The organism is Acinetobacter sp. BMW17 (genome assembly GCF_001592855.1).
Lineage (GTDB): Bacteria > Pseudomonadota > Gammaproteobacteria > Pseudomonadales > Moraxellaceae > Acinetobacter > Acinetobacter johnsonii.
In genome coordinates, this window is the sequence record NZ_LSOD01000024.1 from 1 (window position 1) to 57,671 (window position 57,671).

48 protein-coding genes and 7 tRNA genes are annotated in these 57,671 nt (G+C 41.9%); 35 read left to right on the forward strand and 20 right to left on the reverse strand.

Annotated elements, in window-relative coordinates:
* Nucleotides 1–116 precede the first annotated feature (116 nt).
* Nucleotides 117–785: an isochorismatase family protein gene (locus AXW61_RS06660; RefSeq protein WP_062033488.1), complete on the forward strand. Its 669-nt coding sequence runs from the start codon at nucleotides 117–119 to the stop codon at nucleotides 783–785.
* Between the two features lie 163 nt (nucleotides 786–948).
* Here the strand turns inward: AXW61_RS06660 and AXW61_RS06665 are convergent, their stop codons facing one another.
* Nucleotides 949–1,821, reverse strand: coding sequence for an ATP-binding protein (locus tag AXW61_RS06665; RefSeq protein ID WP_004696288.1), 873 nt, complete (start codon nucleotides 1,819–1,821; stop codon nucleotides 949–951).
* Between the two features lie 204 nt (nucleotides 1,822–2,025).
* Between AXW61_RS06665 and AXW61_RS06670 the strand changes: the two genes are divergently transcribed.
* The 8 genes from AXW61_RS06670 (at nucleotide 2,026) to AXW61_RS06705 (ending at nucleotide 5,256) form a co-directional block, all read left to right on the forward strand.
* Entirely contained in the window at nucleotides 2,026–3,537 is a 1,512-nt protein-coding gene (locus tag AXW61_RS06670) for a DUF3336 domain-containing protein (protein WP_062033620.1), read from the forward strand.
* Nucleotides 3,512–4,336, forward strand: coding sequence for a protein kinase (locus tag AXW61_RS06675; RefSeq protein WP_005400628.1), 825 nt, complete (start codon nucleotides 3,512–3,514; stop codon nucleotides 4,334–4,336). Before AXW61_RS06670 ends, AXW61_RS06675 begins: the two co-directional genes overlap by 26 nt.
* Before the next feature lie 107 nt (nucleotides 4,337–4,443).
* Nucleotides 4,444–4,528 (forward strand) — tRNA-Leu (locus AXW61_RS06680).
* A 35-nt stretch (nucleotides 4,529–4,563) separates the two neighbouring features.
* A tRNA-Trp gene (locus tag AXW61_RS06685) sits at nucleotides 4,564–4,637 on the forward strand.
* Between the two features lie 33 nt (nucleotides 4,638–4,670).
* Nucleotides 4,671–4,755 (forward strand) — tRNA-Leu (locus AXW61_RS06690).
* Nucleotides 4,756–4,944: 189 nt separating this feature from the next.
* A tRNA-Leu gene (locus tag AXW61_RS06695) sits at nucleotides 4,945–5,029 on the forward strand.
* A gap of 35 nt (nucleotides 5,030–5,064) precedes the next feature.
* A tRNA-Trp gene (locus AXW61_RS06700) sits at nucleotides 5,065–5,138 on the forward strand.
* A 33-nt stretch (nucleotides 5,139–5,171) separates the two neighbouring features.
* Nucleotides 5,172–5,256: transfer RNA gene (locus AXW61_RS06705), tRNA-Leu, on the forward strand.
* A gap of 130 nt (nucleotides 5,257–5,386) precedes the next feature.
* Here the strand turns inward: AXW61_RS06705 and AXW61_RS06710 are convergent.
* The 3 genes from AXW61_RS06710 to ahpC form a co-directional block, all read right to left on the reverse strand.
* Entirely contained in the window at nucleotides 5,387–5,590 is a 204-nt protein-coding gene (locus AXW61_RS06710) for a hypothetical protein (protein ID WP_004696295.1), read from the reverse strand.
* Nucleotides 5,591–6,079: 489 nt separating this feature from the next.
* Nucleotides 6,080–6,811 (reverse strand): hydroxyacylglutathione hydrolase, encoded by a 732-nt coding sequence (gloB, locus tag AXW61_RS06715; protein WP_062033491.1) that lies wholly within the window; start codon nucleotides 6,809–6,811, stop codon nucleotides 6,080–6,082.
* A gap of 204 nt (nucleotides 6,812–7,015) precedes the next feature.
* Complete coding sequence (ahpC, locus tag AXW61_RS06720; protein WP_004982189.1) at nucleotides 7,016–7,579, reverse strand: alkyl hydroperoxide reductase subunit C; 564 nt, start codon at nucleotides 7,577–7,579, stop codon at nucleotides 7,016–7,018.
* Between the two features lie 343 nt (nucleotides 7,580–7,922).
* Between ahpC and hrpA the strand changes: the two genes are divergently transcribed.
* Genes hrpA through AXW61_RS06735 form a run of 3 tightly spaced genes read left to right on the forward strand, consistent with a single transcriptional unit; the run spans nucleotide 7,923 to nucleotide 13,784 of the window.
* Nucleotides 7,923–11,861: an ATP-dependent RNA helicase HrpA gene (gene hrpA, locus AXW61_RS06725; RefSeq protein WP_062033493.1), complete on the forward strand. Its 3,939-nt coding sequence runs from the start codon at nucleotides 7,923–7,925 to the stop codon at nucleotides 11,859–11,861.
* A gap of 30 nt (nucleotides 11,862–11,891) precedes the next feature.
* A complete protein-coding gene (locus AXW61_RS06730) occupies nucleotides 11,892–13,004 on the forward strand; it encodes a beta-ketoacyl-ACP synthase III (RefSeq protein ID WP_004696303.1) in 1,113 nt (370 codons plus the stop codon).
* 6 nt (nucleotides 13,005–13,010) lie between these two features.
* The gene (locus AXW61_RS06735) at nucleotides 13,011–13,784 is read left to right on the forward strand and encodes a 1-acyl-sn-glycerol-3-phosphate acyltransferase (protein ID WP_081408272.1); all 774 of its coding nucleotides are present in this window, start codon (nucleotides 13,011–13,013) and stop codon (nucleotides 13,782–13,784) included.
* A 23-nt stretch (nucleotides 13,785–13,807) separates the two neighbouring features.
* Here AXW61_RS06735 and AXW61_RS06740 read toward each other — a convergent pair whose 3' ends face one another.
* The 3 genes from AXW61_RS06740 to AXW61_RS06750 all read right to left on the reverse strand — a co-directional run bounded on the left by AXW61_RS06740 (nucleotide 13,808) and on the right by AXW61_RS06750 (nucleotide 15,943).
* Nucleotides 13,808–14,086, reverse strand: a complete 279-nt coding sequence (locus AXW61_RS06740; protein ID WP_062033496.1) for a hypothetical protein — start codon at nucleotides 14,084–14,086, stop codon at nucleotides 13,808–13,810.
* Between the two features lie 270 nt (nucleotides 14,087–14,356).
* Nucleotides 14,357–15,352, reverse strand: coding sequence for an ABC transporter substrate-binding protein (locus AXW61_RS06745; protein ID WP_062033499.1), 996 nt, complete (start codon nucleotides 15,350–15,352; stop codon nucleotides 14,357–14,359).
* Nucleotides 15,353–15,355: 3 nt separating this feature from the next.
* Nucleotides 15,356–15,943: an ANTAR domain-containing protein gene (locus AXW61_RS06750; protein ID WP_004696311.1), complete on the reverse strand. Its 588-nt coding sequence runs from the start codon at nucleotides 15,941–15,943 to the stop codon at nucleotides 15,356–15,358.
* Nucleotides 15,944–16,534: 591 nt separating this feature from the next.
* Here AXW61_RS06750 and AXW61_RS06755 point away from each other — a divergent pair.
* The 23 genes from AXW61_RS06755 (at nucleotide 16,535) to AXW61_RS06865 (ending at nucleotide 39,609) form a co-directional block, all read left to right on the forward strand.
* Nucleotides 16,535–17,884 (forward strand): MFS transporter, encoded by a 1,350-nt coding sequence (locus AXW61_RS06755; protein ID WP_058869915.1) that lies wholly within the window; start codon nucleotides 16,535–16,537, stop codon nucleotides 17,882–17,884.
* Between the two features lie 65 nt (nucleotides 17,885–17,949).
* Entirely contained in the window at nucleotides 17,950–20,496 is a 2,547-nt protein-coding gene (gene nirB / locus AXW61_RS06760) for a nitrite reductase large subunit NirB (protein ID WP_062033502.1), read from the forward strand.
* A gap of 95 nt (nucleotides 20,497–20,591) precedes the next feature.
* The gene (gene nirD / locus AXW61_RS06765) at nucleotides 20,592–22,202 is read left to right on the forward strand and encodes a nitrite reductase small subunit NirD (RefSeq protein WP_062033505.1); all 1,611 of its coding nucleotides are present in this window, start codon (nucleotides 20,592–20,594) and stop codon (nucleotides 22,200–22,202) included.
* 292 nt (nucleotides 22,203–22,494) lie between these two features.
* On the forward strand, nucleotides 22,495–25,287 hold the full coding sequence (locus AXW61_RS06770; RefSeq protein ID WP_062033508.1) for a nitrate reductase: 2,793 nt from the start codon (nucleotides 22,495–22,497) through the stop codon (nucleotides 25,285–25,287).
* Entirely contained in the window at nucleotides 25,284–25,910 is a 627-nt protein-coding gene (locus AXW61_RS06775; protein WP_010327078.1) for a molybdenum cofactor guanylyltransferase, read from the forward strand. The genes AXW61_RS06770 and AXW61_RS06775 overlap by 4 nt, the downstream gene beginning before the upstream one ends.
* Before the next feature lie 345 nt (nucleotides 25,911–26,255).
* Nucleotides 26,256–27,284, forward strand: coding sequence for a GTP 3',8-cyclase MoaA (moaA, locus tag AXW61_RS06780; RefSeq protein ID WP_039890089.1), 1,029 nt, complete (start codon nucleotides 26,256–26,258; stop codon nucleotides 27,282–27,284).
* A gap of 1 nt (nucleotide 27,285) precedes the next feature.
* The gene (locus tag AXW61_RS06785) at nucleotides 27,286–27,552 is read left to right on the forward strand and encodes a MoaD/ThiS family protein (RefSeq protein ID WP_062033510.1); all 267 of its coding nucleotides are present in this window, start codon (nucleotides 27,286–27,288) and stop codon (nucleotides 27,550–27,552) included.
* A gap of 1 nt (nucleotide 27,553) precedes the next feature.
* A complete protein-coding gene (locus AXW61_RS06790; protein WP_062033513.1) occupies nucleotides 27,554–28,051 on the forward strand; it encodes a molybdenum cofactor biosynthesis protein MoaE in 498 nt (165 codons plus the stop codon).
* Between the two features lie 191 nt (nucleotides 28,052–28,242).
* On the forward strand, nucleotides 28,243–29,664 hold the full coding sequence (gene cysS, locus AXW61_RS06795) for a cysteine--tRNA ligase (protein WP_062033516.1): 1,422 nt from the start codon (nucleotides 28,243–28,245) through the stop codon (nucleotides 29,662–29,664).
* 64 nt (nucleotides 29,665–29,728) lie between these two features.
* Nucleotides 29,729–29,804: transfer RNA gene (locus AXW61_RS06800), tRNA-Gly, on the forward strand.
* 147 nt (nucleotides 29,805–29,951) lie between these two features.
* Nucleotides 29,952–30,599 carry a 2'-5' RNA ligase family protein gene (locus AXW61_RS06805; protein ID WP_062033519.1) on the forward strand — a complete coding sequence of 216 codons (648 nt, stop codon included), beginning with the start codon at nucleotides 29,952–29,954 and terminating at the stop codon, nucleotides 30,597–30,599.
* Nucleotides 30,590–31,108: a bifunctional adenosylcobinamide kinase/adenosylcobinamide-phosphate guanylyltransferase gene (cobU, locus tag AXW61_RS06810; protein ID WP_010327072.1), complete on the forward strand. Its 519-nt coding sequence runs from the start codon at nucleotides 30,590–30,592 to the stop codon at nucleotides 31,106–31,108. The genes AXW61_RS06805 and cobU overlap by 10 nt, the downstream gene beginning before the upstream one ends.
* On the forward strand, nucleotides 31,105–32,157 hold the full coding sequence (gene cobT, locus AXW61_RS06815; protein WP_062033531.1) for a nicotinate-nucleotide--dimethylbenzimidazole phosphoribosyltransferase: 1,053 nt from the start codon (nucleotides 31,105–31,107) through the stop codon (nucleotides 32,155–32,157). The genes cobU and cobT overlap by 4 nt, the downstream gene beginning before the upstream one ends.
* Before the next feature lie 2 nt (nucleotides 32,158–32,159).
* On the forward strand, nucleotides 32,160–32,762 hold the full coding sequence (locus tag AXW61_RS06820) for a histidine phosphatase family protein (RefSeq protein ID WP_062033533.1): 603 nt from the start codon (nucleotides 32,160–32,162) through the stop codon (nucleotides 32,760–32,762).
* Nucleotides 32,762–33,505 carry an adenosylcobinamide-GDP ribazoletransferase gene (locus tag AXW61_RS06825; protein ID WP_062033537.1) on the forward strand — a complete coding sequence of 248 codons (744 nt, stop codon included), beginning with the start codon at nucleotides 32,762–32,764 and terminating at the stop codon, nucleotides 33,503–33,505. The genes AXW61_RS06820 and AXW61_RS06825 overlap by 1 nt, the downstream gene beginning before the upstream one ends.
* A 270-nt stretch (nucleotides 33,506–33,775) precedes the next feature.
* On the forward strand, nucleotides 33,776–34,753 hold the full coding sequence (locus AXW61_RS06830) for a KpsF/GutQ family sugar-phosphate isomerase (RefSeq protein WP_004982125.1): 978 nt from the start codon (nucleotides 33,776–33,778) through the stop codon (nucleotides 34,751–34,753).
* 3 nt (nucleotides 34,754–34,756) lie between these two features.
* Nucleotides 34,757–35,296 carry an HAD-IIIA family hydrolase gene (locus tag AXW61_RS06835; protein ID WP_004982122.1) on the forward strand — a complete coding sequence of 180 codons (540 nt, stop codon included), beginning with the start codon at nucleotides 34,757–34,759 and terminating at the stop codon, nucleotides 35,294–35,296.
* Nucleotides 35,297–35,330: 34 nt separating this feature from the next.
* Nucleotides 35,331–35,873, forward strand: a complete 543-nt coding sequence (gene lptC / locus AXW61_RS06840; RefSeq protein WP_062033540.1) for an LPS export ABC transporter periplasmic protein LptC — start codon at nucleotides 35,331–35,333, stop codon at nucleotides 35,871–35,873.
* On the forward strand, nucleotides 35,863–36,429 hold the full coding sequence (gene lptA / locus AXW61_RS06845; protein WP_062033543.1) for a lipopolysaccharide transport periplasmic protein LptA: 567 nt from the start codon (nucleotides 35,863–35,865) through the stop codon (nucleotides 36,427–36,429). The genes lptC and lptA overlap by 11 nt, the downstream gene beginning before the upstream one ends.
* Nucleotides 36,429–37,175, forward strand: coding sequence for an LPS export ABC transporter ATP-binding protein (gene lptB, locus AXW61_RS06850; RefSeq protein ID WP_062033545.1), 747 nt, complete (start codon nucleotides 36,429–36,431; stop codon nucleotides 37,173–37,175). Before lptA ends, lptB begins: the two co-directional genes overlap by 1 nt.
* 262 nt (nucleotides 37,176–37,437) lie before the next feature.
* Nucleotides 37,438–38,034, forward strand: coding sequence for a YigZ family protein (locus tag AXW61_RS06855; protein WP_062033547.1), 597 nt, complete (start codon nucleotides 37,438–37,440; stop codon nucleotides 38,032–38,034).
* On the forward strand, nucleotides 38,027–38,638 hold the full coding sequence (locus AXW61_RS06860) for an acyltransferase (RefSeq protein WP_062033549.1): 612 nt from the start codon (nucleotides 38,027–38,029) through the stop codon (nucleotides 38,636–38,638). The genes AXW61_RS06855 and AXW61_RS06860 overlap by 8 nt, the downstream gene beginning before the upstream one ends.
* A 128-nt stretch (nucleotides 38,639–38,766) precedes the next feature.
* On the forward strand, nucleotides 38,767–39,609 hold the full coding sequence (locus AXW61_RS06865) for a universal stress protein (protein ID WP_004696353.1): 843 nt from the start codon (nucleotides 38,767–38,769) through the stop codon (nucleotides 39,607–39,609).
* Nucleotides 39,610–39,750: 141 nt separating this feature from the next.
* Here the strand turns inward: AXW61_RS06865 and AXW61_RS06870 are convergent, their stop codons facing one another.
* The 13 genes from AXW61_RS06870 to AXW61_RS06930 form a co-directional block, all read right to left on the reverse strand.
* A complete protein-coding gene (locus AXW61_RS06870; protein WP_062033552.1) occupies nucleotides 39,751–40,416 on the reverse strand; it encodes an O-methyltransferase in 666 nt (221 codons plus the stop codon).
* Nucleotides 40,417–40,549: 133 nt separating this feature from the next.
* Nucleotides 40,550–41,269 carry a D-Ala-D-Ala carboxypeptidase family metallohydrolase gene (locus AXW61_RS06875; RefSeq protein WP_062033555.1) on the reverse strand — a complete coding sequence of 240 codons (720 nt, stop codon included), beginning with the start codon at nucleotides 41,267–41,269 and terminating at the stop codon, nucleotides 40,550–40,552.
* Nucleotides 41,270–41,401: 132 nt separating this feature from the next.
* Nucleotides 41,402–41,725, reverse strand: coding sequence for a ferredoxin FdxA (gene fdxA / locus AXW61_RS06880; RefSeq protein WP_004696359.1), 324 nt, complete (start codon nucleotides 41,723–41,725; stop codon nucleotides 41,402–41,404).
* A gap of 497 nt (nucleotides 41,726–42,222) precedes the next feature.
* Complete coding sequence (mutS, locus tag AXW61_RS06885) at nucleotides 42,223–44,856, reverse strand: DNA mismatch repair protein MutS (protein WP_062033557.1); 2,634 nt, start codon at nucleotides 44,854–44,856, stop codon at nucleotides 42,223–42,225.
* A gap of 252 nt (nucleotides 44,857–45,108) precedes the next feature.
* Entirely contained in the window at nucleotides 45,109–47,115 is a 2,007-nt protein-coding gene (locus AXW61_RS06890) for an alpha/beta hydrolase (RefSeq protein ID WP_062033560.1), read from the reverse strand.
* Nucleotides 47,116–47,247: 132 nt separating this feature from the next.
* Nucleotides 47,248–48,150, reverse strand: coding sequence for a hypothetical protein (locus AXW61_RS06895; RefSeq protein WP_062033562.1), 903 nt, complete (start codon nucleotides 48,148–48,150; stop codon nucleotides 47,248–47,250).
* 123 nt (nucleotides 48,151–48,273) lie between these two features.
* Nucleotides 48,274–49,083 (reverse strand): serine O-acetyltransferase, encoded by an 810-nt coding sequence (cysE, locus tag AXW61_RS06900; RefSeq protein WP_004696365.1) that lies wholly within the window; start codon nucleotides 49,081–49,083, stop codon nucleotides 48,274–48,276.
* Entirely contained in the window at nucleotides 49,076–49,924 is an 849-nt protein-coding gene (locus AXW61_RS06905) for an RNA methyltransferase (RefSeq protein WP_062033565.1), read from the reverse strand. The genes cysE and AXW61_RS06905 overlap by 8 nt, the downstream gene beginning before the upstream one ends.
* A 33-nt stretch (nucleotides 49,925–49,957) precedes the next feature.
* On the reverse strand, nucleotides 49,958–53,527 hold the full coding sequence (gene dnaE / locus AXW61_RS06910; RefSeq protein WP_062033568.1) for a DNA polymerase III subunit alpha: 3,570 nt from the start codon (nucleotides 53,525–53,527) through the stop codon (nucleotides 49,958–49,960).
* A 184-nt stretch (nucleotides 53,528–53,711) separates the two neighbouring features.
* Entirely contained in the window at nucleotides 53,712–54,341 is a 630-nt protein-coding gene (locus tag AXW61_RS06915) for a hypothetical protein (RefSeq protein ID WP_062033571.1), read from the reverse strand.
* Nucleotides 54,342–54,427: 86 nt separating this feature from the next.
* Nucleotides 54,428–55,123 (reverse strand): methionine ABC transporter permease, encoded by a 696-nt coding sequence (locus tag AXW61_RS06920; RefSeq protein WP_004696373.1) that lies wholly within the window; start codon nucleotides 55,121–55,123, stop codon nucleotides 54,428–54,430.
* Nucleotides 55,120–56,145, reverse strand: a complete 1,026-nt coding sequence (locus tag AXW61_RS06925; RefSeq protein WP_062033574.1) for an ATP-binding cassette domain-containing protein — start codon at nucleotides 56,143–56,145, stop codon at nucleotides 55,120–55,122. Before AXW61_RS06925 ends, AXW61_RS06920 begins: the two co-directional genes overlap by 4 nt.
* A 73-nt stretch (nucleotides 56,146–56,218) precedes the next feature.
* Nucleotides 56,219–57,091, reverse strand: coding sequence for a MetQ/NlpA family ABC transporter substrate-binding protein (locus AXW61_RS06930; protein WP_062033577.1), 873 nt, complete (start codon nucleotides 57,089–57,091; stop codon nucleotides 56,219–56,221).
* Between the last annotated feature and the right edge of the window lie 580 nt (nucleotides 57,092–57,671).

Consider the following 57,671-nt stretch of genomic DNA (forward strand, 5'->3'; position numbering starts at 1 on the left):
AAAGCTCGAAAATCATTTTAAAGCCTTTGATTTGACTTTCTTTTACCTTAATAACGGATTCGTTTAACGCCAGCATACTTTTTGAAACACCACCGAAAATTTTAGAGGTGTTCCCCATGGCGGCTACTAATGGAATGCTAGACCCTGATGATTCGATAATTTTATTGATTGATCATCAAAGTGGACTTTTTAATACCGTACGCGATGTACCTGTACCCGACTTACGCAATTATGTGATTGCAATTGCAAAAGCAGCAACTTTATTAAATATACCTGTAATTACCACGGCTTCTGTACCTGACGGCCCCAATGGTCCTTTAATTCCTGAAATTCACCATTTTGCCCCGCATGCAGTTTATGTACCGCGTACTGGACAAATTAATACTTGGGACAATCCCTTATTTGTAGATGAAGTTAAAAAAACGGGTAGGAAGACACTGATTATTGCGGGAACACTGACCAGTGTATGTATGACTTTCCCTGCTGTAAGCGCTCGTAAAGAAGGTTATAACGTCTATTGTGTTGTGGATGCATCAGGCAACTGGAGCAAATTAGCTACAGATACATCAATTGCTCGTGTGACCCAAGCGGGCGCAATTCCAACCGATACTTTTGCGATTGTGGCCGAGTTAATGCGTACTTGGAACCGTCCAGAAGGCTTCCGTTTTGCTGAAATTCTTTCAGATCATGTCTGCCCAGAATATAAATGCTTAATGGAGAGTTATGCAAAAGCACAAGCTGTGGTTAAAGATGGGCCAGAAACAAACTTAGATAAATATCAATAATCAGATCAAACCTATTTGAACTGATATTCATCCCTCATTTTTTCAAAGAAATAACCCAAATTCTAATGCGGAATTTGGGTTATTTCTTTGATCAGACTGAACTATTAAATATAAAAATAATTGAAATAAAATAGATGCTTAAGTGCCGATCAGTATTTTTATCCTAAAGCTGCTTTAATTGTTGTGAACCGACCCAGTGTTTAGAAAATTGATACGCGGCACGTCCAGAGCGTTGTCCACGTGCTTGACACCAACGAAGCGCTTCGGCTCGTACCATATCGTCCATGGAGATTTGAGCTTTTGCTAAGTAGTGCTGCACAATGTCCAAATATAAGTTTTGATCCATTGGATAAAAAGACAGCCATAATCCAAAACGATCGGAGAGTGAAATTTTTTCTTCAATCGCTTCTTGTGGATGTAGTTCAGTGTACTGCGGTACGTCGACTCGAGTCACAGGCGTGTTTTCATGCATAAACTCAGGCAGCAAATGACGACGGTTACTGGTGGCATAAATAATAAAATTACTTGAACCTGACTGCAAAGACCCATCCAGCACACTTTTTAAACTGCGATAGTTTTCATCTTCGGCGTTAAAAGCCAAGTCATCACAATACACAATAAACTTTTCAGGGCGCTCTGCAATTAGCTTTTGAATTTCAGGCAGTTCGGATAAATCATCACGTTCAATTTCAATCAGCCTTAAGCCTTGCTCTGCGTATTCCGTTAATAAGGCACGCACAATAGAGGATTTACCTGTACCGCGTGAGCCCGTAAGCAGGACGTCATTGGCAGGTAAACCATTGAGAAACTGTTCTGTATTTTGCAGTACTTTTTCTTTTTGACGCTCAATACCTTTTAAATCATTTAATTCGATTCGTTTGAGTTGATGAATCGCTTTTAATTCGCCATTTTCCCATTTAAAGGCAATCGCTGAAAAATCAGGTGCTTGTTTAACTTCTGGTAGGCTTTGCTGTAGTTGTTGGAGTACAGTCGATAGTGCTTCTAAGATATTGTTCGGTAGGTCAATGGTCGCCATGATTAATCAGCTTATAATTACACTTGTCGTCGATCTTAACATCCGATCTAGTCGTATCAAACCCTTAACGTGGTGCAGATTTGCCAATTTTAGGGTTGAAATGGCAATTGTAATGCTTACATAATTTGCACATAGTCAGTTAGACTGATGGTTGAACGTGTCAGTGAAATTTTAGGAAAACAAAAAAAGTGGGTGAGGATGAATATGTTGTTTAAAGATTTCACACGGGAAATCAACCCGCACCAAGCCTATCGAATCAAAAAACTGAAAAACCAATTGGCTCAGGCAGACAACTATGCTGAGTGGAAAAGCATTGCGCTTAAAATTGATGAAGAGTCAGGGGCGCAAGAGTGGAAGTATGACAACTGTTCACCTTATTTCGATGCAGAAGTCATTACTCATCGTTTGGGTTTGTTGAAGCGTTATCGCCAACAAAAGCGTACGACCGATTTAATGTACCTGCTACGTGAAGGTCTGAGTTATGACATTGCCAATATTGCTCACCCCATGCTGTTTACTGCAACCTATGTCGGCACCAAAAAAATTATTGAAGACTATATTGAAGAAGTCAGTCTAGGTTTAGCGTTTGTAGCATCTACGGATTGCCAGTGTCTCGATAAACAGCAAAAAATTGAATTTTTTCAGCACTGCCAAAAAGCTTTTGGGCAACCAGCCATGATGTTTTCAGGAGGGGCAACATTAGGGTTGTTTCACACAGGTGTGTGTAAGGCTTTGCTTGAGCAAGACCTGATGCCGAAAGTGCTGTCTGGTTCAAGTGCTGGTGCCATTATGACAGCGATGCTGGGGCGAGCAACGCCTGCAGAAATGCTAAGCATCTTAAATGGTGAAAACTTTTTCACCGACGCATTTCAGTTTCGTGGTTTTCGTGAGGTCTTAAAGGGCAATGGTGGTTTAGCGGATGTAAAGCATCTAAAAAACTTTTTAATTGCAAATTTAGGTGATGTCACCTTTGAAGAGGCATTTAAGCAGTCAGGCTTGTATAACAATGTCGCGGTTGCGCCTTATGACGCCTCACAAAATCCGCGCATTATGAATACCTTTACTTCACCTGACTTATTGGTATGGAGTGCGGTGCTCGCGTCTTGTGCAGTGCCGATTCTATTTCCGCCAGTCAAGCTCACCAGTAAACGACATGATGGCTTATATACCCCCTATATGTCTTCTACTCGCTGGGTTGATGGCAGCGTGCGTAGCGATTTTCCGCAGGAGAAAATGGCGCGTTTATACAACTTAAATTACACGATTGCCAGTCAAGTGAACCCGCATGTGGTGCCGTTTATGCAGTCGGATGAAGCGCGGTTTCGTAAAGACATGTTGAGCTGGCCTGAACGGATTGTACGCCGACAAGGCAAAGTGATTAGTAAAGGGGTGATGGACTTTGCCCGTGAGCGTGTGGGGATGATTCCACCGATCCGCCGCTTACTGGATCATGGTTATGGTGTGGTCGATCAGCGTTATTATGGCGATGTGAACATTGTAGGGAAATATGGCCTGCGCCATTATAGTTATATGCTGCAAAATCCAAGACCACACTTGTTTAAGCTCTTACAACGTGAAGGTGAACGTGCAACTTGGCCAAAAATCTCAATGATTGAAACACATGCCCGTGTTGGGAAAACCATTCAACATTGTTTAGAGGTCTTAACTGCATTGGATACGGCAGAGATGAATGAATCCGAATTCTTGGCAGTTTAATCGTCAAGAATTAAATGCTCTCGCGATGTCGCTTCATACTCCGACTCAGCGTTTGGGCTGGGGGCGAAGGCTTTATCGCTTTGAAGTTGCAGGGCAGGGGTATTGGTTAAAGTATCAGTCGCTATCAGAGCATGTGGCGCTAATTAACGGCTTTGACACTGAACTTAGTTTTTATCAACATGCACTTGCGATGCTGCAACTGCCGAAGTTCTTGCCTGAAGTGCAAATCCTTGAAAATTTTGAGCTTCACTCAGAGCAGGTGAAAGTCGCACTCATCTTAAAAGATGTTCCATCATTACTTATGGCGAATCCCCATCAGTTAAGTCGTGATCATGTCATTCATATCATTTTTAAAATGCTGAATGCAGTTGAAGAATTACATCAGATGGGGTGGATTCATGCTGATTTAAAAGCTTCGCATTTTTTGTTAGACGGTTCTACATGTAAATTAATTGATTTTGAGCAGAGCCAAAGAATTGGTGAAATAAGCTGTCAAAAGGCTCTAACGGCGACACCGCGCTATATGGCACCTGAATTATTTCATGGTAAAGCAAAGACCGTACAAACCGACCTGTATGCACTCGGGATCATTCTACTTGAGTGGTTGACTGATCAACGTTTGCAGGCATCAAGCTACCAAGATTGGGCGTATTTACACTGTCAGTTTTTGAAGATAGCACTTCCAGAACCTTTTCAGGGTTTTAGTCCATTATTACATGGACTTTTAGCTAAGCAAAAAAGCCAAAGATGGCAAAATACCATGGCTGCAAAACGATGCTTAATGACTGAAATTGAATGAGAAAAAGCCAAGTATAAAGTTTTTGTTTCTTATTTAATCAAATGAGTGTGTTTTTCTTAAAAATTGCTTGTCATGCGAAAATGATCCCTATAGTATACACAGCCATTGGGGACGTGGCGAAATTGGTAGACGCACTGGATTTAGGTTCCAGCGCCGCAAGGTGTGAGAGTTCGAGTCTCTCCGTCCCCACCATAAATCATTTGAATTAAGATGGTTTATAAGGCAATAGAGGATTGGTGTAATGGTAGCATGACGGTCTCCAAAACCGTTCGTCAAGGTTCGAATCCTTGATCCTCTGCCAACTTAAAGTCTAACGCAAAGTTAGCACCCTGATGGGGACGTGGCGAAATTGGTAGACGCACTGGATTTAGGTTCCAGCGCCGCAAGGTGTGAGAGTTCGAGTCTCTCCGTCCCCACCATAAGTAATGAAGCAAGGTATTAAGCCTTGCTTTTTTATTGCCTAAAATTTAGTAAAGAGCTGAATAGTCTTTTTATACAGATAGAGCATAAAAATAGATTCAACTGCCGATTTTATGACAGAAAAGCGGGTGATTGCTTATAAAAGCGCTTGTCATATAGTGTCTATCGCTATAATATACACAGCCATTGGGGACGTGGCGAAATTGGTAGACGCACTGGATTTAGGTTCCAGCGCCGCAAGGTGTGAGAGTTCGAGTCTCTCCGTCCCCACCATAAATCATTTGAATTAAGATGGTTTATAAGGCAATAGAGGATTGGTGTAATGGTAGCATGACGGTCTCCAAAACCGTTCGTCAAGGTTCGAATCCTTGATCCTCTGCCAACTTAAAGTCTAACGCAAAGTTAGCACCCTGATGGGGACGTGGCGAAATTGGTAGACGCACTGGATTTAGGTTCCAGCGCCGCAAGGTGTGAGAGTTCGAGTCTCTCCGTCCCCACCATCAGTAATGAAGCAAGGTATTAAGCCTTGCTTTTTTATTGCCTAAAATTTAATAGATGATTCATATATAAAAAAAGCCCCTTTAAGGGGCTAAATTTTGATTCATCACGCGAAGTAAGTATGGAGCAATTTTAGGCTTTCAAATGGTCTTCGAATTCTTCACCGAGCTGCATGGCCAAGTTATTGCCCGCTAGGTCGCAAGTCACCAGTCCATATTCTTTTTTAAAGCTAAAAGTAAAGCCACGGTTGTCTGCTAAGGTTTTAACTGAATAACCTAATTTCTCTAGCCAAATACGAAAGGCGATGAGGTTTTTTGCTTTCACTACTTTTTTCACGAGGATATTCCTTTTTCACTGATAAATTATTAATAGGGATATTTCACGCTTTTTTAAAGGGGATTTTTTTATATATTTTTGTTTTTGTCTCTTTTTAAAGCAATCTAAACTAAGGCGAAAACGTATAGAAAGCATAAACGAGAGTCTTTCATTGTTTAAAATAATTTTATCATGATGAAAAATAATAATATTTTGAGATGAGTCTCAATACAATGGAATTATGTGCGTTCGTGATAGAGAAATATTTTGTCGTAAATAGAAATGTAATGATTTTTTTCAAAGGCTGGGTACTTTGGGACAGTATTCTCAAACAGCCTTGCTCGTGATCATTCGATTCTGGCATCGTGTGGCTTGAAACTGCATTGGTTGAAATTTTGAGAGCTCAAAGGTTAAGGGTAGAAGCCCCAACTGATCGTTTTAACTCAATAGAAGCACACATACATAATAGGAGACTGCGTTAGTCAGCAGTCTCTAGAAGGGGGAGACCAATTAAAATTGATCCTTCAGATCACGCAGTCGTTTAAACTCTTCAACATTTTCTGTGCGTAAAAAAGGATTGGTTTCGAGTTCGATTTCAATACTGCTAGGAAGGGTACATTGGCCCAAATAGCGCATTGTTTCGACACGGTCTAAACGCTCTTGAATAGCGATATTGTCTGGTTCGACATGGTTGGCAAACTTCGCGTTAGAGAGCGTGTATTCGTGCGTACAATAGACTTTGGTTTCGGCAGGCAAAGCTGCTAAACGATTGAGTGAATGGTACATCTGCTCATGTGTACCCTCAAACACTCGCCCACAGCCCATAGCAAACAGGGTGTCACCGCAAAATAAAGTCTGGATGGATTCAATAAAGTACACAATATGGCCCAGTGTGTGGCCAGGAACTGCTAAAACGTCGACATGTAAATCATGAAATGAGAAATAGTCATCATCCATCAATGCATGGGTGATGAATGGAATTTTAGATAATTCCTTACGTGGTCCATACACAGGAATATTGCGACTCGCAATCAGGTCAGCGACACCGCCAATATGGTCTTTATGCCAATGAGTCAGCCAAATTTGAGCAATGCTTAAGCCATGTTTAGTGCAATAATCTTCAACTAATCCAGCCTCAGTTGGGTCAACCACCACGACTTGTTTTGATGAGCTCTGTTCCAGCAGCCAAATATAGTTTTGGAGTTGGTTTTTCACATCAATCATATGAACTTGATAAGTCATTTTTCTTCTTCAAAGAGCTGCATGTATTCATTCTACTGTAGCGGGTACACGCACTGAATTCCAGTCATGAATCATTTACAGCGCATAGAGGACAGGTGTTTATTGTTCTGTATTTTTCTCTTTCTTGTCATATTGTACTGTTATCTTGGACATAAAAAACCACGCTAAAAAGCGTGGTTTTTTATGTGTTCAATCTAATTTAGATTAGATTTTACCTACTAGGTCGATTGAAGGAGCAAGAGTTGCTTCGCCTTCTTTCCATTTAGCTGGGCAAACTTCACCTGGGTGAGCGTGAACGTATTGAGCTGCTTTAACTTTACGAAGTAATTCTTGAGCATCACGACCAATACCACCAGCGTTGATTTCAACGATCTGGATTTTACCTTCTGGATCGATTACGAAAGTACCACGGTCAGCAAGACCAGCAGCTTCGATTAGAACGTCAAAGTTTTTAGAAAGAGTCCATGTTGGGTCGCCGATTAATGGGTATTGGATTTTACCAATAACTTCAGAAGTGTCGTGCCAAGCTTTGTGAGTGAAGTGAGTGTCAGTAGAAACACCGTAGATTTCCACGCCTAATTTTTGGAATTCAGCGTAGTTATCAGCAAGGTCACCAAGTTCAGTTGGGCAAACGAAAGTGAAGTCAGCTGGGTAGAAGAATACTACAGACCATTTACCTTTAAGATCTGCTTCAGTTACGTCAACAAATTGACCGTTGTGATATGCAGTAGCTGCGAATGGTTTTACTTCAGTATTAATCAAGCTCATCATTGTCTCCATGATTGGGGTTGTATTTAATGTTGAATAGGGTATCGAAATTTTTGTTATTGCTGAAACAGTATTTTTACATTACAAGAATCGGAAAAACCGAATCTTACTCCAGACTATTTCAGCGAATGTGATCATTCTGTTCATTTAGCATGATAAATATGATGACCAAATGACAAAATCATCTATTCCGCAACTCGTCTACAGACATGATGTCCCTAGGCTTAAAATTCAAGGGGATATTTGAAAAAAAGTTAAAATTAAAAAATTATGCTGTACTTTCGCTTCGCTGTATTACCACGTAAACTAAGCGATTGATGTTTTTGATGTAGGTATTTTTTCTGTGCAGCGTCCTTTAAATATAGAGCAATTGGTGATGGTCAAAGACCGTCATCGTTTAAACCGACTCAAAAAAGGAAAAGATGCCAACGAAAAGCAATATCAAGCATTATTTGAACAGTCGCATTTAAAAGTTTTAGAGCGTATCGAACGCATTCCGAATATTAAACTGAATCAAGACCTGCCTGTTACGCAGTATGCAGATAAGTTAATTGATGCCATTCAAGAGCATCAAGTGATTATCGTTGCAGGGGAAACAGGTTCAGGTAAAACGACACAGCTACCGCAAATTGCGATGTTGGCGGGTCGTGGTTTAACGGGTCTGATTGGGCATACACAGCCACGTCGTTTGGCTGCACGTAGTGTGTCCCAGCGTATTGCGGAAGAAGTTGGTGAGAAACTTGGCGAGTCAATTTCCTTTAAAGTTCGTTTTAATGAACAAGGATCGCAGGATTCTATTGTCCGTTTAATGACGGATGGTATTTTGCTGGCAGAACTGACCAATGACCGTTATCTCAATAAATACGACACCATTATTATCGATGAAGCGCATGAGCGGTCACTCAATATTGACTTTATCATGGGGTATCTCAAACAGCTTTTGCCCCGCCGTAAAGATTTAAAAGTCATCATCACCTCCGCAACTTTAGATGTAAATCGTTTTAGTCAGTACTTTAACAATGCGCCTATTTTTGAAGTAGAAGGTCGTAGCTTTCCAGTCGAACTACGTTATCGCCCTGTATCTGAAATGAGCATTGGCGGTAGTGATGATGATGAGTTTGATGACTTTGAAGAAAATCTACCTCGTGCTGTAGTTCAAGCTGTGGAGGAGTGTTTTCGGGATGCACAAGAAAAAGGTCACCCTGAATATGCTGATACTTTAATTTTTGCCAGCACTGAACAAGAGATTCGTGAATTACAAGAAACTTTGCAAAAGCATGGGCCTCGACATACCGAAGTTCTGACTTTATACGCACGTTTGGCCTTGGCTGAACAACAAAAAATCTTTAATCCATCAGGTGGTGGGCGACGCATTATTATCGCCACCAACGTTGCAGAAACAGCGCTGACTGTACCCAATATTCGTTATGTGATTGACAGTGGTTTTGCGCGTATCTCTCGCTATAACTATCGTTCACGCGTACAGCGTTTACCGATTGAAGCGGTTTCTCAGGCCGCAGCAAATCAGCGTAAAGGTCGTTGTGGTCGTATTGCCCCAGGTGTATGTATTCGTTTGTATTCTGAGGAAGACTTTCAAAGCCGCCCTGAGTTTACCGAACCCGAAATTAAGCGAACGAACTTGGCATCAGTTATTTTACAGATGCAAAGTTTAGGGCTGGGTGCTTTAGAAGATTTTGATTTTATTGAGCCGCCAGATCATCGTTTAGTCAACGATGGTCGTAAGTTGTTGGTTGAACTTGGGGCTATGACGGAGAAAAGTAAAGCCCCTCTTTTGCAAAGAGGGGTTGGGGGAGATTCATCTGAAGTCAATCCCCCTCAATCCCCCTTTTCCAAAGGGGGAAGTAAAGGAGATTTAACCAAAATTGGTCAACAAATGGCCAAAATGCCAATTGATCCACGTTTGGCCCGTATGATTTTGGGTGGGGCACATTTTGGAGTGTTGAATGAAGTCTTGGTGATTGTTGCCGCTTTGGCAGTACAAGACCCACGAGAACGCCCTGCGGATAAACAAATGCAGGCAGATCAAAAACATGCGTTGTTCCGTGAAGCCGATTCTGACTTTCTGTTTTATCTTAAACTTTGGGAAGCATTGGTTGCCAACCGGGATATGAGTGAAAACAAACGTCGTACTTTTGCGCGTAATCACTTTTTAAGCTGGTTGCGTTTACGTGAATGGAAGAAAACTCATGAGCAATTGGTCGATTTGGCAAAAGGCTTAAAGCTGTCTTTTAATGAGAAAAAAGCCAGTTATGAAAATTTACACCGTGCGCTTTTAACAGGTCTACTGTCTTTTATTGCCAATAAAACCGATGAACGCAATGTGTTTATGGCGGTACGTCAGCAAAAGGCCCGCATTTTTCCAGCATCTACTTTACATAAGACCAATACGCCTTGGGTCATGGCTTTTGAGATGGTAGAGACTTCACAGGTCTACATTCGTACACTGGCAAAAATTGAACCTGAGTGGATTTTGCTTGCAGCAGGTGATTTGCTGAAGCACCACTATTTTGAGCCGCACTGGTCGAAAAAAGCAGGTGTGGTCAATGCCTATGACCAAATTTCATTGTTTGGCTTAATTATTGAGCCGAAACGCCAGATCAACTATGAAAAAGTCGATCATGTTGCAGCACATGAAATTTTCCTTCGAGATGCACTGACGACAGGACATTTGGGCATTACGCCACCATTTTTAAAACACAACCTGCTTAAACTTGAAGAAGTAGAGCGGGTCGAAGATAAGCTACGCCGCCGCGATTTGGTGGTGGATGAAGAGACTATTTACCAGTTTTATGCGGCTAAAATTCCTGAAGAGGTCGCAAGTCGTCGTAGTTTTGAAGACTGGCGCGCAACGGTTGAGCCGCAAAACCCACGTTATTTATTTATCGATGATGATGCGCTGTGGATGAATGACCGTCCAACCACGCAGCAGTTTCCTGATTTTTTACGCAATGGCGAACTGCGCCTTGCGGCCAGTTACCGTTTTGATCCAAGCCATGACGAAGATGGTGCAACAGTAAAAATTCCGTTGCAAGCTTTGCCTCAGGTGGATGAAAACTTGTGGTCTTGGGGTATTCCCGGTTGGCGTCAGGATTTAATGGAGGCGTTACTCAAGGCGCTGCCTAAAGATAAACGACGTCATTTGGTGCCTATCCCTGATACGGCTGCAAAGCTAATGGCGAAAGTAGATGCGATGCATTTGCAGCAGCATATTTTTAGCTTTTTAGCCTTCCAGTTGCGTGGCGAACAAATCTCTGAAAAAGACTTTAGCTTTGAGCGGGTTGAACAATATTTATTGCCGTTGATTAAAGTCATTGACGACAAAGGCCGTGTGATTGAACAAGGTCGTGACTTGTCTGAGTTAAAAGCGCGCTGTCGAACAGAAACTCATAGTCCAGTCAAACAGCTCAAAGGTGAGTTCCAAACTTTTCCTGAAAATTTTGTGTTTGAAGCATCACAAAAAGTGACGGGTGTGGTGGTGAAGCAGTATCAAGCTTTAGTCCCGACCAAGGCCTTTGCGGCACTGGAACAAAAGGATGAGTCTGGCGTGGTGATTCAGACCTTTAATGATCAAGCTGAGGCAACTAAACAGCACCGTGAGGGTGTACTCCGTTTGGTGCATATACAACTGGGGGATTTGGTTCGTCAGTTGAAAAAGCAAATTTCCAAACCGTTGGCATTGGCGTATTCACCTTTGGGCGATAAGGTGCAGCTGGAACAAATGTTAGTTTATGCCACACTGCAAATGTCGATCAATGAACTGCCTGTCAACGCACAAGAGTTTGAAAACTTGGTTGCAAATGTCAAAAAAACTTTTCTGACCCATGGGCAAAAAGCACTGGCAGATGTGACAGAGATCTATATTCAATGGCAGGATATACGTCGAAAACTGTTGGTTTTAGATGATGCTGTGTTTGGGAAAAATATTGATGATGTTGAAGATCAGCTAGATTTGATGTGCTTATCAAATTTTGTTTATGTGAAATCTTACGATATTTGGCTTGAATTTCCTCGATATTTGAAAGCATTGGTCTTGCGTTTGGAGCGCCTGCCCAATAACCTACAGAGGGATAATTCTGCCATTGATCAAGTTGACCCGTGGATGGAAAAATTATTTAAGTTTAAAAATGACACTCGCCTTAAAGAATTGTATTTCATGGTTGAGGAGTTTCGGATTTCTTTATTCTCTCAACCGATGAAGACAAAGATGCCCATTTCTCCGACTCGCTTGCAAAAAGTATGGGAAAAACTTGGAATCAGTTAAGATATAGGTAATTTAAAGAAGGAGTTTTACATGGGCATCCGCATTACAGGTACGGGTCTTTATCATCCTGAAGACATCATTACCAATGAAGAGTTAGTTGAAAGTTTAAATGCTTATGTGGAACAGTATAACTTAGACAATGCTGACAAAATTGCTTCGGGCGAGTTGGAAGCCCGTCGTGGGTCAAGTGCAGAGTTTATTGAAAAAGCATCTGGTGTAAAACGTCGTTATGTGGTTGAGAAAACAGGGATCTTAGATCCAAAGCGTTTACGTCCATTGTTACATGAACGTTCAAATGATGAACTCTCGATTCAAGCCGAATGGGGCGTGATCGCTGCAAAACAAGCGATGGAAAATGCAGGCGTGACTGCAGAAGATATCGATGTGGTAATTTTATCGTGCTCTAATTTACAGCGTGCTTATCCTGCTGTTGCAATTGAAATCCAAACAGCATTGGGTATTCAAGGCTATGCCTACGACATGAACGTGGCATGTTCGGCCGCAACCTTTGGCATTAAACAAGCGTATGATGCGATTAAAGCGGGCGGACGCCGTGTATTATTGGTGAATGTAGAAATCACCTCTGGTCATACCGACTACCGTTCACGTGATTGCCACTTTATCTTTGGTGATGTTGCAACGGCTTCAATCATTGAAGAAACCGACAGCAAAACTGGTTTTGAAATTGAAGACATTAACTTATTCACCCAGTTCTCAAACAACATCCGCAATAACTTTGGTTTCCTAAACTTAAGTGAAGTCGATGCAGACATTGAAAATAATCGTTTCGCTCAAGACGGTCGTAAAGTGTTCAAAGAAGTTTGTCCACTGGTTGCCAAAATGATTACAGCGCAACTTGAGAAAAATAACATTGCACCGACTGATGTGAAGCGTTTCTGGTTACACCAAGCCAATGCCAGCATGAATGAGCTGATTTTGAAATTAGTCGTAGGCAAAGAAAATGCTCAGCCTGATTTAGTGCCGATCATTTTAGATGAATTTGCAAATACCTCTTCAGCAGGTGTCATCATTGCGTTGCATCGCACAGCAGACCAAGTCAATGACGGTGAATACGGTGTCTTGTGTTCATTCGGCGCAGGTTACTCTGTTGGTGCTGTGCTTGTGAAAAAACACGTCGCATAAGCCAGTATGTTGCAGGTTGAGCATGATGCAAAATGGATTAAACGCCTGAGTGCTTTATCCAAAGTTTATTTCACACCGACATTTATCGGTGCTGAACAGTTAGATGCATCACAACCTGCAATGTATGTAGGAAATCATTCCTTATATGGTGTGCTCGATTCACCTATGTTGATTGATTATCTCTACAATGAGCATCAGGTGGCTGTGGTCAGTATTGCTGATCATAGCCATTTTTATTTGCCACTGTGGCGTAGTGTGGTGAAAAAATTTGGTGCAGTCGATGGTGTCCCAGCCTATGTGCGTGAAGCCATGCAACAAGGCTATTCTATTTTGGTTTTTCCTGGTGGCGGACGCGAAGTTCTAAAACGTGAGGGTGAACAGTATCAACTGATTTGGAAACAGCGCTACGGCTTTTTAAAGCTCGCTCAAGAATTTGGCTATGACATTGTACCCTTTGCCGCGTTAGGCGGAGATGAAGTCTTTGATATTGGTTTTGATGCTAATAAAGTGGTTCAGCACCAATATTTTCAAAAGTTGCTACAAGTGCCGCAGTTAAATCGCTTGCTGCGTAAAGGGGAGGTGATCCCATCTTTACCGAAACATTTGATTCCGAAACGCTTGCCTTTTTATTTTAAGTTTATGCCCAGACAAAGTTTGATGCATATTGAAAACCTAGAACAGTTACAGCAGTTCCGAGACCTGATTGCAGCAGAAATTTATACTGGGCTTGCAGACTTAAGAGTATTGCGTCAACAGCAGCATGGTGACCGATTTGATTGAGCATTTACAGGCGTAAAATCTGCTTAGTCTTCTTGTAAATCTTTCAACAAATGTGCAATTTTTAAAGTATGGGTCTTATTCCCTTTGACTTCCATAACCTTATTTTCCACCCACCATAAATATTCAAAAATTTCAGTTTCACTGGCTTGTTCACAAATGAATCGAAATAAACTGGGTAAATATTCCTCATATTCATCTTGTAGTGCAGGATTGCGATAGATACACAGGGGATCCCAGTCTTTAATCAGTATTCTGTTAATCGCATGTAATAAAGAAACATGTCGATTTTCCTCGGTAAACATAATACACCCCGCTGTCCTTGGGTTAGTTTGACGTTTAAAAAAGAAGTTGTGATGAAGATTATTTATATATTGTTTTCATGTTTTAAAAGATATTAGCGTGTTTTTCGCATGAGTAAATAGCACGCTCAGATAAAGGGCAACTAAAGAAAAATATCTAATAAAGTAGTAGTAAAGTTAGATCACAGATTTACTTCAAAATATTTTTCAGAATAAATGTTTCAAAATGGTGCGTAATTACGTATTAAGTAACATATAGTAATAATTTAAAAATCAAGTCTTTGTTTGAATGACGCAATTTTCACTAATACTTTGAATTTTATCACTCTCTAAATTTACATCATCCCATTTTTGCATTTGCTGTGTGAGCCAAACAAAATCCGAAACTTGCGGCAGGGCTTGTTCGGGAATAAAACCACGAATGATGTTCTGAATCAGGTGATATTTTTCGACGTGAATACTCGCTGAACATGCAAAGCGAATGATGTTGTAATCGACCAAGACTTGCCAAACAGGTTCAAGATCTTGCATTTGTTTAAGTTCAACTTGTGCTTTTTGGATGGCTTGGACGAGAGCTGCAAGTGTATTAGGATTGGAGATAGTCCATTCTTGAGTCACAGCCAGTACTTTGTCTGCGACGCGAGGAATAATGTCTGAGCCAGTCGCAATGATTTGGCTATAGCCTTGAATTTCCGCTTGCGTGTTCCAAGGTTCCCCAACACAAAAACCATCGATCAATTGGTTGGAAATGGCTTCCACCATATAGGGTGGCGGTAAAGTGCGTAAATGTACGCGTTTGGCAAATTCAGGATTGGCCAACGCCAACCACTCACGTAAACAATAATGATGAATAGACTGCTTAAACACATGGGCAATCGGAAGATACTGTTCATGCTGCATGGCGCTAAAAAATTTCTGTGCAGTGGTGGTGGCATCGTCAGTTTTTTTGATATCAAGCGCGTAGCATAGTTTTTGGCTTAAGCTGATAAAAGCACTGTTGTAGCTTAATACGAGAGGGGTTTGTAGCGGAATACCGAGTTGATCTTGAGCGAGTGCAGCAGCAGGCAACATAGCAGATAAACAATGCGCGGCGTCTAGAAAACCAAAAGCCAAACGATCTCTTAAGCTTGCCCAAGACGCTTCTTTGACTAAGCTTACGTCTAAGCCTACTTCCTCAAAAAAACCGCGTTGTTTAGCCCACAGTAAAGCAACACAGTCTAAAAGTGGAATATAGCCCAGATGAAGTTGTGACTTTTCGAGTTGAGCCATGACTTAGTCCTTGAGTTGAGATTGTAAAAGCTGTTGAGCATCCAACAGACGTCTTGCCATTTCACCGATGGTCATACGGTGGCTCATGGCATTTTTACGCAGCAATTGAAAGGCATCGTCTTCAGATAGTCCATGTAATTGCATTAGCAAGACTTTCGCACGCTCCACATCTTTACGATCGGCGAGTTTATTTTTAGTGTCTTGTAAGTCTGTGAGCAACTTTTTGTGTTTACGAAACTGTTCGATCGAGATTTCTAAAATATTTTCTAACTTTGAAGGATCTATCCCGTCCACTATATAAGCCGTCACTCCAGCATCTATGGCACTTTTAATGGTGTCTTTATGGCTATTTTTAGTAAATAAAACAGTGGGTAGGTTAAATTGACTTACACAGCTTTCAATAATGTCACGTTGCGGATGGTCCATATCTAACAAAATGACGTCAGCACTTAATTGTTCAAGACGGCTAATATTGATGTGATCGATAATCAGGCAGGCAACCACATCGAAATCATGTTCGATGAGGGAACTTCGAATATATTGTGCGCGTTCTTGATTGTCATCAATCAATGCAATTTTCAGTTTAGGCATACTGTACAGTGCTCAGGAAAACCTGAAAATGAGATCTAAAAGTGTACAAGCAATTTAAATGCCAAACTTAACAAATGCCAGTTTTATCTCGAATCAGGCAGTCAATCTTTATGGTCGCGATTACAGGCAAAGTATGCATGTTGGCATGAAGACGATTGCGGATATGGGTTCAGTAAATCGAAGTGTTGATGTTTTCAGTCGATTTGTACATCTAAGGGCGAATTTCTAGATGTCGTGCTTAGAACAAAGCAATGTCGTTTATTTGATAAAGCAGATGCTCATCGATAATGCAAAATGCACCAAGAGGTGGCAGGGTTTTAAAAAGTCGGAAAACTTAGCTGTTGTGCTCTAAAAGTAAAAAGAGCTTCTTATATCGAATTATAAGATTTTATTTTAAATAAAATATTAAAAAACAGCAGGTTAATATTTAATCATAAATATTGGCACACTCGTTGCATTATCTCTATTGAGTCAAAGACGACTCTAAATCAAATTTGTAAGACGGCCAACGACGTCCGTTCTGATCGCTTCTACATCCCAAGCGTTTGTGCTGTAGAAAAACTATACGCTCAGTTCAGTCTGGAGAAGGTTATGTCTTCAAATTTACATGCTAAAAAAGCAACAAAAATAAGTCTTTTCAGTTTTAACGGCGCAGCAATGAGAGCCTTCCACATGAGTTGGCTCGCCTTTTTTGTCTGCTTCTTTGCTTGGTTCGCTTGTGCGCCGCTGATGCCAGTGATTGCGGGTGAATTTCACTTAACCAAAGATCAAATTGCCAATATTAATATTGCTGCCGTAGCCATCACCATTTTAGTTCGTCTTATTGTGGGGCCATTGTGTGATAAATACGGCCCGCGTAAAACCTATACCGCACTTCTTGTACTCGGCAGTATTCCAGTCTTTGGAGTAGCGTCTGCAAATAGCTATGAATCCTTCTTGTTCTTCCGTCTATTGATTGGTGCGATTGGGGCAAGCTTTGTCATCACTCAGTATCACACCAGCATTATGTTTGCGCCAAACGTAGTTGGGACTGCAAACGCAGCGACAGCAGGTTGGGGCAACGCAGGCGGTGGTGCAACACAAGTACTCATGCCATTGATGCTCGGTGCCTTGGTGATGTTTGGTGTAGAGCAAGCGATGGGCTGGAGAATTGCACTGATTGTTCCGGGTGTACTGATGCTGATCGTGGGTTTGATGTATTGGAAATTTACTCAAGATTGTCCACAAGGCAACTTCAAAGAACTTCGTGCAGAGGGCGTCAGTGTTGGTTCAGATAAAAAAGGTGGTGTAGCGATTCTGATGCATGCTGCGAAAAACTACCGTGTTTGGATTCTATTTGGTGCCTATGCCGCGTGTTTCGGGATCGAAATTTTTATTCATAACATTGTCGCGATGTACTACGTTGACCACTTTAGCTTTGGTTTAAAAGAAGCAGGGATGGCGGCTGGTATTTTCGGTTTACTGGCATTGTTCGCTCGTGCTCTGGGCGGCATTGTGTCAGACAAAGTCGCAACCAAAAAAGGGCTTGATGGTCGTACCAAAGTGTTGTTTGGCATGATTTTGCTGGAAGGTCTCTTCCTCGTCCTATTCTCTCAAATGAATACCCCTATCTTTGCGATTCTCGCAATGACAGTCTTCGCATTGTTCACGCACATGGCATGTGGTGCAACTTATGCTTTGGTGCCTTTCATTGACCGCGATGCCTTGGGCGGTGTGGCAGGCATTATTGGCGCAGGGGGTAACGTGGGTGCAGTGGCAGCAGGTTTCCTACTCAAAGGTATGTTGGATATTCAAACCACACTGATGATTTTAGGTGGCTTGGTGGTCATCGCTGCAAGTTTTGTCCTTATGATTCGGTTCTCTGTTGAGCATAAAGAAAAGGAACAGCGCTTATTCGAACAAGCGGTACATGATCGTAGCATTGCTGAAGCGCAAAACTAAATAAAGAGATTAAACCCAAGCCTCAAGGCTCAGGCAGAACAAATGAAATATTGCGGAGAAAGAATATGAAAATCATCATGATTGGTCATGGCATGGTTGGCCACAAATTTATCGAATCAGTACTCGAACATGTGGGTGATGATGTTGAAATTACCATCTTGGCCGAAGAACCGCGCTTGGCTTATGACCGAGTACATTTGACTGAATATTTCAGTGGTAAATCAGCAAAGGATTTAACCCTTTGTCGTGCAGATTTTGCTGATGCTTATGGCATAGATTTACGTTTAAACACCAAAGCGGTTGCAATTAATCAAAGCCATAAAACGGTGACGACGAATCATGGTGATGTTCTTGGTTTTGACAAATTAATCTTGGCAACAGGTTCATATGCTTTTGTTCCGCCTATTTCGGGTAATGACCGTGAAAACTGCTTTGTTTACCGAACCATTGAAGATTTAGATGCGATTCGTGCTGCAAGTCTTAATGCGAAATCAGGTGTGGTCATTGGTGGCGGTTTATTGGGCCTAGAAGCCGCTAAGGCGCTACGTGATTTGAACTTGGAAACCCATGTGGTTGAGTTTGCACCGCGTCTTATGGCGGTTCAAATTGATGACTTGGGCGGAAAGGTTCTACGTGCAAAAATTGAAAACTTAGGCGTAAAAGTCCATACCCAAAAAGCGACTTCATCAATTGAGGAAGGTGCAACGACGAAGCATGTGATGAAATTTGGTGATGGTTCTGAGCTTGAAACAGACATTATTTTGTTCTCAGCGGGTATTCGCCCACGTGATGAGTTGGCACGTCAAAGTGGTTTAGCCCTTGGAGAGCGTGGCGGGATCATGATTAATGATTATTGCCAAACGTCAAATCCAGATATTTATGCTATTGGCGAATGTGCGCTGTGGCAAAACAAAATTTATGGTCTGGTGGCACCGGGCTATGACATGGCACGTATTGCAGCAAAACATGTCACTGAACAAACTTGTGCTGAGTTTGCGGGTGCAGACATGAGCACCAAATTGAAACTGATGGGCGTTGATGTGGCTTCTGTCGGTGATGCACATGCGATGACACCGAATGCACTCAGTTATTTCTATGCCGATGAAGATACACAAGTTTATAAAAAAATCGTGGTGAACGGCGAAAAAACCAAGTTACTTGGCGCGGTTTTAGTGGGCTGTGCAAAAGAGTACAACGACTTACTACAAATGATGCTGAATGGTTTAGCGCTTCCAGAAAATCCTGAAAGTTTAATCATGCCGGGTTATGCACAATCTTCCGCTAAATCTGGCGGTAGTGGCGTCGATTTACTGCCAGACAGTGCAACCATTTGCTCATGTAATAACGTCTCTAAAGCCGATATTTGCAGTGCAATCGCCGAGGGCTCAACGTCTCTAGGGGCCCTAAAAAAATGTACCAAAGCAGCTACTGCATGTGGTGGATGTGCACCATTAGTGACCCAAGTTTTAAAATCTGAATTACAACGCCAAGGCGTGACCGTGAATAACCATATTTGTGAGCACTTTGCCTACTCACGTCAAGAGTTGTATCACTTGGTACGGGTTAATGAAATCAAAACTTTTGATGACCTGATTCAACAACATGGTCATGGTTTGGGCTGCGATATTTGTAAGCCAACTGCAGCCAATATTTTAGCGTCGTGTTGGAATGATTTTGTTTTGAAACCAAGCCATGCAGGTCTACAAGACAGTAATGATTACTACCTAGGCAATATTCAAAAAGATGGTTCCTATTCTGTAGTTCCACGCATGGCAGGCGGTGAAGTGACGCCTGACGGCTTAATTGCTGTGGGGCAAATTGCTAAAGAATATGGCTTATATACCAAGCTCACTGGTGGGCAACGTGTCGATATGTTTGGCGCGCAAATTCACCAACTTCCTGAAATTTGGGAGAAGCTCATCGCTGCGGGCTTTGAGTCAGGCCATGCTTATGGGAAATCGCTGCGTACAGTGAAGTCTTGTGTCGGCAGCACATGGTGTCGTTACGGTGTGGATGACTCGGTTGGTTTAGCTATTTTCCTAGAGAACCGCTACAAAGGACTGCGCTCGCCGCACAAATTAAAAATGGCTGTTTCAGGCTGTACCCGTGAATGTGCCGAAGCGCAAAGTAAAGATGTCGGTGTGATTGCCACTGAAAAAGGCTGGAACCTGTATGTCTGCGGTAATGGAGGGATGAAGCCTCGCCATGCCGAGTTATTAGCTTCGGATCTCGATACCCAAACTTTGATTAAATACATCGACCGATTCTTTATGTTTTATGTGCAAACCGCAGACCGTTTACAACGAACTTCGGTTTGGCGCGACAACATGGAAGGCGGTTTAGATTATCTCAAAGATGTGGTTGTGCATGATTCTTTAGGTCTAGCTGCTGAACTAGAACGTCGTATGAGCCATGTGGTGGGGACTTATCAAGATGAATGGCGTACGGCTGTTGAAGACCCAGAAGTACGTAAACGCTTCGTGACCTTTATCAATGCCAAAGCTGAGCAACAACAAGATCCACATATTCAGTTTGCAGAAGTTCGTGGCCAGATTCGTCCTAAAACTGCGGCTGAACGAGATCGTAGCCGTATTCCAGTGGTTGAAGCTTAACAAATTAGGGTATTCAAACTTCTTTCTTCAGTGCTCTCTTAATAGGAAAGGCAGAGGGGCTAAATGAATGAAAAAGTTTAAAAAGGATCAAGATGATGACAATTTTAAAAGAAATGAATGAGCTCGATTGGGTTGATGTCTGTGCGCTAGATGATCTAACGCCAAATACTGGCGCAGGTGCACTTATTGAACATCAGCAAATTGCTATTTTTCGTGTCGGCGCGGAAAAGCGGGTATATGCCTTGAGCAATCAAGACCCATTTAGCCAAGCTTTTGTGATGTCGCGCGGCATTATTGGTGATTTGCAAGGTGAGCGTGTGGTGGCTTCCCCGATTTATAAACAGCATTTTAGCTTGGCGACAGGACGCTGTTTAGAAGATAAAGATCAAAAACTGTTAGTTTTTCCAAGCAAAATTGAAAATGGCCGAGTGTGGATTAGTCCGACACCACAAAAAACCTACATCACCAACACAGGTGCATCTCAGGAAAAAATGAAGTTGGTGTTGGTTGGTAATGGTCTAGCGGGTATGCGTTGTTTGGAAGACTTGCTCGATATGGCACCAGACCGTTATGAAGTGACAGTGATTGGTGAAGAGCCTTGGGGAAACTACAACCGTATTATGTTATCGCCAGTGTTGTCAGGCGATAAAACCATTGATGACATCATGTTGCATCCACATGCATGGTATAGCGACAAAGGGATTCGTTTCATTGCGGGTGATCCTGCGGTACGTATAGACCGTCCTCGTAAGCAGGTCTATACCGAAAAAGGTGAAGTGGTTGATTATGATCGTTTAATTTTAGCGACAGGTTCGAAACCGTTTATTCCTCCAATTGCTGGAGCGGATTTGAAAGGTGTCATTAGTTTCCGAGATATCTACGACATCAACACTATGTTGGATTACTGCAAGACCAAGAAAAATGCCGTGGTAATCGGTGGTGGTTTGTTGGGACTTGAAGCTGCATATGGCCTCAAACAACGCGGGATGAATGTCACCGTTTTACATCTGATGGATCGCATTATGGAGCGTCAATTAGACAGTAAAGCCAGCCAAATGTTACGCCATAGTATTGAACAAAAGGGCATCTCCATTATCACTGAGGCCAATACTGAAGCATTGGTGGGTGTGGATGGTCATGTCACTCAAATTCGCTTGAAAGACGGTACAGTTTTAGAGGCGGATCTTGTGGTTTTTGCAGTTGGTATTCGTCCGAACATGGCACTTGCACAAAGTGCAGGACTGCGCTGTAACCGTGGTGTGTTGGTGAATGACACCATGCAGACTTTTGACCCAAGTATTTACGCCGTGGGAGAGTGTATTGAACATCGTAACCAGACTTTTGGCTTGGTTGAGCCACTATGGGGGCAGGCGTTCATTTGTGCCTCACATTTGGCAGAGCATGGCAGCTTAACGTTTAAAGCACCAACTGTTCCAACACAGTTAAAGGTAAGTGGCTGTGATGTGTTCTCAGCGGGTAATTTTGAACCGAAGGATGACTTTGAAGACATCATTTTAAATGATGAAAAACGTCAGATTTATAAACGCATTATTATTCAAAAGGATAAGGTCGTTGGCGCGGTGTTGTTTGGGGATACTGAAGATGGAGTTTGGTATGCAGAACTTATTTCGGATCAAACCCCAATTTCTTCGATCCGCAATAAATTGCTATTTGGTAAAGATTTTGCATTAAAAAAAGCAGGGTAAAAATCTCCTCTTGAAAGGAGGGGGATGGATTTTCTAATAGTTAATTTGATACGCGGAAACGTCATTCACAACTTGTTTGAGGCAGGGTTACTTATGAAAATTAATGTTTCTGCGAAGTAAGTTGGGATGAAGCTGGTATGGGACGAGTTTTGTGAATGACAATGCTTTTGCCTACTTTTCCCAAAAGAAAAGTAGGTCGAGCCGAAGGTTAATCCTAAATCTAAACACAAAAGAAAAGACGCCGTTGTGAGTGATTCAAAATAAATGAAAGGCAAATAGGAGCGAAGCAGAAATGAATAGTATCCCTGTAATGGAACTGCATAGCTCCACAGAAAAAATGATTACAACTACACAAACCACCTGCCCATATTGTGGGGTGGGTTGTGGGGTAACAGCAACTGTTGAAGAAACGGCTTTAGGGCAAAAAGTCTCTGTGGTGGGTGATGCTCAGCATCCATCTAATTTCGGAAAGTTGTGCATTAAAGGCAGTAATTTAGCCGACACGGTAGGTTTAGAAACGCGCGTCTTACATCCCATGTTGGGGCGTAAACTGCAACGTGAGGTAAGTTCATGGGACACCGCAACAGACTTAATCGCCAACAAATTTCAACATTATATCGATCAATATGGGCCTGAAAGTATAGCTTTTTATGTCTCAGGTCAACTGCTGACTGAAGACTATTATGTGGTCAATAAATTTGTTAAAGGCTACTTGGGTACAGCCAATATCGACACCAATTCACGGTTGTGTATGTCTTCAGCCGTTGCTGCGCATAAACGTGCTTTTGGGGAAGATTTAGTCCCAGCCAGTTATAGTGATTTTGAACATACCGATATGGTGGTTTTGGTGGGTTCAAATACAGCATGGTGTCATCCAGTATTGTACCAACGCATCATGAAAGCCAAAGAGGAGCGAGATCTTTTTGTCGTCGTGATTGACCCGCGTTTTACTGCCACTTGTGAGGCGGCTGATTTACACTTACCGATTTTACCGGGTCAAGATGTCGCACTGTTCAATGGTCTATTACAGTATTTAGCAACCAATCATTATATCGATACCGATTTTATTGCAAAGCATACTCAAGGGCTAGAGCAAGCGCTGGCAAGCAGCGCATCTGAAGCATCAATAGCGAGTGTGAGCGAACGGACGGGGATTTCTGTTGAAAAATTAGTACTCTTTTTTGAAAAATTTGCTCAAACAGAAAAAGTGATGAGCTTATTTTCAATGGGTGTGAATCAGTCTTCACGTGGAGTAGACAAAGCCAATAGCATTACCAATTGTCATTTGTTAACTGGCAAAATTGGGAAATTGGGCGCAGCGCCTTTTTCCATGACGGGCCAACCGAATGCAATGGGCGGGCGTGAAGTGGGTGGCCTTGCCAATATGTTGGCTGCCCATATGGATTTGGATAATCCCAAGCATCAGCAACTCGTACAGCAGTTTTGGCACAGTCCAACCATTGCAAAGCAAGTGGGTTTAAAGGCTGTCGACCTTTTTGAAGCTGTCGAAGCTAGAAAAATTAAAGCCATTTGGATTATGGCGACCAATCCTGTGGTGAGTTTGCCCAATGCCGATCAGGTGAAACGTGCACTAGATAAATGTGAGTTTGTGGTGGTGTCAGACATTTGTCTAGATACAGATACCACTCAATATGCCGATGTGTTACTGCCTGCATTGGGTTGGGGTGAAAAAGATGGCACAGTCACCAATTCAGAACGCCGTATTTCCAGACAGCGTGCCTTTTTAGACATCCCAGAACAAGCACAAGCGGATTGGTGGTCAGTTTCACAAGTTGCGAAAAAATTAGGATTTCAGGGTTTTGACTTTGAAAGTAGTCATGACATTTTCAAAGAACATGCCCAGCTTTCAGCTTATCAAAATGCAGAAATCGATTTACGTTCATCGACTGAAACATTCCGCTATTTCAATTTGGCAGGTCTAACGGATCTTTCACTTGACGACTACCAAGAACTTGAACCGACGCAATGGCCTGTGCTCGCACCTTTGAAAAATGGCCAAACCACACCAAACATTTTTGCCCAATTATTTAAAGATGGTCAGTTTAGTCACGCAGATGGTAAAGCTAAGTTTATTGCAACAATGGCGGTTGGCGCAGTGAATCCAACCAGCAGTGAATATCCATTGGTACTGAATACGGGACGCATCCGAGATCAATGGCATACCATGACGCGTACAGGTTTATCAGCCAATTTAAGTACACATAAAGCAGAACCCTATTGTGAAATCCACCCAAATGATGCACTGAAATATGGTTTGAAAGATGGGGAACTGGTAGAGATCAAATCGGCTTGGGGAAATTGCGTACTGCGTGCCACGGTCAGTGACAATATCCGCCGGGGACAGATTTTTGCACCGATTCACTGGAGTGATCAATTTGCATCAGATGCACGGATTGGCAAAGTGGTGAATCCTGTGGTGGATGCGATTTCGGGAGAACCTGAGTTCAAACATACCCCTGTGATGATTCATCCGTTTTATACGCAATGGCAGGGCGTGTTTTATGTCAGAACGGGCTTTGAGCATTTGGTGCAACAAAGCATTGAACAAAGCGTTTGGTGGACCAAAATCAAAACGTCCAAAGCTATTCGTTATGAGCTGGCAGATCGCCGACGTTTTACGGAAACCACGGAACAACTCAAAGCTTTATTGCCTTTTGATGATGAAAGTTTTGAATGGCTCAATGTAGAAGATCAAACCGCCCATATCAGTCATAGTGTGGTGTTACAAGATGGACACCTCATTGCGAGTCTGTATATTGCACCTAAAGCGTTATTGCCAGATCGAGACTGGGTGGCAAGTCTGTTTAAGCGCGAACGCTTAAGCGCGATACATCGGAAGGCTTTATTAGCAGGGCAAGCCATGTCAATGACTAATAGCGATGGCCCACTGGTCTGTAGCTGTTTTAAAGTTGGGAAAAATCGTATTATCGATGTCATTAAAGAAAAAAATATCACCCATGAAAAACAAGTCACTGCATGCTTAAAGGCAGGAGGCAATTGCGGTTCTTGCTTACCTGAAATTCGAGGTCTGATCAAAGCGTGTCAAACGGAGGAGGTAGAATGAAAAGAAAAATACTCAAACCCGTGAGCTACCCAGAAACTGAAGTTGTTATTTTGGCGGGTGGTCAGGCGCGCCGTATGAATGGCATTAATAAACTCTTGCAAAAATTTGATGATGAAATTCAACTTATCAAAATTCATCAGCAGTTAAAGTCACGTGCAACCAAGTTATGGGTCAACAGCCATCGCGATCATTCCATTTATGAGCGGTTGATTCCGTCGATTGGCTTTTTTGAAGATGAGGCAACAGGCTTTCAAGGGCCCTTGATGGGGATGAAAAGTGCATGGACACATGTGCAATCAGACTATGTGCTGTTCGTGCCCTGTGATGTAACTTTTATTCCGAAAAAAGTGTTTTCACGGTTACATCAAGCGATGCAACAAGATCCGAACTGTGGTGTCGTTATTGTAGAAATCAATGACCGTGCACTGTATCCGTTTTGTTTGTTAAAACGGAGCAGTTTACCGACATTGATTCAGCACCTTGAGCAAAATCAGCGCAGTTTAAGGCAGTGTTTTGCAGATTTGCACCCACAAGTGGCACGATTTAAAAATCATGCACTGTTTTTTCACAGCATTAACTCGTTGGATGAGTTACAACAGCATCGGCAACTCAATTTTTTATAAATACCTCAGATATTGAAGAGAGGAGGTGTGTGTTGAGAGCAAAAGATGTTGCCATAAACCGATTTGGCTGTTTAAATAAAAATCTATAAAAGAACCAAATAAGTATTCGTGTTTATATTAAATTTATTATAAAACAAAAAATTAGAATATATTTATGGGAGTCGTTATTTTATTTAGATTATAAACGTATGTAGCAGTGATCACTCATTACGGCGGTGAACTGAAAATACTCAAAATGTAAAAAGTGCACAAAGTTGGAACAGTTATTGCAATTTATACTTTAGAAAATAGGGCGTGAAATATGAACTGCACCGACACCGCTCAAAGGACGCATAGGTAAGACAGATGAACAGCATGACCCATGTATCCGCAGTTAGAGTATTCCAAGATCAGTTTGGACGTGAAAAGCGCAAACTACGAATCTCTGTGACGGATCGTTGTAATTTTAAATGCGTCTATTGCATGCCCGAACATCCCGAATGGATGAAAAAGCACGACTTGCTCAGCTTTGAAGAACTCTACCATTTTTGCAAATTTATGGTGCAGCATGGCATTGAGCAAATTCGTATCACGGGCGGTGAACCGTTAATGCGCCAAGGTGTGGTGCATTTTATCGAACAGCTACAAAGCCTAAAAAAACAGGGGCTGAAGCGTATTTCCATGACCACCAATGGTCACTATTTAAAACAATATGCCGCTGCTTTAAAGCAAGCAGGGCTGGATGATTTAAATATTAGTCTAGACAGTCTAGATGCCGAACAATTTCAACACCTCACTAAAAAACAATTACATACAGTGCTGGAAGGAATTCAGGTCGCACAGCAGGTTGGTTTTAACATCAAAATCAATACCGTGCTGATGAAAGGCATCAATGACGATCAAATTGTTCCTTTGGTTCAGTGGGCAAAGCTGCAAAAGGTAGAACTGCGTTTTATTGAGTTTATGCCTTTGGATGGCGATCAAAATTGGTCGCAAGCCGATGTCGTCACTGAACAAGAGATTTTGTCCCAACTCAGCTCGCAATTTACGGTGCAAGTGCTTGAAGGACAAGGTGCCAATCCTGCACGTAGTTATCGGGTAGATGGTGAGAAGGTTGGGATTATTTCTACCATTAGCAACTCATTTTGTGGGGAGTGTGATCGACTACGGTTGAATGCGCAAGGTGAGTTTTATAATTGTCTTTTTGCCAAGCAAGGCTTAAATTTAAAGTTAGACATTCAACAACTTACCCAACTTAATCAGCACGAAGCCTTTGTTTTAGAAAGTAAACTTTCAACTTATGTTTGGCATAAAGAGCAAGGTTTTCATGCCATTCAAAAACAGCAGTTGCATCAGCCAGTGCGAAAAATCAGTATGCATATGATTGGAGGTTAGGATGACTCAGGGGTTAAATAACTTGATTAGAGTAAAGATTGAAGCTTTTGGTGCGATTGAACGCCAGTTACCCCCCAATTTAATGCTGCAATGTGAGCCTGATTCATCGGTTGCAGCGGTATTAAAGGATATCGTTGCTCAGTACCCAGATGTCCACACATTATTGGAGCGCTGTGCCTGTGCAGTCGGTGAAGACATTATTTCAAGGCAGACCATTTTAAGTCGAGATTGTACTTTGGTGTTGTTGTCCCCTGTGGCAGGAGGTTGATATGGAATTAAAACAATTTCCGCGGATTCAAACAGTGGTTTTTAGTCAAAATGACTTTGATGGCATCCAACATTTTCCTGAGTGTGGTGGCATTGGCATATTCATTGGTACAGTGCGGAATCACCATCAAGGTAAAGCTGTAAAAGCATTGAAATATACCGCTTATGCACCTGTCGCTGAAAAAATGATTCGTCAAATTGAACAAGAAATCCAATTAAAATATGGCGTGTCTTATGTTCGGGTGGTGCATCGCATTGGTGCTTTAGATATTGGCGATACAGCCATTATTGCGATGGCGTACGCCGCGCATCGCCGTGAAGCCTTTCAAGCCTGTGAGGAAGCGGTAGAACGGGTAAAACATGAAGTTCCTGTGTGGAAAGAAGAGTTTTATGTGGATGGTACCAGTCAGTATGTCGAGGGTTGTTGTATTCGAACAGATCATGAAGCGCCAAAACCTCATAGCCATGAGCATTGCGAGCATGCACATGTTCATCCTTAGCACAGTGCGTCATAGTAGTGCCAATATTTACCAGTAACCCGTTTACGATTTGGATAATGGAAATTTAGTAACAGTTGCGTATGAATGGAAAGTGGCGAGATAATTGAAAGAAAAATCTTCTGAAAACTTTATGAAAAATAATGCTTAGGTTAAGATGATCCATTCTTATATTTGAAGTCTTTTGAATCGCTATGCAACCATTTGTTCTATATAACTCAGAGCAACGCAAAAAAGTAGAATTCGTACCTCGTGTTGAGGGGCATATTGATATGTATGTCTGCGGTATGACGGTGTATGACTACTGTCATATTGGACATGCGCGCGTGATGGTTGCATTTGACTATATTATTCGCTTCCTGCGTAGCCAAGGTTGGAGCGTGAAATATGTACGTAACATTACCGACATTGACGACAAAATCATTAAACGTGCCAATGAAAATGGCGAGTCGATTACGCAGCTGACAGACCGCTTTATTCAAGCGATGAATGAAGACGCTGAAAATCTAGGTTGTTTACATCCAGATGAAGCACCGCGTGCGACGGATTATATTGATCAAATGCAAAGCATGATTGGCAATTTGGTTGAAAAGGGCACAGCTTATCCATCTGCCAATGGTGATGTGTATTTCCAAGTGGAAAAATTTGCCAAGTATGGTCGTCTTTCAGGACGTAAACTGGAAGATATGCAAGCGGGTGCATCTGAACGTGTCGATGTTGAAGTTGAGAAAAAACATCCCTTTGATTTTGTACTTTGGAAACATGCCAAAGAAAATGAACCTGCATGGGCTTCGCCATGGGGCAAAGGTCGTCCGGGTTGGCACATTGAATGTTCTGCCATGTCGACTTGCTGCCTAGGGAACCATTTTGACATTCATGGCGGTGGTTCAGACCTCATGTTCCCGCACCATGAAAATGAAATTGCACAGTCTGAGGCTTCAACTGGCGAGCAGTATGTCAACTATTGGATGCATGTTGGTTTCATCAATGTTGATGGCGAGAAAATGTCGAAGTCATTGGGCAATTTCTTTACCATTCGCGATGTGATGGATAAGTTCCACCCTGAAGTGATTCGCTACTTCATTGTGTCATCACACTATCGTAGCCCTGTGAACTTCTCTGATGTTGCTTTAAAAGAAGCAAAAACAGCGCTGTCACGCTTCTATCATTCATTCAAAGCTTATCAACAAGCCTATGGCGATACACAAGTCGATACCTTAGATGAAACATTGCTTGAGCGTTTCAACAGTGCCATGTGTGATGACTTCAATACCGCTGAAGCCATTGCGGTATTGTTTGAAGTGAACAAAGAATTAAACCGTGCCGTGAAAGAGCAACAAGCGGAACAAGCGGCGATTTACTATGCAACTTTGCGTCATTTAACCAATATTCTAGGTTTGGTTCAGCACAATGTTGAAGAGTTCCTGAAGTCTGATATTGGGCAAGAGGCTTTGGCTTTGTCTGAAGAGCAAATTGAAGATTTGATTCAACAACGTCAAGATGCGAAAAAAGCCAAAGAATTTGCCAAAGCGGATGAAATTCGTCAGTCCTTATTGGATCAAGGTGTGGTTTTGGAAGACACTCGCCAAGGGACAATCTGGCGCCGTGCTGATTAATTCAGCAATTGCATTATAGAGTGTTGACAGTTTGATGAAACTCTCTATAATGCACATCCATATTGCGGGAATAGCTCAGTTGGTAGAGCACAACCTTGCCAAGGTTGGGGTCGCGAGTTCGAGTCTCGTTTCCCGCTCCAAAATTTAAAAAGCCTCAAGTTTAACTTGAGGTTTTTTTATGCCTGTCATTTGAGTGTGTTGAAAATAATTCATTTAAATGTGAAATTATCTCGGCGTTTCAGCCCATAATTTTGACAAAAATATGCTTAAATTATTCATCTTCATTTGTGAATAAAATTGTGTTTCTTCAACCCCATAGCACTGTCGTATCGACCGAAGCTCGAGACTATCCTGAATGGCATTTGGGACGAGAATGCTATGCACTTTGGTATATTGAAGTGGATGATCCCGTTTTGATCAGCTATTTAACAAAGCTTCGTGAGCAGTTCTCAGATTTACTTTATCAACCAAATCAACGGCAGTTTCATATCACTTTATTTGTTGCAGGTTTTTGGGTAGAACAGGCAACACAGTCGGATGACTTTAGTCGAGTGCAACTGAATCAGCAGCTTGAACGCCTTAAAAATTTAAAACTAGAATCTTTTCAGTTACAGATTGGTGAATTAAATAGTTTTGAAAGTGCCTTATTTTTAAAAGTAGATAATACCGCAGGCGTGTTGGATCAAATTAGAAAAACATTGCTGCAAACCGCGCAGGAAGTCGCGGCATTAAGTTATTGTCCACATATTACATTAGGTCTATACCGTGAAGCAGTGGGTAGTGATCATGTATTGGAACGTATGGCTGAAATTGAAGATATTAGCTATAGCTTAAATGTCTCAAAGCTCACGTTTGGTTTTTATCAGTCCCATGTCCTACAAGGGGCATTGTTTTCACAGACACAAATTGAGTTGTGGAATGCGCAATGCAACTGATTTTAGGTGGTGCACGTTCGGGGAAAAGTCGCTTGGCGGAGCAGATTGCCCAACAGCTGGCGCAGCCTGTGATCTATGTCGCCACAGCACAAGCCTTGGATGGGGAGATGCAAGCGCGTATTCAACACCATCAGCAACAACGACCCGAAGATTGGGGGCTGTGTGAAGAACCCATTTATCTTGCAGAGCAGTTGCTCAAATTAGATCGCCCAAACCAAACCATTTTGGTTGATTGCCTGACCTTATGGATGAGTAATTTACTGATGCATGCTGACCCAGATTTGCAAGTTCAAGAATGCCAGAAGTTGTTAGATGTTGTCGGAAATTTACAGTCCGAGCTGATTTTAGTGAGCAATGAAACAGGCTTAGGTGTGGTTCCAATGGGACAAATCAGCCGACGTTTTGTTGATGAAACAGGGCGATTGCATCAGCAGTTAGGTCAAATTGCAACAAAAGTGGTGTTCTGCGTAGCAGGATTTCCAATGATTTTAAAAGGAGAGCAAGTGTGAGTTGGTGGTTAGAAGCATGTCAAAGTCCGAGTGAGTCTGTATTGGCTCAAGCCCTAGCACGCCAGTCACAGTTGACCAAACCGACAGGCTCGTTGTCGGAGCTTGAATCGGTTGCAGTGACCTTAGCTAGTTTGCAAAACACTGTAAAACCCAAGATTGACCGCCCATGGATTACAATTTTTGCAGGTGATCATGGGGTGATGGAAGAAAATATTTCTGCCTACCCACAAGCGGTGACACGTCAAATGTTGCAGAACTTCGCAACTGGCGGGGCGTGTATTAGTGTGATTGCCAAAGAGTATCAAGCCAAGTTACAAGTCATCGACTGTGGTTCAGTCGGTGAAGCGTATGAATATGTCGGGGTTGAACGCCACTGCATCCGCGCTGGGACGGCTAACTTTGCTCAAACTCCAGCCATGACTGAGGCTGAATGTGAAGCTGCTTTTGCTTTGGGGCAAAAAAGTGTGGAAGATGCCATTGCTTATGGTGCAGATATCTATGTCGCGGGGGAGATGGGCATTGGAAATACCTGTTCAGCCTCAGCTGTCGCTTGCTTTTTATTAGCTGAGCCAGCTGAAAAGCTCACGGGTGTTGGAACGGGTATCCGCACTGAACAATTGATACATAAAAAACAGGTGATTGATCAAGCACTTTCACTGCATGCACAATATGTCGGGAACGATCCATTTAAAGCCTTATGTGCGGTGGGTGGACTTGAAATTGCAGCCATGACAGCCGCGTATATTCGCTGTGCGCAATTGGGGCTGCCGATGGTGGTGGATGGGTTTATCAGTACTGTTTCGGCATTACTCGCAGTACGCTTAAATCCACAGGTTCGCGCTTGGATGCTCTTTGGACATCAGTCGGCTGAATATGGTCATGTCCGTTTGTTAGAAGAACTTAAAGCGATGCCTTTATTGAAGCTGAACCTACGTTTGGGTGAAGGCAGTGGCGCAGGGGCTGCACTGGGGTTGATCAAACTCGCCTGTCGCATACACAATGAGATGGCAACATTTGCTGAAGCAGCCGTGATTGGTGAGAAAGTTTAAGGATGTTGTATTTAGATTTCCTACGCCACGGCGAAACTAGCTTAAGCCATACTCTACGGGGTAGAACGGATGATGCTTTGACTGCGAAGGGTTGGGCGCAAATGCGATCTACCATCACCCAGTCTGAGCAGACTGGGCAGGCGTGGGATGTTATTTATAGCTCACCATTACAGCGCTGCCGTCTATTTGCAGAGCAGTGGGCGGAGCAAAAACAGCTTCCTTTGTTTATAGAACCGAATTTGCAAGAAATGGATTTTGGGGAATGGGAGGCTCAGTCGACTGAGCTACTCTATCAACTCTACCCAGATGAATTGGCTCAATTTTGGCAAACACCGTTAAGCTTTACCCTACCTCAGGCGGAAAGTTTATTGACATTTAAAAGTCGTGTTCTAGAGTCAGTAGAGACTTTGACTCAGCAAATGTATGCGCAGGGCTGGACACGCGCATTGATTATTTCCCATGGTGGAGTGATTAAACTCTTGAAATGCCAAGCGCTGAAACAGCATGATAATGATCTTTTAAAAATGTCAGCAGAGTTAGGGCAGTTGAACTGCTTTGTATTCGATCAAGGGCAGCTTCAGTTTATTCAAAGTGAGGACGTGTAATGACACCGTTTTGGATTGCATTACAGTTTTTAACGACCTTTCCAGTTCGCCTAAGCGTAATGCCAACGCCTCAGCAAAATGCGCAGGCATTGTTGTTTTATCCTGTAGTGGGTTTGCTTATGGGAGGAATTCTATATGGGATCGCCCTGTTATTGCATGCTTTTCCACTTGTGCTGTTAAGCAGTGTGGTTCTGGTGTTATGGATTTGGTTGACGGGTGGTTTGCATCTGGATGGTTTAGCCGACACTGCCGATGCTTGGGTCGGTGGTTTTGGCGATAAAGCACGCACACTTGAGATCATGAAAGATCCGAGTTGTGGGCCGATAGGTGTACTCAGTCTTGTTATTGTATGCATATTAAAGTGGTCTGCACTGTATGTGTTATTACAAAAACAGCTGTATACAACGCTGATCCTCTTTCCTATGTTGGGGCGTCTCGTGCCGCTATTTTTCTTTTTAAGCACAGACTATGTGCGTGCTAAAGGACTCGGCAGCCAGTTGGGCCAACATTTAGCACGACCAATTGCAATGGCACTTTTACTGCTGATACCTTTGGTGGCTTTGTATTGGGCATGGATTGGTGTTGTGGTGATTGCCACGTTTTATCTGGTACTGTGGCATTTACGATATAAATTTATACGGCGTATTGGTGGTGTGACGGGAGATACCATTGGTGCCAGTATTGAAATAATTGAATTAGCGACATTGTTTAGCTTTGTGGCGGCTACTTTTTATTTCACTTAAGTTAAGGAATTAATAAGAGCCTCTCAGCGTGAAAGATGTGCAGTCATACGTGGTTGAAAGAAAAAATAATAAAAGGTAACGAGCTATATGCACTTGAAACAAAGGTCTTCCATCATCAGCAAAACACATTTGTAGATATGTTGTGAAAATCCAAAGATTTCCGCGATAGTTGTCTACAGAGATATGATAAAATTGCGAAAATTATTTTTTATGTGCTGACGTTTCATTTCGTCACACGGTTCAGGTAAAACAACGTTGAATTCTGAAAATATGTCAAATCCCATTGATTTCCAAAAAGTTGCTTTAGAAACACTAGAGATAGAGCGTCAGGCACTCTCGGTGCTTGCTAAACAAATCGATGATCGTTTTAGCCGTGCTTGTGAAATTATCTTAAAGTGTAAAGGTCGCTTAGTCATTACTGGCATGGGTAAATCAGGGCATATTGGCCGAAAAATGGCAGCCACCTTTGCCTCTACAGGTACACCATCATTCTTTATGCACCCAGGTGAAGCGGGGCATGGTGATTTAGGGATGTTGGTTGCAGGTGATGTGCTGATTGCGATTTCAAACTCAGGCAAGAGTGATGAAATCATGATGCTGATGCCTTTGATCAAATATTTGGGTGTGCCTTTAATTACCATCAGTGGTGATGAGCGTGGGCCGATGCCACAAAATGCTGATGTGGCTTTAACGTTAGGTAATATCCAAGAAGCGTGTCCATTAGGTCTAGCACCAACATCGAGTACAACGGCGACTTTAGCTTTGGGTGATGCATTGGCTGTTGCACTGTTAGATGCACGCGGGTTTACCTCCGATGACTTTGCTCGCTCGCATCCTGCGGGGGCTTTGGGTAAACGCTTGTTATTACATGTGAAGCATTTAATGCACACTGGAGACGAACTACCGAAAGTGTCTCCAGATACAGCAATGAACAAAGTTCTGTACGAAATCTCTAACAAACGCCTAGGTTTAACCACAATTGTGGATGACAATGATCATCTATTGGGGATTTTTACTGATGGTGACTTACGCCGTTTGATTGATAAACAGCAAGGTTTCGATGTGAACTTGGCGGTGTCTGATGTGATGATTAAGAGCCCGCTGACGATTTCACCGGAAGCACGTGCTGTTGAAGCATTAGAGCGAATGAATGAAAAGAAAATTAACCAATTTGTCGTTGTTGATGAGAGCAATAAAGTCATTGGTGTTTTGAGTATGCATGACCTGATTCAAGCTGGGGTAAATTAAAAAATGGCTTCTTATATTTTGTTAGAACAAGCGCGTTATGTAGAAGCTCTAGTTTTGGATGTTGATGGTATTTTAAGTGATGGTTTTGTGACTTTGACCAACTCGGGGGACGAAATCAAATCTTTCGATATCCGTGATGGCTTAGGTATGAAACTGGTTCAGCAAGCTGGTGTGAAAGTGATTATTATCACAGGACGTAAAAGTCAGATCGTAGAAAAACGGATGTCTGATTTGGGCGTTGACCTTGTTTATCAAGGCCGTGAAGACAAAGGTGTTGCACTGCGCGAGGCTTGTGCAAAATTTGGTATTTCACCCGAAGATTGTTTATACATGGGCGATGATTGGCCTGACCTATCTGCATTTGCTATTGCCGGCATGAAAGTGACCGTGCCAAATGGTCATTTAGAAGTACGTCGTCGTGCCGATTTGGTGACTCAAGCGATGGGTGGACGTGGCGCGGTACGTGAAATCTGCGATATGATTTTACAAGCCAAGGGTGTATACGAAACTTTACTTGAAAAGTACACCGCAGTCCCGCATTAATCTGTATGCATGCATGAGAGTTTAGTTAACATTTATGGATACTAAAGTTTTATATATCACTGCTGTAGCCATTGCGGCTATCAGTAGTGGTTATTACTATTACAGCGGAAAAGGGCAAAAGCTCGAGGTCGATGGTGCGCAAAGCATGACCTACTCTGCTGAACAGATCCAACTGACTCAAACAGATGAGCAGGGTAATTTATACGTCCGCGCAAAAGTAGATCGTCTTGAGCAGGACATGCAAAAGAAGACCTCTAAGTTAGAGAACTTAAATGCTGAGATGTATAAAGATGGAAAAGTAGATGCGACTTTCTATGCCGAGCAAGCCAATGGTATCAACGACAACGAAAAAGTCGTTCTGACAAATCAAGTGGTTGCAAAGAAAATGTTGGATCAAGGTCAGATGCAGTTTGAGACTGCAGAACTGACCGCGTTTCCAAATACGCGTGAATTGGAATCTCAGCATCAAGTGGTTGTCACGACACCACAAGCAGAATTTGTCAGTCAGGGCTTAAAAGCGAATTTAAATACGGGTCAATATGACTTTTTCCATATTCGAGGGAAGTATGAACCATAATCCAAAATTTTCTATTTCGAAAACTTTCCTCAAGCAAACACTTGCACTGAGTTTAGGTGTGGCTGTTTCAACTTTTGCTTTGGCGCTGCCAAGTGACCGTAGTAAAGCGATTTCGCTGGTGGCAGATCGTGCAACTTTTAATGAAAAAACGGGTGTAACGACGTACACCGGCAATGTCATCATTGAACAAGGCACGATGAAACTACAAGCGGATTCGATTGTTGCCAATTTAAATCAAACTCGCCAAATTAGCACCATTACGGCCAATGGTAAGCCTGCACGTTTCCAGCAGCAGGTCAGTACCAATAAGGGTATTGCCAAAGGTCAGGCGCAAAAGATTATTTATAATGCAGAAACAGGCATTATTACCTTATCGGGCAGTGCACTTTTAGAACAAGATGGTGCCAGTATTCGCGGTAATACATTGCGTTATAGTATGAACAAAGGTGACATCGAAGCAATTGGTACACCAAACAACAGTGGTTCATCGAGCGGTCGTGTTCAAATTGTGATTCCACCTTCAGGTTCTCAGTCCTTCCCAGGAGTGCGTGACTAATGGAGCAAACTCTCAATCAGCCACAAACCCTATGTATTAAGCATCTCGCGAAAAACTACAGTAAGCGTTGGGTAGTGAAAGATGTATCTTTTAGCATGCAAAGCGGACAAATCGTAGGTTTACTTGGCCCTAATGGTGCAGGGAAAACCACCAGTTTCTACATGGTGGTTGGAATGGTGCGTATGGATAAAGGTGAAATTCATCTTGATGACCTAGATATGTCTGATTTGGCCATGCATGAACGTGCGCGTAAAGGCATTGGTTACTTACCTCAAGAAGCCTCAATTTTTAGAAAACTCACCATTTCTGAAAATATTATGTCGATTTTGGAAACGCGTAAAGACCTGAACAAAGAACAACGTAAACAGCGTTTGCATGAATTGCTGGCCGATTTCAAAATTAGTCATATTAAAGATTCATTGGGTATGAGTGTGTCTGGTGGTGAGCGTCGTCGTGCTGAAATTGCACGTGCACTGGCAGCCGATCCAAAATTTATGTTGCTCGATGAACCTTTTGCTGGAGTTGATCCAATTTCAGTGGGTGACATTAAAGATATTATTCGTACCCTAAAAGACCGTGGTATTGGCGTTCTTATTACGGATCATAACGTTCGTGAGACTTTGGCGATTTGTGAACGTGCTTATATCGTGAGCGAGGGTGCGGTGATTGCTGAAGGTTCTCCAGATGAAATCTTAGCCAATGAAACCGTTCGTCAAGTCTACCTTGGTGATGATTTCACTGTATAAGATTATTCTGCGCCAATGAAAATAATTGGCGCAGATTTCCCTCTCATATTTTTAATCTATCGCTTTGCATTGAATTAATAACAGGGCATCCCCTTATATTCAAACTGCGCGTTCTGCCATCCTTTTGAAATCGCTTTTTCAGCATGCTACACAGTATGCATATCTATTTATTTCGTGTGGGCTTAAAGCGAAAAGCTATTTTCATACGATAGCTGATTGAAAATACGTTATAATTTTTTGTGAAATTTTTAAAAATTACGCTATGCCATTTACCATCTCTAGTTTAGTGAGCTATGAAGAAGACATTAAGAAAAGTCGTTTTCAAGCTTTTGCTGTGCCTGTAGAAAATGAACAAGCTGTTAAAGATTTTCTAGAGCAATATAAAGATATCAGCACCACACATCAGTGCTGGGCATGGAAAATTGGCCACAATGTTCGTTTCAATGATGACGGTGAACCTTCAGGTACCGCAGGTCGTCCTATTTTAGCGACCATTGAAGGCAATGAACTGACCAATGTTTTGGTTTTGGTCAATCGTTGGTATGGTGGCGTCAAGCTAGGCACAGGCGGGTTGGTACGTGCTTATGGTGGAACAGCAGGTCAGTGTTTACTGATGGCTGAAAAAATAGAACTCATTGAAAAGAAAAAAGTGCATTTTGCCTGCCAATTTAATGAATGGTCGATTTTCCAGTACGAGCTGAATAGCCAGCAGATTGAATTTAATGTGCAATATACTGCGGATGGCGTGCTTGTAGAGGCATTATTACAAGTGCATCAGATTGAAGCGCTCGCACTTAAAATACAAGATGTAACCCGTGGACGTGAAGCGTTAAAAATTGTGGATGACCATCATGACTGATCCCTTATTAAAATATCGTGAGCAGCATAAGCATCGCTTAAACTATATGCCCTGGTTGTATTGGTCGCTCAAGCCTAAAAACCGTGTGTGGGCTGAAGTATGGCAGCAAGAATACCAAGCTTATCTAATGGAAATGGAAACCGTTGAAATTGGTCAAAACTGTTTTATTTCTCCATTGGCACACATTTTTGCAGAGCCTGGTCGCAAAATTGTCATTGGGGACAACACTTTTATTGCTGCCGATTGTACTTTGCATGGGCCTTTAGAGATTGGCAGCGAAGTCGCGATCAACCACCATTGTATTTTAGATGGTGGTCGTGTTGGGATTAAGCTACATGATCAAGTGCGTATTGCAGCCTATTGTCACTTATATGCCTTTGATCATGGCATGGCGCTCAGTGATCCTATTTATCAACAACCTGTGCGTTCACAAGGGATAGAAATTGGACGGGATGTTTGGTTGGGTGCGCATGTGGGCGTGAAAGATGGAGTGAAAATTGGTGCACATGCTGTGGTGGGGATGAATAGCATGGTGACCAAAGATATCGCTGAGCAATCGATTGTTGCTGGCAATCCTGCTCAGTTTATTCGTTTACGTGATTAAGATATCAAAGAATATTGAACATTTATCAATACTTAATTACATAAAAACCTGCCATCAAAAAAAAAGATATGCTAAGTTTAGAACAACAATGAGACCTTATACCAAATGCGGTGTAATGAGAGGCGATAATGAAACGAGTCATTGCATGTATTGATTCTTCCCCTTGTATCAATGCCCTAGCAGAAGCTGCGGCGTGGATTGCTAAACAGACGGGGCGGGAATTGGTCCTTTTACAAGTTTTGGATTATTATCCTGCAAGTTATCACTTAGGTGAAATTAGCGGGGTAATTGGATTTGAAAGCAATGCAATGTTGCTCAAAGAACTGGCTGAATTAGAGCAAAAACAAAGTGAACTTGCGCTCAGTTATAGCAATAATTTACTCGATCATATTTCTAAACTCATTCTCGAAACGCATGGCCTACATACAACGCATATTCAAGAAAAGGGTGACTTTCTAGAGCAAAGTTTTAACTTATTGCATGAAGATGACATTGTGGTGATTGGCCGTGTGGGTGAGAAATCGGCTGAACGTAATAAACCACTGGGTAGTAATGTCGAGAACTTTATCCGTGGCGCAAACTGTACCGTCATGACGGTAGGTGATAGCTTTAAGCCACCTACGCGCTTTATCTTTGCCTACGAGTATTCACCGACGTGTGTGAAGATGATGAAACGGATTGCGCAAAGTGATTTACTGCGCCTCTTACAATGCCATTTGGTCTATGTCGGTGACCATCCTGAAATTTTAAGAGAGCCTGAACAATATCTGAAAGATGCAAATTTGGATGTGATTACAGAATATCGTTATGGCGACGTGGCTGAGAATATTCTGGAATACCAAAATGAGCATGGTATACAACTGATTGTGCTTGGTGCATTTAGCCACAGTAAAATTCATCAGTTCTTCTTGGGCAGTATTGCAACCACTATTTTTAGGAATGCCAAAGTTCCCTTACTGGTCGCTCGTTAATTTAGAGTGATTTATCTAAATTGGAACTGTTTTATCCATAGTTATCCGCATTAATTGTGGATAACTATATGGACAGTAAATGTAAGTTTATAATTTATATAAGCTTAAATTAATCGATTGTTTTTTAATCTAAGTTTTGGCTTATTTTACAATGGCTAAGGCAAATCCATCATGTCCTTTGCTACCGACCGTTTGAAGTGCAGTGCATGACAAAATTTTCGGATGGTTTTGCATCGCTTTGAACATATCTCGAATCCCTTCAATACTTGGTTTATGATTTTCAGGATTGATAATATCGCCTGCACGAATCACGTTATCGAGGAAAATCAAAGTACCTGAATGAGATAGATTCAGGCTTAATTCCAAATACTCTGGGTAGCTTTGTTTATCGGCATCAATGAAAATAAAGTCAAAAGGGTCAATGTCTGCAGGCAGTGATTTAAGGATATCTGCTGCACGCCCACATTTGAGTTCAACCGTTTGTTTGAGCTGAGCTTTGTCGATATTTTCTTGACCCATCGCGGCATGCGTATCACGACCTTCAATCGTTAAAATATAACCATCTTCAGGTAAGGCACGCGCTAACCACATGGTGCTATAGGCAGCAAAAGTGCCGAGCTCAAGTACACGCTTGCATTGATTCATTTGAATCAGCATTTGTAAAAGCATGCCTTGGTTCGGTGCAACAGCTAAGTGATCTGGAAAACCATGCTTCTCTGTATTTTCTAAAGTTTGCAGTAGAATGGGGTCTTCAGGAATTAAATGTGCATCGATATAGTTATCAATCTCTGTCCACATTTGTTGCATAGCATGTTCACCTTGGTTGCGATGTGGAGCATTTTAAACTTTTATTTTCAGAGTGCAATTTTTCCGACCATATTTGTTGAAATCAATGCTCAAAAAAAAAGAGGTCATATTGACCCCTTTTAATTTTTAAAGATTAGTAACTACACATCGAAGAATTGCGACTGAGGTCTGGGCCCCATGTACGATATCCTTGTGTATCAATGTGAATCTGGCCAGAAGCATATAAACCTAAGCCCATGTTCAAGCTCTGACCATGTTGGGTCCAAAATTGGCATAGACGATATTTTGTATTTTCAATATAAGCATAATCTTCGGGCTGTGGGTTTTCAGACCCAATTCGAAAATCGATGGCAGAATTGAATAAGTGGCGTGACGAGTTTGCACCGCCAGCACATTGGTTTAAAGGCAGATCTCGATAAACTGAAGTGACTTCAAAATCGGTCAGTACTTTGGCTGCAACTAAGTATTTAAAAACTTTTAAGGTCGCAATTTGGTTTTTCCAAAGTTCACGGTTTGGAATCATGTACTGTGAACGACCACATTTTTGCCAATCACGCGCTGTTCTGAGCAGTTCAAAGCTTGGGATGATATTTCCCACACCATTGCGTTCAAGAAAAACTTCATACTCACGTACGCGTGCTAGCGTGTCACCGACAGACATCCATGAATTGTAGTTATAAGGAATAATTTTAGGTAGAGCAGGGCGGTCAAAACTAATTTTCTCTTGCGGGATAAAAATACGTTTTCCATCAGGAGTCGTGATGGTCTTGCCTTTGTGAGATGAAGTCGTACAGCCAATCATCACCAAGGGGATTATGCTAACCGCAAATAATCCCTTTAAAAATTTCTTCATTATAGAAATCAAATATTTAAAAAATACGCCTATTATTTTAATCCAAATTTGTGAGGAAAAATTGGAAATATTGCAATCAAATGTGTGTTTTAGGTATAAAAAAAGATCAGCTTATGCTGATCTTTTTCTGGCTTACTTTTCTAAGTATTGTAACTTATCTGCTTTACCGTTCCATTCTTCACGGTCAGCAGGTTGGTCGCCAATCTGGGTGATGTTCGGCCAAGTTTGTGATAACTCAGCATTTAGTTCAATAAATACTTCTTGACCTTCTGGCAGTTCATCTTCAGAGAAAATTGCATTTGCTGGACATTCAGGTTCACACAGTGCGCAATCGATACATTCATCCGGATTGATCACTAGAAAGTTTGGACCTTCATAGAAACAGTCTACTGGGCAAACTTCTACGCAGTCTTGATATTTACATTTAATACAATTTTCAGTGACAACAAAGGTCATGGCGAAGGCTACCTAAAAATATGGTTCTAATAACTAATGTGTATTTTAGGCAAAAACAGCACCAACTAACAATTGCTTTTATTGATATTTGTTATTTATATGCGTGAAATAAGACTATGTTTATGATTTTTATTAGAATGTGTATTGATTTTAAAGGGGTTTTTATGGGAAAAATCGAGCTTTAAGAAATTATAGAAAACAATAACTTAAATAATAGTTTTTTAGGTGCAACTTATGTCACATCTGCAAATGGTAAAGAGATTCCAATATCAAAATCATTCCATGTAATTTTTGATCTGAATGCATAGAACTTAGTCATTTATGAGTTGATATTACTAATCCATTGGTGAACTGATTGTCCTGTATAAAAATTAAGTATGATTGAGTTTCTTGCTGTTAAATTTGATAAAAACTGAACATTTTGCTGAAAACTGCTTTTGACAATAAAAAAGACCGTCATTTTGACGGTCTAGATGAGTTGCGAAAATGCAAATCCATTATGAATGTAACTGATCTTTCAATGCATAAAGCTGCTGTAAGGCTTCACGTGGACTTAAATTATCGACATCAATGCTCTTGAGTAGTTCAAGTGCGGCAGAAGGTTTCTCAATTTCGACCACACGCTCAATGATTTCAAGTTCAGGCGTTTCTATTACAGCAAACAAATCATTTTGAACGACTTTAGGTTTTTGCAGTTGTTGCTTCTCTAAAATTTTCAGACGATTTTGTGCTTCTTTGATCACACTGGCAGGAATACCTGCTAATTTTGCTACTTGTAAGCCGTGACTTTGGCTCGCAGGTCCATGTTGGACTTTATGTAACAAAATGAGGTTGCCGTTGAGTTCTTTTGCAGTGACATGGTAGTTATCAATAGCAGTTTCTTTCGCCAGCTCGGTCAGTTCAAAGTAGTGTGTGGCAAATAAACATAAGCATTTAATACGTTTGGTTAAGTCGAGTACGCAAGCCCATGCCAAAGATAAACCATCATAGGTACTGGTGCCACGACCAACTTCATCCATCAAAACCAGTGACTGATTGGTTGCATGATGTAGGATTTGCGAGGTCTCGGTCATTTCCACCATAAAGGTCGATTTGCCTGTAGATAGGTCATCTGCAGAACCAATACGGGTAAAGATTCGATCAATAGGACCTAATACTGCTGACTGGGCTGGTACATATGAGCCACAATAGGCCAATAGGCTAATTAAAGCCGTTTGACGCATAAAGGTTGATTTACCCCCCATGTTAGGACCAGTAATAATGGCCATACGATGGTTGAAATCAAGTGTCGTGTCATTCGGTGTAAATGTAGCCTTATTCAAAGCCTCAACCACTGGATGACGTCCCGCAATAATTTTAACCCCAATTTCTGGACTATACTCAGGACGTGACCAATTGCGTAAGCGAGCCTGATGTGCAAAGTTAGCTAAGAGGTCGATCTGCGCAATAGCGCTACTCATCATTTGTAAATGACCAATGTCGGCGCGGAGTTCATCTAAAAGCATTTCGAACAGCATTTTTTCGCGGGCTAATGCACGGGACTCACTTGAAAGTACTTTGTCTTCAAAGGTTTTTAGCTCAGGGGTGATATAACGCTCAGCATTTTTCAAGGTTTGACGACGAATGTAGTGATCAGGCGCTTGCTCGGCTTGTGCACGGGTCAGTTCAATGTAGTACCCACTGACACGGTTATAGCCAATTTTTAAAGTCGAAATTCCAGTATTTTGACGTTCTTGAATTTCAAGGTCGATCAAGTACTGTCCTGCATGATCGCGGATTTTACGGAGTTCATCCAGTTCCTGATCGAAACCTTCGGCTATCACATTTCCATCCCGTAAAAGCACAGGTGGATATTCAACAATGGCAGACATTAAACGTTGATGTAAGCCATGGAAATCACCTAATTCCTCATTCAATTGGGTAATTAGAGCGGACTGCTTGCTTTGAATCACGGGTTGAATGGCATGACGTAAATAAGGGACTTGTGCACAAGCTTGGCGCAGTTGCACTAAGTCGCGTGGACGGGCACTACCTAAAGCCACCCGACTGAGGACACGTTCGATGTCTCCAATCTCTTTTAATACTAAACGGACTGGCGATTCATGGTAGCCATCCACAAGACTCTTGGTAGCATCTAAACGTGCGTCTAAGAGCTTGGTATCACGTAACGGTTGCATCAGTGTACGACTAAGTAAACGTCCACCCATTGCAGTTTGACAGTCATTAATGAGTTGGAATAATGACGTGCCGTGTTCAAACAGAGGCTCAACCAACTCTAAGTTTTTCCGCGTCACAGGATCAAGCGCAATGAAATCACTGCTTTGTTCTAGTTGAATCGAACGAATATGCGGCAAGGCAGTCTTTTGCGTTTCTTTGGCATAATGAATCAGGGATGCTGCTGCTGCTTTGGCAAGCGGCAAATGGTCAATACCGAAACCAGCTAAAGTCGATACTGCAAACTGATCACATAAGGTTTTTTGTGCATTGTTTAAATTAAAGTCGACATTTGGACGGCGTGTCACAGGGCAGTCGAGCAGTTTTTTAATGTGTTCAATGATATTGGGGTCGACAATATTTTCATCGACCAAAATTTCACTTGGCATCAGACGAGACAGTTCAATGCCGAGTTGCTCAAGTTGGAACTCTTGTTGCTGAACTTTGAATAAACCTGCACTTAAATCTAACAATGCAATACCAATTTCATTTTGTTGTACGCAAAGCGCCACAAGGTTTGAACTTTGATGTGCCGTCAGTAAGGCATCATCTGTCAGCGTACCCGGTGTAATAATCCGGACAACGCCACGTTCAACAGGGGCCTTACCTGTAACCTCACCAATTTGCTCGCAAATGACGACGGTTTCGCCTTTTTTCACCAAGCGAGCAAGGTAGCCTTCAGCTGCATGGTAAGGAACGCCTGCCATAGGGATAGGTTCACCATTGGCTTTGCCACGATGGGTTAGGGTAATTCCGAGAAGTTTAGCGGCCTTGTGTGCATCTTCAAAAAATAGCTCGTAGAAGTCACCCATACGATAGAACATCAAAGAGTGCGGATGTTGCATTTTGACGCCCATGTACTGTTGCATCATGGGAGTGAGGGTGGACAAATCAGTTATGATTCCCGAATTGCTCATGTAGGTGAAATCCTTAAATCTTTGAAAATGCACAATATAAAAATAGACCGAGCGACGCCGCTTACCGTATGTATTTATGTGCTATGAACAGCTATTGTCTGAATGGCAATATCTTAGCAAAATTGAAAACGACTAAACAATAAATCATCTATAAAGCGAACAGTTGTTAAACAGCCAAGTGATTATTGCTGTAGGCATTAGGTGTAAAGCAAAAATAAAAAAGCCTAAACATCTGTTTAGGCTTTTTAAGATTTAAGGCTTATACAGACCGAGTTCAGTCAGGTGCAACCGTAGGATACGACGTAACTCAAGAACAGCTTCAGGCGTTTCTTGAATAGAATGTCCACCTTTAATAATCTTCTCAGACAATGCACCATCTAGATGGGCACTCGTATAAGGCACGACATCGTCTGTAATGATATTGAGGTCATCACTTTTGGTCGCATTCCCCATGATGCTGTGGAATTTCATGCCTTTGTGTGGAACGACATTTTTAGTTAACCGAGTAAAATTAGAGTTCTTGCTGAGATCACTTGGCCCATTTTGAATGAGTCCATTATCGACATCTTTAATGAAGGCTTGTAGGTCAGGGTCACTACTTTGTATAACATCAGTCAGTGCTCCCAAAAACGCACCAGGTAGACGAATGACTTTACGTGCTGCAAGGGTAAACCAGCGGTCAGCAAACTCTGTCCCACGATGTGGTGCTGCTAAGAAAATGGCACGACTAAAGTTTGGAATCGGTTGGATGTCGAGGCGTGATTTAAACAGAGGGTCATTTTTAAATTGTTGCACACGTCGATTGGGTAGCAGTTTCATTGCCGCAGGGGTTAAGTCAGCATCGCTCACCAAAAGCCGCGCAATAATGCCGCCCATACTATGACCCACTAGCACGGCATCCTTTTTGGCAGGTGCTTTGCTGTCGACCAAATTAAAACTTTGTTGAATGATTGCATAGATTTGGAAACGACTTTCTAAAATTGGCATATTGGTCGAGTAGAACACTTGCCAGACTTGATAGTGCTCACGTAGCACGGGGTCGCCCATGACATCATTCGTCAGACGAATCCATGCCTCTGGGCTGCTGGCTAGACCGTGGACGAGGACCACCACTTTTTTATTTGGGTTGTATGGCTCAAGCATGTATAGGTGCGGCATGGTGAGACGTGCATCACGATCAATCAGTGATAAATACGCGGCTTTACCTAAATTGTTTTGTGCTAACCATAAGCCATAAGGTGCAGAAAAGTTTGCAGCGAGTGGGTAGCTTTTGCCTGCAATTTTCGCAGATTCAAACTTATAGGGATCATAAGCTGAGATTTCAAACTCAGGGTTGTTTAAGATCTCATCGATACTAGATGCAGAGCGTGGCTGAGCAGTAATGGTCGCTGCTAAATAACGGGCATTGTGAATGTTAGGATTACGACCATTGGTATACTGATAATGCAGTGGATCGACAATATATTTGGCTTTTTCGGGTGAGGTATCGTTGTGCTCAGGTGGGAGGACAATCAGAAATTCTGAACCAAAACCATCGCGACGTGTGATAGAGCGCAGGCCTGAAAAGTTCATATTGTAAGTTGACATCAGTTGTTCAACTTGACGGTTTTTTAAAAGTGGGTAGTTATCATAATTAATACGGTAAATACTTTGTCCCACTTTGATTTGATTACCGACTTCAGATGGCCCATGGCGTAAGCCATAACTATTTACAAGTTTAGCGATAGCCTGGTTATAAAAGTCACGCAGTTGGACTTGTCGGTTATCAAAAATACGGTCTTGCGGGCCACGTTTGGTGTTAAACATGTAGGCATAACTGTAGCGAATGCTTTTATCCAGCATACCAAGTTGTTGATCTAGGCAGTTTTGGTAGTTTTGTTTTTGCAGCGCCTGTTTTTCTTCAGACTGGGTCTTGGCTAAAATACTCACTTTACAGGCTGATGATTTTTCTAAGGAAAGTGCTTTAGCGAGATAGAGTTCGCTGGCAGTAGAGAGGAGCTGTTCATCTTGAATTTGTGGAATTTGTTTGAGTTCACTGACACATTCTTCAGGTTGCTCTGAACAGATTTTGGCTTCTCGACCCGTCATAGACAGCACGTTTAGACTCGCTTCACTGAGCTTATCCCGCGTTAAAATACTCTCACGCTCATTGGTAATCGTGACATTCAGTGATTGATTTTTCACACTGACCACTTGGCAACCACTCAAAAGCGAAACGAGAGTGGTCATCATCAAGGTGCTACGGATGTATTTAGGCATAAAAAGCGTCGACTACCGTTTATTCTTTTGAATTTTTTAAATCATACGATAATTCTCGGATTTATCAATTCGCCTAAAATAAAAATAGACCGAAAATTCGGTCTATTTTTAGGTACATCAGAAGTGATGGAATTATTTTGCAGTATTTAGAACTTGCCAAACATTCCAACGACCTTGTTTTTCAATTTCATTAATCAAGCGATCCGCAACTTCAGCTTCTTGTGGATATTTCAATTTGTAGTTTTTCAAGGTTTGCACCGCATTTTTCTTTTGTTCCATCGCGATGTAGTTATTTGCTGTCGCTAAATAGGCTTCTTGAACACCAGCTTTCATTGCTTTATCGAGGTATGGCATTGCTTCGCGTTGACCACCACCTTCAGACAAAGCAAAACCGAACCAGAAGTTTGCTTCAGGGTCTTCTTGGTTAATTTTTAAAATACGCTGTGCATAAGCCAAAGATTTGGTGGTATAGACTGAACCGAGGTCTAAATTACGTGCCATAACGCTAGCTTTGAACGCACGAACCAGTACATCAAATGAAGCATTGTCTTTCGATGCTAACGTATCAAGCTGTTGTGTCACTTCTTTTAGTTTTAACTCAAAACCTTTACGTTCTTGGCGTTCTGTAAAACGTGGTGGGTAGTGACGGGCTTTGCCTTCAACCAACTGTAAGAAGTCATCAATTTCAGTAATGTCGACTTCATTGTCGCCTGCCAGTACGGCAAACTTCAACTGACGGTCTTTGCTGTTTACGGTTGGAATAATCAGTTTATTGGTGTCTAAAACCAGTTTTTTAGATGGATCGTCAGAGCGAGTCACTTCCATTTTAGTTACGGGTTGAGCCGCTGCTTTTTTTAAGTTAATTTCAAATGGAGGTGGCGCATCATAATTAAATGGATTGAGTGCATAAAATGGTGCAGTTAATTCAGGCTCTGTAAAAACGATGGTATCGCTATTGTTCTTCGTTGGGTTTGAGCTACACGCTGTTAAAAACGAGACAGCAAGAACAGCAACCGCTAAGGGTTTAAGCATCATAAGGTTCATCCATTCATTATTTTAAGAAGTGGTATAAAAGGCATGTTCGTCAGTCTAAAAAAACTCTGATGAACATGCAAGGTTTGCTATAGGCAGGTTTTCAAAAACTAACACTTTTCATGTTTAGTCGTTGGATGGCAGGCTTTGAGCTTCACATTCGCGGCGTACATCTTCCAAAATTTTCAATTCTTCAGCACTAAAAGGTTGTTCATTTTGTTGTTGCTTTTTAAAAGTTGGATCAAGCAAAGACAAACGTTGGCATAGGGTGTTCATCCGTTTCTCATTCAACTGAATGCGGTCAAGTAGAACACGCATACCTTCAAGAATAGGGTCTGACTGGTCTTGCGTGGCAGCATAAGGTTGGAAACCAATACTTTCTGCATAATCACGACGACGTGTTTCTGCCTCATCTTTTGGTTTATCTTTAGAAATAAAGCGTGCAGGGTTACCAACTGCGGTGGTGTCGGCTGGAACAGCTTTGGTGACGACTGCATTTGAGCCGACTTTCGCATTTTTACCGACAGTAAAAGGGCCTAAAATTTTAGCACCAGCACCAACCACCACGCCGTCTTCTAAGGTCGGGTGACGTTTGCCTTTATTCCATGTAGTTCCACCTAAAGTGACACCGTGATATAAGGTCACATCGTCGCCAATTTCAGCGGTTTCACCAATCACGACGCCCATACCATGGTCAATAAAAAAACGACGACCAATTTTCGCACCCGGGTGAATTTCAATACCTGTTGCAAAACGGCTAAAAGAAGACAATAAACGTGCTGAGCCTTTACATTCTTTTTTCCATAACTCATGCGCCATACGGTGCATGATCAAGGCATGAATGCCTGGATATGTGGTTAGAACTTCTAAAGTGTTTCGTGCCGCAGGATCGCGCGCGAATACAGCTTGTATATCTTCTTTGAGCTGTTTAAGCATTAGATTGATCCTCTGTTTGATCCGTATTTGACTTTTTCCATGTGCCGTTATTTAAAGCTTGTACACGACTAAAAATACCACGAAGTAAATGATATTCCATACGATCTAATTGTATACGTCCAAAAAGACGACGCAAGCGTAAAGGCAGTAATCGTGGATTTTTGGGGTCTAAAAATTCAATCTCGGCCAACATTTTTTCAATGTGCGGGTAGAATTGTTCCATTTGCTCATGGGTGACCAAAGGCTCATCCCACTGCATAGACTCTGTATCTGTGACAGGCATGGTTGCAGCTTCATCTTCACCGCTTTCCACAACAGCCAGTGTTGCCATACGCATTTCATAACAAATCACTTGAATGGCTTGAGCCACATTTAGCACGCCATAGTCTGTATTTACAGGAATGGTGACATGGTAGTTGGCCATAGCCAGTTCTTCGTTGGTCAGTCCGCGGTCTTCACGGCCAAATACAACAGCAACCTCTTGCTGATCATTCACCACTGCTGAAATTGATTTTTCAGCCGCGGGACGTGCGTCTAGCAAAGGCCAAGGAATGGTACGACTACGCGCACTCGTGCCAAACACTAAATGGCAGTCTTTGATGGCATCGGCAAGGGTTTCAACGATTTCAATCTGCTCGATTAAATCAGTTGCACCCGCAGCCAAAGCATCGATATCGGGATGTGGATAGGTTTTTGGCGCAACCAAAACCAGTTTTGAGAGTCCCATTGTTTTCATGGCGCGCAGTGCGCTACCAATGTTCGCAGGGAGTGTGGTATTGACCATGACAATACGCACATGGGAGAGATGCGCTGAAACAGCAGCATTGTCAAATTGGCTCATGATTTTTCCAATGAATCTTTAAAATTTAAATAATTAAGAGAACTGACCGACTTCAGCTTGATATAAGTCCATGGCATCATCCATGCTCATATCCGCAGGGGGCGGTGGTACATCTACAGGTTTGGCTTCTTCATAGCTCACCGCTTTGGCTGCTTTGGATTTGACTTGATATTCCACATGAAGATTTTCTTTACCAAAATAGTCACGGAGTTTGGAAAGTAGTTCATCCAGTGGCGCCACTTTCCAATTAATCCCTAAGTGCAATTCAGCCGTGGCATACGGGTAGTCCAACAGCAATTGCAGCGGGATGTGATTACACATATCGACATTACAAAAGGGTGCAAGAATATTTTTTAAATCTTGGCTCAGTGTTTTTGTACTATGTGTTGGGTCGAGACGAATTTGAATACAGTTGGCGCGTTTTTGACGAATTTCATTTAGGGTAAATGCTTTGGTTAAGCGACCCATTGGACGGTCAAAACCTTCACGCTCGTAAATTTCACCTTCAATTACCATCACTTTTTCATTTTGAATGATGTCTTTAAAACGCATAAAGCGTTCATGGTTTGCAGAGACTTCGATCCGTGAGGTACCATCATCTAAGGTCACCATCATTCGGTTCGGGAAGTTGGCTACATCAACCACGAGACCTGCAAAAACTGTAGTGACACCACGACGGGTTGGGGTAAGTTCATTAATTTTGTTCGGAATAAACGCTTTCAACTCAGTGCGATAGACATCAATTGGGTGGCCGGTTAAATACAACCCTAGAGTGTCTTTTTCACCTTTGAGACGGACTTCGTCTGACCATGGCTTAACAGGTTTGGCGGGTTTACGTTGTACTTCTTCAACCTCACCAAACAAGTCCATGATGCCTGTTTCACGGTTTGAGCGAGCTTGATCCGCTGCTTGTACAGCTTCAGGTAGCTGCGCCATTAGACTTGAGCGTTCAATATCTAGACAGTCTAAAGCACCTGAACGAATTAATGCTTCTAAAGTCCGCTTATTGATTTTTTTCAGATCAATACGATGGCAGAAATCAAACAAGTCACGATACGGCCCATCTTGAATACGCGAGTCAATAACCGACTGCATCGCCGCTTCACCGACGCCTTTAATTGCACCGAGCCCATAGACGATCGTTTTGTCGTCCGAAGCATGGAATTGATAGATGGACATATTGACCGAAGGCGGCAATACCTCTATATCATTGTGTCGACAGTCATCAATCAAGAACACCACGTTATCGGTGTTTTGCATTTCCGATGACATCACCGCTGCTAAGAATTCAGCTGGATAATGCGCTTTGAGCCATGCCGTTTGATAGGCCACTAAGGCATAAGCTGCGGCATGCGATTTGTTAAAGCCATAACCTGCGAACTTTTCCATATAGTCAAAGATATGGTTGGCAGTGGCTTCATCAATGTCTTTTTTCGCTGCACCTTCCGTGAAAATTTGGCGCTGTTTGACCATTTCTTCGGGCTTTTTCTTACCCATCGCACGACGAAGTAAGTCCGCACCACCCAAGCTATAGCCCGCACAATACTGCGCTGCCTGCATTACCTGTTCTTGGTAAACCATAATGCCGTAAGTCGGCTCAAGTACACCTTCAAGTAGGGGATGGAGATATTCAAACTCGCCACCATGCATACGGTGGATAAAGTCTGGAATCAGGTCCATCGGACCCGGACGGTAAAGGGATACGAAGGCGATAATTTCTTCAAATTTGCTTGGACGTGCTTCCTTGAGCATTTTTTTCATGCCCACGGATTCAAACTGGAAGACCGCTGTAGTGTTGGCATTGGCAAAGATGAGGTATGCATCTTTGTCATCAAGCGGAATGAAGGCAATGTCTAAAGGCACATCTAACTGAATGCGCTTATTGATATTCTTCACGGCATCTTCAATGACCGTTAAGTTACGTAGACCCAAGAAGTCGAACTTCACCAGACCTGCAGATTCAACATCGTCTTTATCGTACTGTGCAACACGGCCTGTACCATCTGCGTCACATAGCACGGCAGAAAAGTCGGTAATTTTAGTCGGGGAAATGACCACGCCACCTGCGTGTTTACCTGTGTTACGGGTAATGCCTTCGAGTTTTAATGCCATTTCCCAAATTTCAGCGGCATCGTCATTGTCTGGGTTAGATGGGTTGGTGACAATGTCTTTAAGCTGTGGCTCTGCTTCAATCGACTCTTCGAGGCTTAAACCTAAAGGTTTAGTCGGAATCATTTTTGAGATTCGGTCTGCCAAACCATAGGATTTACCCAAGACACGTGCCACATCACGAATGGCACCTTTAGCTGCCATAGTACCGAAAGTGGCAATTTGTGATACTGCATCGCGTCCGTATGTACGCGCCACATAGTCAATCACACGATCACGACCAGCAATACAGAAATCGACGTCGAAATCGGGCATTGAAACACGTTCTGGGTTTAAGAAGCGTTCGAAGAGTAGTCCGTATGGGAGAGGATCGAGATCCGTAATTTTTAAGCTGTAGGCAACAAGTGAACCTGCACCTGAACCACGGCCTGGACCAACCGGAACGCCATTACCTTTAGACCATTGGATGAAGTCCATGACAATCAAGAAGTAACCTGGGAAACCCATTTTAAGAATGGTCCCGATTTCATACTCTAAACGATCATCATATTCTTTACGTTTTTCGGGCCAGTATTCATCACGCGTTTCAGGTGGATATAAAAAGTCTAAACGCTCTTCTAAACCTTCTTTGGATAAATGTGCAAAGTAGGTGTCGATGGTATGGCCTTCAGGAATAGGGTAGTCAGGCAGGAAGTATTTACCTAATTGCAGGGTAACGTTACAACGTTTAGCAATCTGATAAGTATTTTCAATTGCAGAGGGAATGTCTGCAAATAATTCCGCCATTTGTTGGCCAGATTTAAAATATTGCTCTGGAGAGTAATTTTTTGGTCGGCGGTTATCCCCTAATACATAACCATCGGCAATACAGACTCGGGCTTCGTGTGCTTCAAAGTCGATTTCTTTCATGAAGTGCACATCGTTGTGTGCAACTACACCAATATTATATTTTTTAGCCAGTTTTAAGGCTTCATAATTGAAGTCATCTTCACCTGAGCGTTCTGTTCGACATAGAGCCAAATAAACACGATTGCCAAATTTTGAAATCCATTCTTCGAGTAAAGGTTCGGCTTTTTGCGGATTCGATGTACAGAGCATTTTGCCGACATCAGATCGCATGCCAAGTAGCGCAATCAGGTCATGGTTTTGTTCTAAAATCCAGTCTTTTGCAACGCAAGGAATATCAAGCTGTTGACCACGGATGAAACCTTCTGAAACCAGTTCGGTTAGATTACGCCAGCCAACATTGCTCATTGCTAATAAAGTCACGCGATGTTCAGCATCGTTCAAGCGAACTTCTGAACCCATAATCGGTTTGATGCCATTATCTAAGCATTTACCATAAAATTTTACAGCAGCGTGTAAGTTAGATAAGTCAGTAATGGCAAGGGCTGGCATACCTTCTGTCTTAGCAGCTTTGACTAAATCAGGTATACGTACAATTGATTCTGTGATTGAAAATTCTGTATGAATACCAAGATGTACAAAGTGCATAAGTGAGTCCCTGCAAAAACCGCTGAATAGTTTAACATGCTCTGCCTTCATTCTGAGTGCGATTCAAATGAATTGGCAAAATTTAATAGGCTACAGTGTTTGGACTGTTTATTTTATTGTCAGTAAGTTCTAAACGACTTAAAAAAGGCAATGTCAGTCGCATTGTTTCTTGGAATAAAAGCCTTTAGCAGGCCACTGCTTGCTGAATGGCAAAGCTGCTTAACTGTCCATTTTTAAAACCAAAGTTGAGATAAGCCGTGTAGGGTGGGGCAAAGTCTTGCGGTTCTTTCAGAAAGGCTTTGATTTCATTGGGTTGTAAGAGCAAAACTAGGGCTTCCCCTGATGTTGCCATACCTTGTGCACTGTATTTAAAGTCTTGTTTAAACTGCTGTAAAGTATAATTCGGTGTGATCTGAATATTTTGCACACGTATATTTTCGCTCATCGCTTGAGTGCTTTTCCAGTCAAGCCAAACACGGCCTTTGGTGTGACCGAGTTGTTTTAAACTCGCTTTGTCTTTATAGAATTTTTCAGCCTGAATTTTGGGATTATCTTCGCTAAAAATCTCAAATTTTAGGGTTTTGGGTTGGGCAGTTGTAATACTGTATTCATAGTTGCCTGTACATTCTGCATATTGTTTGCTGGTTATTCCATTCGGAGGAGCGAGTAATTCACTAACTTGATGTGCTGTCACAGATGCATTGAGTTCAACCTGATTCACTTTCACACTGGTGACGTAGTTATAGGGATTTGAAGCTGCATGACTGAGCATCGGCAAAAGACTTAGACTGATCAATAGAGTTGTTATTTTCATCGTTATAGCTTTTAAAAGTTTTGTTTGCCGCATGATATAAAACTTAGACCTGAAAAAAAGCTCCCAATATTGAGAGCTTAATTTTGTTAGCGCAGTTTAGATAGCCAATCGCCAACGGATTGTACAATTTGCACCATGATTAACAGCACAATCACTGTGAGTATCACGACACTGGTATCAAAACGTTGATAACCATAAGAAATAGCAAGGTCACCAATACCACCTGCACCCACTGCACCGGCCATCGCGGTTGCACCAATTAAGCTAATCGTGGCTGTGGTTAAGTTTAAAATCAGTGAACTGCGTGCTTCAGGTAAAATAAATTTAAAGATGATTTGTAGTGGAGTTGCACCCATGGCTTGTGCAGATTCGATAATCCCCTCATTCACTTCCAGTAATGAAGTTTCCACCAAACGACCAATGTATGGTCCAACATAAATGGTGAGCGGAACAATCGCTGCCCACGTGCCAATCGATGTTCCGACGATGAGTTTGGTTAAAGGTAAAACCGCAATCAGCAAAATAATAAAGGGCAGAGAGCGCAGGGCATTCACAATTGGGTTCAGGCTGTGATAAATCGCTTTGTTTGGCAAAATACCATCAGGACGTGTGACCAATAAAATGATGGCCTGAATAAAGCCCCAAATACAGCCAAATAGCATTGCAAAAAACACCATATGAAATGTTTCTTGCAAAGCAGTAATAAACTGGTCAATCGATAAAGAGCTTTTCCAAAAAGGTGCTGTGATTTGAGTTAACCACTGGACAATTAAATCTCTCATTCCAGCTCTCCTGATTGTTCAACAGCCACACCATGTTGTTTTAAAAACTCAACCGCTTCAGCGATCAGGCTTTCATTGCCCAAGAGCTGAACAAACATTTGTCCAATCACATTGCCATCAATTTCAATCATGTTGGCAAACAAGATATTGAGACTAATATCAAACTGTTTAATTAAGTTTTGAATTACGGTTTCGTGTGCAGAGTTACCAAGAAACTGTAAGCGGTAAATACTATGATGATGCTTATGTTCGAGGTTATTCAGAAGTTTAATTGGTAGCTGTTGATGCAAAATCGTTTGAATAAAATTCTGTGTCGTTGCATGTTGTGGGCGACTAAATAAGTCCACCGTTTTCCCAGTTTCAACTACTTTGCCGAGTTCCATCACGGCCACATGTGAGCAGATGCTTTGTATCACATCCATTTCATGCGTCACCATGACGATGGTAATACCTTGCTCTTGATTGATTTTTTTGAGCAAGTCCAAGACCGATTTGGTGGTTTGTGGGTCTAGTGCAGAAGTCGCCTCGTCACAAAGTAATATTTTAGGATGGTTGGCAAGCGCACGTGCAATACCGACACGTTGTTTTTGACCACCCGAGAGCTCATCTGGATAAGCTTCTTTTTTATGTTTGAGGTCAATAAACTCAAGTAGCTCATTCAAACGTTTTTCACGTTCAACTTTGCTATAACCCAAAAGTTTCATGGGCATTTCAATATTGGCTGCAACGGTTTTGGTTTGCAGTAAATTAAAATGCTGGAAAATCATGCCAATATTTGCACGTTCTTGACGTAATGCTTTTGCATCTAATGCAGTAAAGTCTTTCTGATTGATAATTACTTGGCCTTGAGTTGGGCGTTCAAGTAAATTGATCAAACGAATGAGGGTACTTTTACCTGCACCACTATAGCCAATAACGCCAAAAATACTGCCTTCTGGAATGTCCAAATTGATTTGGTCCAGTGCAGGAATGGTTTGGCCTTTCAGCTGATAGTGCTTTGAAATGTTTTTAAATTGAATCATATCGTCAAAAACTACACAAAAATGAAAAAACAGGCAAAGAGACTTTGCCTGTTTCGTTGATTTGATTATATTACTATTTAGCTTGAGTAAGGTAGCTTACTGGCTTGTTCACATCAATTTTTGTGCCGCCAAAATGTTCTTGAACATATTTGCCTACTGCAGCGACATGGTAAAGCTCACCGACTTTTTTCAGTACAGGGTCATTTTGACGCGCTTCAGCCACCGCAAGAACGTTCACGTTCATTTTCGTGGTTTGATCGATTGGCTCATAGTAAATCGCATCTTTCAATACGTTTAGACCACCTTCCATTGCAAGGGTATTACCCAGAACAATGGCATCCACTTCGTCTTTCACACGTACGGCCGTTGCCATTTGAATAGGTTTGATAACGAACGCTTTGTTATTTTCAACGATGTCTTTAGATGTGCCTTTCACAAAGTCAAAGTCATTTTTTAACTTTACTAGACCTGCAGATTGTAATAATAACAATGCACGTGATTCGTTCGCACCATCATTTGGAATCGCAATCGTTGCACCATTTTTAAATTCAGCCAGTGTTTTTACTTTGCTTGAATAGATGCCCATTGGCTCTAGGTAGGTGGTTGAAAGTGGTGCAATCTTTGCTGTGTTCGCTTCGTTATATGCCACAAGGTAAGCATAAGATTGGAATGCGTTTACATCGACTTCATTGTTTGCAACAGCAGTGTTCATTGCAACATAGTCAGTGAAGTTTTTAATGTCTAACTTTAAGCCAGCTGCTTTAGTTTCTGGCAAAGTTGCAATATAGCGCCAAATGTCTGCATCAGACCCAGTCGATGCGATGGTTACTGTTTGCTCAGCTGCTGCAGTATCCGTTTTAGCCGCATCTGCTGCAGGTGCTTCAGGTTTACTACAACCCGTTAAAACAACAGATAAACCCAGCGCAATTCCTAGAATTTTTTTCATTTTTTCTTCCCGAGTAAGCACCCAAACGAGGCTTAACTTAGCTGAACAATAGAGAGATCGATTGATTTTAAATCAGGTATTCCTGATTTGATGCATATGACTGTAATGTGAGTTTTGCAAGTGTGCAATTCGATATCAGTCGAATATGTACTTTCACTTTGGAAAAGATTAACTTTTTCAAATCACTAGAAACATCTTTGCTCAATCGTTAAATTTTGCACATCATATCAACAAAGTAATATTCGATATAGAGCATAAAAGTTCAATACTTATCTTATTTAAAGATTAGGAGTCTGTAAGTTGTGTGTAATTTTATAATGAAAACAATATATTATTTTTAATGAATTTGTTTAAAAATAATAATTTGCATAAATTTTATGCTTTATAAGATTTTATCCAAACTAAATACAAAAAATAGATATAACGAGTATAAAGTGCAAAAAGTATGTCTCAGAGTACAGGATGAATATAGCTATATCTTTAGAACTTGATTTATATTCATACGGATATATTTAAAAAAATTCGCAGCGGTTTGCAATAAAAAAACCCGCATTTAGCGGGTTTTTACGGTATGAATGTT

Excerpts from the sequence above, each read along its gene's own strand:
- AXW61_RS06660 (WP_062033488.1), top strand. The coding sequence starts at position 117 with ATGGCGGCTACTAATGGAATGCTAGACCCTGATGATTCGATAATTTTA.
- AXW61_RS06665 (WP_004696288.1), bottom strand. The coding sequence starts at position 1,821 with ATGGCGACCATTGACCTACCGAACAATATCTTAGAAGCACTATCGACT.
- AXW61_RS06670 (WP_062033620.1), top strand. The coding sequence starts at position 2,026 with ATGTTGTTTAAAGATTTCACACGGGAAATCAACCCGCACCAAGCCTAT.
- AXW61_RS06675 (WP_005400628.1), top strand. The coding sequence starts at position 3,512 with ATGAATCCGAATTCTTGGCAGTTTAATCGTCAAGAATTAAATGCTCTC.
- gloB (WP_062033491.1), bottom strand. The coding sequence starts at position 6,811 with ATGACTTATCAAGTTCATATGATTGATGTGAAAAACCAACTCCAAAAC.
- ahpC (WP_004982189.1), bottom strand. The coding sequence starts at position 7,579 with ATGAGCTTGATTAATACTGAAGTAAAACCATTCGCAGCTACTGCATAT.
- AXW61_RS06730 (WP_004696303.1), top strand. The coding sequence starts at position 11,892 with ATGGGCATCCGCATTACAGGTACGGGTCTTTATCATCCTGAAGACATC.
- AXW61_RS06735 (WP_081408272.1), top strand. The coding sequence starts at position 13,011 with ATGTTGCAGGTTGAGCATGATGCAAAATGGATTAAACGCCTGAGTGCT.
- AXW61_RS06740 (WP_062033496.1), bottom strand. The coding sequence starts at position 14,086 with ATGTTTACCGAGGAAAATCGACATGTTTCTTTATTACATGCGATTAAC.
- AXW61_RS06745 (WP_062033499.1), bottom strand. The coding sequence starts at position 15,352 with ATGGCTCAACTCGAAAAGTCACAACTTCATCTGGGCTATATTCCACTT.
- AXW61_RS06750 (WP_004696311.1), bottom strand. The coding sequence starts at position 15,943 with ATGCCTAAACTGAAAATTGCATTGATTGATGACAATCAAGAACGCGCA.
- AXW61_RS06755 (WP_058869915.1), top strand. The coding sequence starts at position 16,535 with ATGTCTTCAAATTTACATGCTAAAAAAGCAACAAAAATAAGTCTTTTC.
- nirB (WP_062033502.1), top strand. The coding sequence starts at position 17,950 with ATGAAAATCATCATGATTGGTCATGGCATGGTTGGCCACAAATTTATC.
- nirD (WP_062033505.1), top strand. The coding sequence starts at position 20,592 with ATGACAATTTTAAAAGAAATGAATGAGCTCGATTGGGTTGATGTCTGT.
- AXW61_RS06770 (WP_062033508.1), top strand. The coding sequence starts at position 22,495 with ATGAATAGTATCCCTGTAATGGAACTGCATAGCTCCACAGAAAAAATG.
- AXW61_RS06775 (WP_010327078.1), top strand. The coding sequence starts at position 25,284 with ATGAAAAGAAAAATACTCAAACCCGTGAGCTACCCAGAAACTGAAGTT.
- moaA (WP_039890089.1), top strand. The coding sequence starts at position 26,256 with ATGAACAGCATGACCCATGTATCCGCAGTTAGAGTATTCCAAGATCAG.
- AXW61_RS06785 (WP_062033510.1), top strand. The coding sequence starts at position 27,286 with ATGACTCAGGGGTTAAATAACTTGATTAGAGTAAAGATTGAAGCTTTT.
- AXW61_RS06790 (WP_062033513.1), top strand. The coding sequence starts at position 27,554 with ATGGAATTAAAACAATTTCCGCGGATTCAAACAGTGGTTTTTAGTCAA.
- cysS (WP_062033516.1), top strand. The coding sequence starts at position 28,243 with ATGCAACCATTTGTTCTATATAACTCAGAGCAACGCAAAAAAGTAGAA.
- cobU (WP_010327072.1), top strand. The coding sequence starts at position 30,590 with ATGCAACTGATTTTAGGTGGTGCACGTTCGGGGAAAAGTCGCTTGGCG.
- AXW61_RS06820 (WP_062033533.1), top strand. The coding sequence starts at position 32,160 with ATGTTGTATTTAGATTTCCTACGCCACGGCGAAACTAGCTTAAGCCAT.
- AXW61_RS06825 (WP_062033537.1), top strand. The coding sequence starts at position 32,762 with ATGACACCGTTTTGGATTGCATTACAGTTTTTAACGACCTTTCCAGTT.
- AXW61_RS06830 (WP_004982125.1), top strand. The coding sequence starts at position 33,776 with ATGTCAAATCCCATTGATTTCCAAAAAGTTGCTTTAGAAACACTAGAG.
- AXW61_RS06835 (WP_004982122.1), top strand. The coding sequence starts at position 34,757 with ATGGCTTCTTATATTTTGTTAGAACAAGCGCGTTATGTAGAAGCTCTA.
- lptC (WP_062033540.1), top strand. The coding sequence starts at position 35,331 with ATGGATACTAAAGTTTTATATATCACTGCTGTAGCCATTGCGGCTATC.
- lptA (WP_062033543.1), top strand. The coding sequence starts at position 35,863 with ATGAACCATAATCCAAAATTTTCTATTTCGAAAACTTTCCTCAAGCAA.
- lptB (WP_062033545.1), top strand. The coding sequence starts at position 36,429 with ATGGAGCAAACTCTCAATCAGCCACAAACCCTATGTATTAAGCATCTC.
- AXW61_RS06855 (WP_062033547.1), top strand. The coding sequence starts at position 37,438 with ATGCCATTTACCATCTCTAGTTTAGTGAGCTATGAAGAAGACATTAAG.
- AXW61_RS06860 (WP_062033549.1), top strand. The coding sequence starts at position 38,027 with ATGACTGATCCCTTATTAAAATATCGTGAGCAGCATAAGCATCGCTTA.
- AXW61_RS06865 (WP_004696353.1), top strand. The coding sequence starts at position 38,767 with ATGAAACGAGTCATTGCATGTATTGATTCTTCCCCTTGTATCAATGCC.
- AXW61_RS06870 (WP_062033552.1), bottom strand. The coding sequence starts at position 40,416 with ATGCAACAAATGTGGACAGAGATTGATAACTATATCGATGCACATTTA.
- AXW61_RS06875 (WP_062033555.1), bottom strand. The coding sequence starts at position 41,269 with ATGAAGAAATTTTTAAAGGGATTATTTGCGGTTAGCATAATCCCCTTG.
- fdxA (WP_004696359.1), bottom strand. The coding sequence starts at position 41,725 with ATGACCTTTGTTGTCACTGAAAATTGTATTAAATGTAAATATCAAGAC.
- mutS (WP_062033557.1), bottom strand. The coding sequence starts at position 44,856 with ATGAGCAATTCGGGAATCATAACTGATTTGTCCACCCTCACTCCCATG.
- AXW61_RS06890 (WP_062033560.1), bottom strand. The coding sequence starts at position 47,115 with ATGCCTAAATACATCCGTAGCACCTTGATGATGACCACTCTCGTTTCG.
- AXW61_RS06895 (WP_062033562.1), bottom strand. The coding sequence starts at position 48,150 with ATGATGCTTAAACCCTTAGCGGTTGCTGTTCTTGCTGTCTCGTTTTTA.
- cysE (WP_004696365.1), bottom strand. The coding sequence starts at position 49,083 with ATGCTTAAACAGCTCAAAGAAGATATACAAGCTGTATTCGCGCGCGAT.
- AXW61_RS06905 (WP_062033565.1), bottom strand. The coding sequence starts at position 49,924 with ATGAGCCAATTTGACAATGCTGCTGTTTCAGCGCATCTCTCCCATGTG.
- dnaE (WP_062033568.1), bottom strand. The coding sequence starts at position 53,527 with ATGCACTTTGTACATCTTGGTATTCATACAGAATTTTCAATCACAGAA.
- AXW61_RS06915 (WP_062033571.1), bottom strand. The coding sequence starts at position 54,341 with ATGAAAATAACAACTCTATTGATCAGTCTAAGTCTTTTGCCGATGCTC.
- AXW61_RS06920 (WP_004696373.1), bottom strand. The coding sequence starts at position 55,123 with ATGAGAGATTTAATTGTCCAGTGGTTAACTCAAATCACAGCACCTTTT.
- AXW61_RS06925 (WP_062033574.1), bottom strand. The coding sequence starts at position 56,145 with ATGATTCAATTTAAAAACATTTCAAAGCACTATCAGCTGAAAGGCCAA.
- AXW61_RS06930 (WP_062033577.1), bottom strand. The coding sequence starts at position 57,091 with ATGAAAAAAATTCTAGGAATTGCGCTGGGTTTATCTGTTGTTTTAACG.